The organism is Delftia sp. S65, from assembly GCF_016516495.1.
Classification (GTDB): Bacteria; Pseudomonadota; Gammaproteobacteria; order Burkholderiales; family Burkholderiaceae_C; genus Comamonas; species Comamonas acidovorans.
Map to the genome: position 1 here is coordinate 1 of NZ_JACVUR010000041.1, position 54023 is coordinate 54023.

45 protein-coding genes are annotated in these 54023 nt (G+C 65.3%); 11 read left to right on the plus strand and 34 right to left on the minus strand.

What is annotated here, in order from left to right:
- Positions 1–1244, minus strand: a 1244-nt coding sequence (locus tag IAE24_RS24240) for a CoA transferase (RefSeq protein ID WP_200016393.1), incomplete at its 3' end; no start/stop codon positions are given.
- Between the two features lie 101 nt (positions 1245–1345).
- Between IAE24_RS24240 and IAE24_RS24245 the strand changes: the two genes are divergently transcribed.
- The 4 genes from IAE24_RS24245 (at position 1346) to IAE24_RS24260 (ending at position 6158) form a co-directional block, all read left to right on the plus strand.
- A complete protein-coding gene (locus tag IAE24_RS24245) occupies positions 1346–2539 on the plus strand; it encodes a citrate synthase family protein (protein WP_199961912.1) in 1194 nt (397 codons plus the stop codon).
- Between the two features lie 114 nt (positions 2540–2653).
- Positions 2654–2899 carry a type B 50S ribosomal protein L31 gene (locus IAE24_RS24250; RefSeq protein ID WP_013801474.1) on the plus strand — a complete coding sequence of 82 codons (246 nt, stop codon included), beginning with the start codon at positions 2654–2656 and terminating at the stop codon, positions 2897–2899.
- Between the two features lie 155 nt (positions 2900–3054).
- Entirely contained in the window at positions 3055–4794 is a 1740-nt protein-coding gene (locus tag IAE24_RS24255; RefSeq protein WP_099750753.1) for a hypothetical protein, read from the plus strand.
- Positions 4791–6158 carry an MATE family efflux transporter gene (locus IAE24_RS24260; protein WP_199961913.1) on the plus strand — a complete coding sequence of 456 codons (1368 nt, stop codon included), beginning with the start codon at positions 4791–4793 and terminating at the stop codon, positions 6156–6158. Before IAE24_RS24255 ends, IAE24_RS24260 begins: the two co-directional genes overlap by 4 nt.
- 30 nt (positions 6159–6188) lie before the next feature.
- Here the strand turns inward: IAE24_RS24260 and phoR are convergent, their stop codons facing one another.
- The 7 genes from phoR to pstS form a co-directional block, all read right to left on the minus strand.
- Positions 6189–7583: a phosphate regulon sensor histidine kinase PhoR gene (phoR, locus tag IAE24_RS24265; protein ID WP_012206711.1), complete on the minus strand. Its 1395-nt coding sequence runs from the start codon at positions 7581–7583 to the stop codon at positions 6189–6191.
- A 118-nt stretch (positions 7584–7701) separates the two neighbouring features.
- Complete coding sequence (gene phoB, locus IAE24_RS24270; protein WP_012206712.1) at positions 7702–8397, minus strand: phosphate regulon transcriptional regulator PhoB; 696 nt, start codon at positions 8395–8397, stop codon at positions 7702–7704.
- Positions 8398–8417: 20 nt separating this feature from the next.
- Positions 8418–9119 (minus strand): phosphate signaling complex protein PhoU, encoded by a 702-nt coding sequence (phoU, locus tag IAE24_RS24275; RefSeq protein ID WP_012206713.1) that lies wholly within the window; start codon positions 9117–9119, stop codon positions 8418–8420.
- A 13-nt stretch (positions 9120–9132) separates the two neighbouring features.
- The gene (pstB, locus tag IAE24_RS24280) at positions 9133–9915 is read right to left on the minus strand and encodes a phosphate ABC transporter ATP-binding protein PstB (protein ID WP_012206714.1); all 783 of its coding nucleotides are present in this window, start codon (positions 9913–9915) and stop codon (positions 9133–9135) included.
- Between the two features lie 38 nt (positions 9916–9953).
- Complete coding sequence (gene pstA, locus IAE24_RS24285; RefSeq protein WP_034398840.1) at positions 9954–10817, minus strand: phosphate ABC transporter permease PstA; 864 nt, start codon at positions 10815–10817, stop codon at positions 9954–9956.
- 17 nt (positions 10818–10834) lie between these two features.
- Positions 10835–11773, minus strand: a complete 939-nt coding sequence (gene pstC, locus IAE24_RS24290; protein WP_012206716.1) for a phosphate ABC transporter permease subunit PstC — start codon at positions 11771–11773, stop codon at positions 10835–10837.
- A gap of 171 nt (positions 11774–11944) precedes the next feature.
- Entirely contained in the window at positions 11945–12985 is a 1041-nt protein-coding gene (pstS, locus tag IAE24_RS24295) for a phosphate ABC transporter substrate-binding protein PstS (RefSeq protein ID WP_199961914.1), read from the minus strand.
- Between the two features lie 245 nt (positions 12986–13230).
- Between pstS and IAE24_RS24300 the strand changes: the two genes are divergently transcribed.
- Positions 13231–14715, plus strand: coding sequence for a Ppx/GppA phosphatase family protein (locus IAE24_RS24300; protein ID WP_197943960.1), 1485 nt, complete (start codon positions 13231–13233; stop codon positions 14713–14715).
- Between the two features lie 68 nt (positions 14716–14783).
- Here the strand turns inward: IAE24_RS24300 and ppk1 are convergent, their stop codons facing one another.
- Positions 14784–17237: a polyphosphate kinase 1 gene (gene ppk1, locus IAE24_RS24305; RefSeq protein ID WP_199961915.1), complete on the minus strand. Its 2454-nt coding sequence runs from the start codon at positions 17235–17237 to the stop codon at positions 14784–14786.
- Positions 17238–17449: 212 nt separating this feature from the next.
- On the opposite strand from ppk1, the gene IAE24_RS24310 reads away from it, so the two are divergent.
- Together IAE24_RS24310 and IAE24_RS24315 are read left to right on the plus strand one after the other, a co-directional pair.
- Complete coding sequence (locus tag IAE24_RS24310) at positions 17450–18430, plus strand: Ppx/GppA family phosphatase (RefSeq protein ID WP_043819005.1); 981 nt, start codon at positions 17450–17452, stop codon at positions 18428–18430.
- A gap of 119 nt (positions 18431–18549) precedes the next feature.
- A complete protein-coding gene (locus IAE24_RS24315; protein ID WP_034396146.1) occupies positions 18550–20403 on the plus strand; it encodes an EAL domain-containing protein in 1854 nt (617 codons plus the stop codon).
- A gap of 108 nt (positions 20404–20511) precedes the next feature.
- Here the strand turns inward: IAE24_RS24315 and glmM are convergent, their stop codons facing one another.
- The 4 genes from glmM to IAE24_RS24335 all read right to left on the minus strand — a co-directional run bounded on the left by glmM (position 20512) and on the right by IAE24_RS24335 (position 25594).
- Positions 20512–21855, minus strand: a complete 1344-nt coding sequence (gene glmM, locus IAE24_RS24320; protein ID WP_043819007.1) for a phosphoglucosamine mutase — start codon at positions 21853–21855, stop codon at positions 20512–20514.
- A gap of 16 nt (positions 21856–21871) precedes the next feature.
- Positions 21872–22708, minus strand: a complete 837-nt coding sequence (gene folP, locus IAE24_RS24325; RefSeq protein ID WP_141834533.1) for a dihydropteroate synthase — start codon at positions 22706–22708, stop codon at positions 21872–21874.
- A 139-nt stretch (positions 22709–22847) separates the two neighbouring features.
- Positions 22848–24770 carry an ATP-dependent zinc metalloprotease FtsH gene (gene ftsH / locus IAE24_RS24330; RefSeq protein WP_016447469.1) on the minus strand — a complete coding sequence of 641 codons (1923 nt, stop codon included), beginning with the start codon at positions 24768–24770 and terminating at the stop codon, positions 22848–22850.
- Between the two features lie 170 nt (positions 24771–24940).
- A complete protein-coding gene (locus IAE24_RS24335) occupies positions 24941–25594 on the minus strand; it encodes an RlmE family RNA methyltransferase (RefSeq protein WP_012206725.1) in 654 nt (217 codons plus the stop codon).
- Between the two features lie 31 nt (positions 25595–25625).
- Here IAE24_RS24335 and IAE24_RS24340 point away from each other — a divergent pair, with 31 nt between their 5' ends.
- Together IAE24_RS24340 and IAE24_RS24345 are read left to right on the plus strand one after the other, a co-directional pair.
- On the plus strand, positions 25626–26099 hold the full coding sequence (locus tag IAE24_RS24340) for a YhbY family RNA-binding protein (protein WP_012206726.1): 474 nt from the start codon (positions 25626–25628) through the stop codon (positions 26097–26099).
- 13 nt (positions 26100–26112) lie between these two features.
- A complete protein-coding gene (locus IAE24_RS24345) occupies positions 26113–26907 on the plus strand; it encodes a hypothetical protein (RefSeq protein ID WP_013801461.1) in 795 nt (264 codons plus the stop codon).
- Positions 26908–26984: 77 nt separating this feature from the next.
- Here the strand turns inward: IAE24_RS24345 and IAE24_RS24350 are convergent, their stop codons facing one another.
- The 20 genes from IAE24_RS24350 to rpsB form a co-directional block, all read right to left on the minus strand.
- Entirely contained in the window at positions 26985–27431 is a 447-nt protein-coding gene (locus IAE24_RS24350; RefSeq protein ID WP_043819012.1) for a DUF4149 domain-containing protein, read from the minus strand.
- A 44-nt stretch (positions 27432–27475) separates the two neighbouring features.
- Complete coding sequence (greA, locus tag IAE24_RS24355; protein WP_012206729.1) at positions 27476–27952, minus strand: transcription elongation factor GreA; 477 nt, start codon at positions 27950–27952, stop codon at positions 27476–27478.
- A 254-nt stretch (positions 27953–28206) separates the two neighbouring features.
- Positions 28207–31455: a carbamoyl-phosphate synthase large subunit gene (carB, locus tag IAE24_RS24360; protein ID WP_013801459.1), complete on the minus strand. Its 3249-nt coding sequence runs from the start codon at positions 31453–31455 to the stop codon at positions 28207–28209.
- A complete protein-coding gene (gene carA / locus IAE24_RS24365) occupies positions 31448–32620 on the minus strand; it encodes a glutamine-hydrolyzing carbamoyl-phosphate synthase small subunit (RefSeq protein WP_013801458.1) in 1173 nt (390 codons plus the stop codon). The genes carB and carA overlap by 8 nt, the downstream gene beginning before the upstream one ends.
- A gap of 174 nt (positions 32621–32794) precedes the next feature.
- Positions 32795–33586 carry a TrmH family RNA methyltransferase gene (locus tag IAE24_RS24370; protein ID WP_013801457.1) on the minus strand — a complete coding sequence of 264 codons (792 nt, stop codon included), beginning with the start codon at positions 33584–33586 and terminating at the stop codon, positions 32795–32797.
- Positions 33587–33647: 61 nt separating this feature from the next.
- Positions 33648–34355: a ribonuclease HII gene (rnhB, locus tag IAE24_RS24375; protein ID WP_012206733.1), complete on the minus strand. Its 708-nt coding sequence runs from the start codon at positions 34353–34355 to the stop codon at positions 33648–33650.
- On the minus strand, positions 34318–35508 hold the full coding sequence (lpxB, locus tag IAE24_RS24380) for a lipid-A-disaccharide synthase (RefSeq protein ID WP_097201686.1): 1191 nt from the start codon (positions 35506–35508) through the stop codon (positions 34318–34320). The genes rnhB and lpxB overlap by 38 nt, the downstream gene beginning before the upstream one ends.
- 21 nt (positions 35509–35529) lie before the next feature.
- Entirely contained in the window at positions 35530–36327 is a 798-nt protein-coding gene (gene lpxA / locus IAE24_RS24385) for an acyl-ACP--UDP-N-acetylglucosamine O-acyltransferase (RefSeq protein ID WP_097201685.1), read from the minus strand.
- Positions 36328–36334: 7 nt separating this feature from the next.
- Positions 36335–36775 (minus strand): 3-hydroxyacyl-ACP dehydratase FabZ, encoded by a 441-nt coding sequence (gene fabZ, locus IAE24_RS24390; protein WP_012206736.1) that lies wholly within the window; start codon positions 36773–36775, stop codon positions 36335–36337.
- Positions 36772–37779 carry a UDP-3-O-(3-hydroxymyristoyl)glucosamine N-acyltransferase gene (lpxD, locus tag IAE24_RS24395; protein WP_034365561.1) on the minus strand — a complete coding sequence of 336 codons (1008 nt, stop codon included), beginning with the start codon at positions 37777–37779 and terminating at the stop codon, positions 36772–36774. Before lpxD ends, fabZ begins: the two co-directional genes overlap by 4 nt.
- 23 nt (positions 37780–37802) lie before the next feature.
- Positions 37803–38312 (minus strand): OmpH family outer membrane protein, encoded by a 510-nt coding sequence (locus IAE24_RS24400; RefSeq protein ID WP_013801453.1) that lies wholly within the window; start codon positions 38310–38312, stop codon positions 37803–37805.
- Positions 38312–40609, minus strand: coding sequence for an outer membrane protein assembly factor BamA (bamA, locus tag IAE24_RS24405; protein ID WP_071956501.1), 2298 nt, complete (start codon positions 40607–40609; stop codon positions 38312–38314). Before bamA ends, IAE24_RS24400 begins: the two co-directional genes overlap by 1 nt.
- Positions 40610–40654: 45 nt before the next feature.
- Positions 40655–42025 carry an RIP metalloprotease RseP gene (gene rseP, locus IAE24_RS24410; RefSeq protein ID WP_043795909.1) on the minus strand — a complete coding sequence of 457 codons (1371 nt, stop codon included), beginning with the start codon at positions 42023–42025 and terminating at the stop codon, positions 40655–40657.
- Between the two features lie 82 nt (positions 42026–42107).
- The gene (gene ispC / locus IAE24_RS24415; protein WP_043819021.1) at positions 42108–43286 is read right to left on the minus strand and encodes a 1-deoxy-D-xylulose-5-phosphate reductoisomerase; all 1179 of its coding nucleotides are present in this window, start codon (positions 43284–43286) and stop codon (positions 42108–42110) included.
- Positions 43283–44137: a phosphatidate cytidylyltransferase gene (locus IAE24_RS24420; protein ID WP_063325296.1), complete on the minus strand. Its 855-nt coding sequence runs from the start codon at positions 44135–44137 to the stop codon at positions 43283–43285. The genes ispC and IAE24_RS24420 overlap by 4 nt, the downstream gene beginning before the upstream one ends.
- A gap of 13 nt (positions 44138–44150) precedes the next feature.
- Positions 44151–44897: a polyprenyl diphosphate synthase gene (gene uppS, locus IAE24_RS24425; protein ID WP_065346073.1), complete on the minus strand. Its 747-nt coding sequence runs from the start codon at positions 44895–44897 to the stop codon at positions 44151–44153.
- A 35-nt stretch (positions 44898–44932) separates the two neighbouring features.
- Positions 44933–45493 carry a ribosome recycling factor gene (frr, locus tag IAE24_RS24430; protein WP_012206744.1) on the minus strand — a complete coding sequence of 187 codons (561 nt, stop codon included), beginning with the start codon at positions 45491–45493 and terminating at the stop codon, positions 44933–44935.
- A 43-nt stretch (positions 45494–45536) separates the two neighbouring features.
- A complete protein-coding gene (gene pyrH / locus IAE24_RS24435) occupies positions 45537–46259 on the minus strand; it encodes a UMP kinase (RefSeq protein WP_012206745.1) in 723 nt (240 codons plus the stop codon).
- A 64-nt stretch (positions 46260–46323) separates the two neighbouring features.
- Positions 46324–47220: a translation elongation factor Ts gene (gene tsf, locus IAE24_RS24440; protein WP_013801447.1), complete on the minus strand. Its 897-nt coding sequence runs from the start codon at positions 47218–47220 to the stop codon at positions 46324–46326.
- A gap of 113 nt (positions 47221–47333) precedes the next feature.
- Positions 47334–48086, minus strand: a complete 753-nt coding sequence (gene rpsB, locus IAE24_RS24445; protein WP_012206747.1) for a 30S ribosomal protein S2 — start codon at positions 48084–48086, stop codon at positions 47334–47336.
- Positions 48087–48456: 370 nt separating this feature from the next.
- On the opposite strand from rpsB, the gene IAE24_RS24450 reads away from it, so the two are divergent.
- Both IAE24_RS24450 and IAE24_RS24455 read left to right on the plus strand, forming a co-directional pair.
- A complete protein-coding gene (locus tag IAE24_RS24450) occupies positions 48457–49728 on the plus strand; it encodes an FAD-dependent oxidoreductase (protein ID WP_199961916.1) in 1272 nt (423 codons plus the stop codon).
- 45 nt (positions 49729–49773) lie between these two features.
- A complete protein-coding gene (locus tag IAE24_RS24455) occupies positions 49774–51351 on the plus strand; it encodes an NAD(P)H-hydrate dehydratase (protein ID WP_199961917.1) in 1578 nt (525 codons plus the stop codon).
- 6 nt (positions 51352–51357) lie between these two features.
- Here the strand turns inward: IAE24_RS24455 and rnr are convergent, their stop codons facing one another.
- Complete coding sequence (gene rnr, locus IAE24_RS24460) at positions 51358–53940, minus strand: ribonuclease R (protein ID WP_199961918.1); 2583 nt, start codon at positions 53938–53940, stop codon at positions 51358–51360.
- Positions 53941–54023: the final 83 nt, after the last annotated feature.

Consider the following 54023-nt stretch of genomic DNA (forward strand, 5'->3'; position numbering starts at 1 on the left):
GCATCCGGTTCGCCCCCGCCATGCCCCGCCAGAAGAGGGGCGGTGCGCGCCAACGCGGCGCGCACCGTGCTGCCGCCCTGCCCCTGCATGCGCCGTACCAGCGCCATCACCACAGCGGCAGCCATCAGATAGCCGGTGGCGTGGTCCAGCGCCTGCAGCGGCAGGGGCGTGGGCCGGTCACGGCCCAGCCGGTGCATGCCTGCATCGGCAATGCCGGCGCTCATCTGCACCAGGCTGTCGAAGCCGCGCCGCCGCTGCCAGGGCCCGCTCCATCCATAGGCGTTGAGCGACACATCGATGAGCGAGGGATTCAGTCGACGGCGCCACGCGGCCCCGAATCCCAGCCCCTCCAGCGCACCGTCCCGGTAACCGTGGACCAGCACGTCGGCGCCGGCCAGAAGTTGCTCGAACACGGCACGATCCTGGGGCGCCCGCAGGTCCAGCCGGGCGCAGCGCTTGCCCAGCGTGACTTCAGGCACCGTACCCGGCTCCTCCCAACCGGGCGGATCGATGCGCAGCACCTCGGCACCATGGCCCGCCAGCCAGCGCGTGGCGGCGGGACCGGCCAGGATGCGCGTCAGATCCAGCACGCGCAGCCCCTGCAGCGGCCGCTGCGCCGATGGCTGCCACGCACCAGCACTGAAACTGAAGGGCTGGCCCTGCTGAGAATGCATCTGCCACGCCAGCAAAGGCTCCTGCTGCACGGCCTGCCCCTGCGGATGCGCAGCCCAGGCAGCCAGCCCGCGCATGGCGGCAGCACAGCCACCCTGCGCGACAACGGCCGACTCCAATTCATGCGCCGTCCAGCGCCCGACCGCCGTCGCCACAGCCTCCCGGTCGGCCGGTGCGCCGAGCACGGCCAGCGCCGCTGCGCGGTGGTGGGGCGCATTGGTATGCAGGCGGATCCAGCCATCGGCCGTGCGGTAGTCACCGGCCACGGCGTCCCACAGCGCGGGCATCTCCCAGCCCAGTGGATGCAGGCTGCTGCCAAACCACAGGGACGCGAGCCTGCGGTCCACCACCACCTGCGGCGCGGCAGCGCCGCATTGGGCCACCAGCTCGGAGATGGCAAGGCCTGCCACACCCAGGCTGGCCGCCGCCAGATCGGAGACCGGAAACACCGAGGTCAAGGCGCCTTGCCCGCGCATCTCCAGACGGTGCAGCGCGCCCTGGGCGCCTTCCAGTGCCGCCCAGATCTGGGCGGCGCAGTGATCAAAAGCGCAAGGGGATGGAAGACTGGACATGGAGCACTCCTGGCAACGGAAACAAGGGTTGGAACCCGCACCATAGATTTCCAGAAAATATTGTCAATATTGATTAAATAAATCAACATATCATCACATCCATGCCCGACTATCTGAACTCGACCGAAGCCACCGCACTGCTGGGCGTGAGCCGCGCCACGCTGTATGCCTATGTCAGCCGGGGTCTGTTGCACGCCCACGCGGCAGACACGCCGCGCGAAAGCCGTTACCTGCGCGAAGAGGTCGAGCAGCTCGCGCGCCAGCGCGGCCAGGGCCGCAAACCCCGCGAAGTCGCCCAGGCCGCGCTCAACTGGGGCCTGCCGGTGCTGGAGTCATCGATCACGCTGATAGAACAGGGCCGCCTCTACTACCGTGGCGAGGACGCCGTGGACTGGGCACGCTCGCACACGCTGGAAGAGACCGCCGCCCTGCTCTGGCAATACCCGGCCGATGCCGCCTTCGCTGCACACGCCGTGGAGGCCGCCCCTGTGTTGCCCGACCTGCAGCAGCGCATGGCCGGCCAGCCTTGCGAAAACACATTGCTGGCCCTGTTCACCGTCGCCAGCGATGACGCGGCCACTGCCGCATGGCAGCAATCGCCAGAACGGCTGGCGGCAGGCTGCGGAGCACTCCTGCGCCTGCTGGCAGCCTGCCTGCTGGGCACGGCGCCGGACAAGACCCCCATCCACCTGCAATGCGCCCAGGCCTGGGGTCTGGACGCACAAGGCGCCAACCTGGTGCGCATGGCCCTGGTGCTGTGCGCCGACCATGAACTCAACGCCTCCGGCTTCACGGCGCGCTGCGTGGCATCCACGGGAGCCAGCCTGCGGGCGGCCGTGGTGGGGGGCCTTGCCGCCCTGACGGGCGGGCGCCACGGAGGCACGACCGCGCGCGTCGAGGCGCTCTGGGACGAGCTGGGCGAGGCGCAGGCCCCGGCACGCCTGCGCCAGCGCCTGGCGCGCGGCGAGACCCTGCCCGGCTTCGGCCACCACCTCTACCCCGAAGGCGATGTGCGCGCCGCCCTGTTGCTGGAAATGCTGCCCAGGCAGGGACCGGCGGCGGCCCTGGCGGCCGAAGTGATGGCACTCACCGGCCTGGCCCCTTCGGTCGATTTCGCATTGGTGGCACTGCGGCGGCACCTGCAGTTGCCGGCGGGCAGCGCCTTCGGGCTGTTCGCGCTGGGCCGCTGCGCAGGCTGGCTGGCACAGGCGCTGGAGCAGCGCGCCACACGGCAGATCATCCGGCCACGCGCGGCGTACACGGGCCCCAGGCCCGCCGGCTTGGCACGCAACTGAGCACTATGCGATAATGCAGGGCTTTTTCTTGCGGAAAGTACGCTTGATTTGAACCGCTACAAAGGTTGCAGCGGGTCAGGCACGGCTACCGCACTTGCATCAGAAGGAAAGATCATGAAAGAAGGCATCCACCCCAACTACCGCGAAGTTCTGTTCGTGGACCTGTCCAACGGCTTCAAGTTCGTGACCCGCTCGTGCGTGAACACGAAGGAAACCGACACCTTCGAAGGCAAGGACTACCCCCTGTTCAAGCTGGACACCTCGTCCGAGTCGCACCCGTTCTACACCGGCACGCAAAAGTCGGTGGACAACATGGGCGGCCGTGTGGAGCGCTTCCGCAACCGTTTCGGCAAGAAGTAAATCCTGCTTCTCCGGCCAGAAGGGCAGCACGGGCAACCGCGCTGCCCTTTTGTTTTTCGCAGTCCGGCCAATCCCTGCCGGCCAGCCATGTTCCACGCTTTTCGAGGCCCTTGCTTCGCGTATTCTTGCGCCCTCCGTTGCAGAAAGTCCTGTGAGTGAACCAGCCCACCCCTGCCATCGTTGCCCAAAGCGCCGTGCGCCGCCTGCCCCGCTGGTCGCTGCTGCTGCTGTGCCTGGCCTATGTCGTGCCCGGATATGTGGGGCGCAGCCCCTGGCGCATGGCCGACATGGAGGCCTTCGGCTACATGCGGGAGCTGGCCCTGGGCCATACCTCGTGGCTGGCACCGCGCATGGCGGGCCTGCTGCCCGAATCCGAGGGCCTGCTGTCGTACTGGCTTGGCGCACTGGCCATGCAGGGAGCGCCTTCCTGGCTGCATCTGGAGATGGCGGCACGCCTGCCCTTCATCGCCATGCTGGTGCTCACGCTGACGGCCACCTGGTGGGGCGTGTACTACCTGGCGCGCACGCCGGGCGCGCGCCCCGTGGCCTTTGCCTTTGGCGGCGAGGCACAGCCCACCGACTATGCGCGCGCCATGGCCGATGGCGGCCTGCTGGCCCTGGTGGCCTGCCTGGGCCTGGCCCAGCTTTCCCATGAAACCACCAGCTACATGACCCAGCTGGGCTGCGCGGCCCTGCTGTTCTTTGCCGCCGCGGCCATGCCCTATCACGGCCGCACCGCCATGCTGGCGCTGCTGCTGGGCCTGCCGGGCCTGGCGCTGAGCGGCGCGCCGACCGTGGCCACGCTGTTCGGCCTGGGCGGTGCGACCATGGCGTTCTTCTCGCGCACCTGGGGTGACGAGCCCTCGCCCGCGCCGCGCGAGGCGCGCATCTGGACCGCACTGTGGCTGGGCGTCACACTGCTGGCGGCTGCACTGTCCTTGTGGCTGGACCAATGGGCCTGGCGCCTTGTGGACAGCGGCACCGCCAAGGAATGGCAAAGCCTGGTCAGGCTGCTGCTGTGGTTCAGCTGGCCGGCCTGGCCGCTGGCCATGTGGACCCTGTGGGTCTGGCGCCGCCAGATCGCCGCGCCTCGCCGCTATCCCCATCTGGCGCTGCCGCTGTGGTTTGCCGTCATTCCGGTGATCGCTTCGCTGAGCACGCTGCCTGCGGACCGCGCCCTGCTGCTGGGCCTGCCCGCCATCGCCACGCTGGCAGCCTTTGCCCTGCCGACGCTGCGCCGCAGCATCAGCGCCTTGATCGACTGGTTCACCCTGCTGTTCTTCAGCGCCGCCGCCATTGCCATCTGGGTGATCTGGCTCTCGCTGCAGACGGGCATTCCCGCCAAGCCGGCCGCCAATGTGGCCAGGCTGGCTCCGCAGTTCACGCCGGAATTCTCGGTGTTCTCCTTCGCCGTGGCGGTTGCCGCCACCTTGGCCTGGTGCGTGCTCGTCGCCTGGCGCACATCGCGCAACCGCGCCGCCATCTGGAAGAGCCTGGTGCTGCCGGCCAGCGGCGCCACGCTGGGCTGGCTGCTGCTGATGACGCTGTGGCTGCCGCTGCTGGACCACGCGCGCAGCTTCGAGCCGCAGATGCGCCAGGTGCTGGCCGAACTGCCCAAGGACGGCAGCTGCGTGCAAACCTATGGCCTGCCCCGCGCCCACATTGCGGCGCTGCGCTACTACGGCGACATCGACACCCAACGCCTGAGCATGGCCGGCGCCGCCCGCTGCGACTGGATGGTGGCCGAGGAAGAAACCTGGCTGGACCCGCACAGCGCGCGCCTGCAGGGCACCTGGGAAACCGTGGCCCGCGTGGTGCGCCCCACCGATCGCAAGGACTTCCTGCTGGTCTTGAAGCGCAGGCCCGAGGCGAGCCGCGCCCAGGCCAGGCCATGAGCCAGCCCGCGCGCGCGCCACTGGGCACCGAACGGCGCACCATCGCCCAGCACGCGCTGACCGTGCTGGCCGGGCAGCTGGCGGTGATGGCCTTCGGCGTGACCGACACCATCGTGGCGGGCCGCTACGCCGAAGAAGCGCTGGCAGCGCTGTCCGTGGGCTCGGCCATCTTCGTGAGTGTCTATGTCTCGCTGATGGGCATCTTCCAGGCCCTGCTGCCGCTGTGGGCCGAGCATCGCGGCGCCGGACAGCCCGAGGCCATAGGCCGCACGCTGCGCCAGGCCATGTACATGCTGCTGGCCGCCTGCGCCCTGGGCATGGGCGTGCTGCTGTTTCCCGATGCGCTGCTGCGCTGGGCCGATGTGCCGCCACCGCTGCAGGTGGAGGTGCGGGCCTATCTTTCGGTGCTGGCCTGGAGCCTTCCGGCCGCGCTGCTGTTTCGCATCTACAGCACACTGAACCAGGCGCTGGGCCATCCCCTGCTGGTGACCTGGCTGCAGCTGCTGTCGCTGCTGCTGAAAATCCCCCTGTCGATCTGGCTGGCCTTTGGCGGCGCCGGCCTGCCTGCGCTGGGCGCCGAGGGCTGTGCCTGGGCCACGCTGGTGGTGAACTACGCCATGGTCGCCCTCGCATTCGTGCTGATGCGCAGCCAGAGTCTGTATGCGCCCCTGGCGCTGTGGCAGCGCATGGAGCCCCCGAACTGGCCGCAACTGGCGCAGTTCGCTCGACTGGGCGTTCCTGCAGGGCTGGCAATTTTGGTGGAGGTGACCTCGTTCACGCTGATGGCCTTGTTCGTGGCGCGCCAGGGCACGCTGTCCTCGGCCAGCCACCAGATTGCTGCCAATCTTGCGGCTCTGTGCTACATGGTGCCCCTGTCGCTGGCGATTGCCACCAGCGCGCGGATCAGCTACTGGCGCGGCGCGGGGGACGAGGCCATGGCGCGCCGCCTTGTCACCACGGGCTGGCGGCTTGCGGCAACGGGTGGACTGGTGCTGGCCTCGGCACTGTTCCTGTCCCGCGAGGGGCTGGCCCGCATCTACAGCAGCAACCCCGAAGTGGTGGCCACTACCGCCAGCCTGCTGGCCTGGGTGGCTGCCTACCATGTGGCCGACGCAGTGCAGACCTTCTGCCTCTTCGTGCTGCGCTGCTACCGCATCACCGTGGCGCCGCTGGTCATCTACTGCCTGCTGCTGTGGGGTGGCGGACTGGCCGGCGGATACTGGCTGGCCTACGGCACGGACAGCGCCCTGCCCGCCTGGCTGCACCATGGCACGCCCGCCCCGTTCTGGGCCAGCAGTGCCTGTGCGCTGCTGGTGACGGCCCTGGTGTTCAGCGCCATCGTGCGCAAAGCCACAAGCCGCTGAACGGCAACGGCCGTTCACACGGGGCCACGCCTATGCGGCGCGGCTTTCGCGGGCCTCGCCGACTTCGCGTGTGCCTGGGGCCGCGATGCGGACGCGGCTGGCCGGAAAGGTCACGGAAAACTCCGACCCCTGGCCCGGCGCGCTGGTGATGCCCAGCTTGGCGCCATGGCGCTGCAGCACATGCTTGACGATGGCCAGGCCCAGGCCCGTGCCGCCGGTGTCGCGCGAACGGCTGCGGTCCACACGGTAAAAGCGTTCTGTCAGACGCGCCAGGTGCTTGGGTTCGATGCCTGGACCGGAATCCTGCACGGCAAAGCGTGCCGATCCATCAGGCAGGCTCTCCCAGGTCACCTCAATGCGCCCGCCTGCCGGCGTATAGCGCATGGCGTTGGCCAGCAGGTTGGAGAAAGCGCTTTGCAGCTCGGCGCTGGCGCCGGCCACCTCACCGGCCTGCGCCAGCATCTCGGCCGACGGAAAGCTCAGCGCATGCGGCAGGGATTGCTTGCGCGTGAGCATGGAAGACAGGCCGCGCGCCTCGTTCTCGCAGCGCTGCATCAGCTGGGCCACGGGCACCCATTCGTTGCTGCTGGGCAAGGGGCTGCCCTCCAGGCGCGACAGCGCCAGCAGGTCTTCCACCAGATGCTGCATGCGCTCGGCCTGTTGGGCCATCAGTCCCAGGTAGCGGTTGCGCTCCTCGGGCTCCAGCGGCAGGTTCTGCAGCGTCTCCACAAAGCCCACGAGCACGGTCAGCGGCGTGCGGATTTCATGCGAGACATTGGCCACGAAGTCGCGGCGCATGGCCTCTGCCTGCTCCACCGCGGTGACATCGCGCGCCAGCAGCAGTTTGCGCCCTTCGCCATAGCCATACAGCTGCACCGACAGCTTGACGGGCCGCGAGGCCGTGCTTTCGCGGCCCTGCATGACCAGGTCGCGTGAGAAATCCTGGGTGGCGAAATAGGCGCTGAACTCGGGGTCGCGCACCAGGTTGCCAATGCTTTGCAGCAGGTCGCGTTCGGCATCGAAGCCGAACTGCCGCGCCGCAATCTGGTTGCACCATTCGATGCGCCCATCGGCGTCCAGCAGGACCACGCCATTGGGGCTGGCCTGCAGGGCGGAAAGAATGTCGTTGAGGCGCTGATCGCCCTGCTGCACCTGCTGCACGCTTTGGCGCAGCCACCGGCGCATGCGCACGCTGGCCTCACCCCAGATGCCGCTGAGCTCGGGCGCCTCCCGCAGCTCCGACTGGCGCAGCCAGGACAGCAGGCGCATGGCGTTCCAGCTGTCCACCAGCCACCAGATCCAGCCCGCGCACAACGCCCCCGTCAGGGCCGCCACGGCCTGGGCGGCCATGCCGGGGCTGGAGGCGGACATGACGCCCCAGAGCCACCAGCCCAGCAATGCGCCCGCGATCTGGGACGCCAACAAGCGAAAACCTCGCCAACCCATACTTGCGCCTTCTTTGCGTTGTATTCGCTGCCCGGGGCAGCGGCGCCCTGGCATGACCCGCGAAGGCCATGCGTGGATTCATGCGGAAAAAACGACCTCAGGCCAGCGCCTGCGCGCTGAGCCGGTAGCCGGCGCCGCGTACCGTCTCGATCAATGCCCCGGCCATGCCCAGCGCCTCGCGCAGCCGCTTGACGTGCACGTCCACCGTGCGCTCCTCGATGAAGACGTGATCGCCCCAGACCTTGTCCAGCAATTGGGCACGGCTGTGCACGCGCTCGGGGTGCTTCATCAGGTAGTGCAGCAGCTTGAACTCGGTGGGGCCCACCTTGATCATGTCGCCCTGCCAGCTCACGCGGTGCGCGGCGGCATCGAGCACCAGCTCGCCGATATTGACCTTGTCCTGAATCTGCTCGGGCGCACGGCGCCGCAGCACGGCACGGATGCGCGCGAGCAGCTCCTGGGTCGAGAAGGGCTTGGTGATGTAGTCATCGGCGCCCGCATCGAGCCCCGCCACCTTGTCGGGTTCATCGCCGCGCGCCGTGAGCATCAGAATGGGCACGGCCTTGGTGCGGCTGTCCGCGCGCCATTTGCGCGCCAGGGACAGGCCGCTGGCGCCGGGCAGCATCCAGTCAAGCAGGATCACGTCGGGCAGCACGGCATCCAGCTCGCGCTGAGCCGTCACGCCATCCTCGGCCCAGACCGGCTGGAAGCCGTTGTGCCGCAGGTTGACAGCGATCAGCTCCGCGATGGCGGGCTCGTCCTCGACGATGAGGACCATGGGCATCTTCTTCATCCGTTGTTCGCCTCCGGCACTTACAGCACTGCCGACTCAATGGCATCCATGGTCTGGTGACGGACATCCTTGCCCTCCACCAGATAGATGATCAGCTCGGCCACATTCTTGGAATGGTCGCCGATGCGCTCGATGGCCTTGGCCAGGAACAGCAGGTCCAGGCTGGCCGAGATGGTGCGCGGGTCTTCCATCATGTAGGTGATGAGCTTGCGCACGAAGCCGTCGAACTCCTGGTCGATCAGATCATCTTCCTTGAGGATGGCCACGGCAGCCTTGGTGTCCAGGCGCGCAAAGGCGTCCAGCGTCTTGCGCAGCAGGCCCGAGGCCATCTCGGCCGCCGTGCGCAGGTCGCCCGTGGGCAGGGAGCGCGCAGCACCGCTTTCGATGATGGACTTGACCATGCGCGCCATCTTGTGCGCTTCATCACCCATGCGCTCCAGATTGGCCGTGGCCTTGGAGAAGGCGATCAGCAGGCGCAGGTCGCGCGCCGTGGGCTGGCGCCGGGCGATGATGGACGAGAGCTCGTGGTCGATCTCCACTTCCATGGCGTTGACGCGCTTTTCCGCGGCATCGACCTGCTCCACGGCCTCGATGCTGAAGCGCGACAGCGCATAGACCGCCTGGCGGATCTGGGACTCGACCAGGCCGCCGAGCTCCATGACGCGCGCAGAGACGCGGTTGAGTTCGCTGTCGAACTGGCTGGAAAGGTGTTTTTCGTTCATCGATTGCTCCTGCTCAGCCGAAGCGGCCTGTGATGTAGTCTTCCGTTTCCTTGCGCTGGGGCTTGAAGAACATCTGCTCGGTGTCTCCGAATTCCACCAGATCGCCCAGGTACATGTAGGCCGTGTAGTCGCTGCAGCGCGCTGCCTGCTGCATGTTGTGCGTCACGATGACGACGGTGTAGTCGTTCTTCAGCTCGGCAATCAGCTCCTCGATCTTGGCCGTGGAGATCGGGTCCAGGGCCGAGCAGGGCTCGTCGAGCAGCAGCACTTCGGGCTTGATGGCAATGCCGCGCGCGATGCACAGGCGCTGCTGCTGGCCGCCGGACAGGCCCGAGCCGCTTTGCTGCAGCTTGTCCTTGACCTCGCCCCACAGGGCCGCCTTGCGCAGTGCCCATTCGACACGGTCGTCCATGTCGGAGGAGCTGAGGTTTTCAAACAGCTTCACGCCGAAGGCGATGTTGTCGTAGATGGACATGGGAAACGGCGTGGGCTTCTGGAAGACCATGCCCACCTTGGCGCGGATCAGCGCCACGTCCTGCTTGCTGGTCAGCAGGTTCTCGCCGTCCAGCATGATCTGGCCTTCGGCGCGCTGCTCGGGGTACAGCTCGAACATGCGGTTGAAGGTGCGCAGCAGCGTGGACTTGCCGCAGCCCGACGGACCGATGAAGGCCGTGACCTTCTTTTCGGGGATGTCCAGGTTGATGCCCTTGAGGGCGTGGAACTTGCCGTAGTAGAAGTTCAGGTCGCGAACCGTCAGCTTGGAGGAGTTCAGCGCGGTGGAAGAGGTCGCAGTCATTGCGTGATCCTTGTCCTTGTTGATTGCTTATTGCTGCATTACTTCTGGCGGGTCAGGAACCGCGCCAGGATATTGAGACCGAGCACCGCCACGGTGATCAGGAACACGCCGGCCCAGGCCAGTTGCTGCCAATTCTCGTAAGGGCTCATCGCGAACTTGAAGATCGTCACCGGCAGGCTGGCCATGGGCTTGGACAGGTCGGCATTCCAGAACTGGTTGTTCAGCGCCGTGAACAGCAGCGGAGCGGTTTCCCCGGCAATGCGGGCCACGGCCAGCAGCACGCCGGTGATCACGCCGGCACGCGCTGCACGCAGCGTCACCATGATGATGACCTTCCACTTGGGCGTGCCCAGTGCATAGGCCGCTTCGCGCAGGCTGGCAGGCACCAGCACCAGCATGTTCTCGGTGGTGCGGATGACCACGGGAATCACGATCAGCGCCAGTGCCACCACGCCCGCATAGCCGGAAAAGCTCTTGAAGCGCGCCACGACCACGGTGTAGACGAACAGGCCGATCACGATGGAAGGTGCCGACAGCAGGATGTCGTTGACGAAGCGCGTGGTATTGGCCAGCCAGCCGCGCGCATCGTATTCGGCCAGGTAGACACCGGCCATCACGCCGATGGGCGTGCCGACGAAGGTGGCCAGCGCCACCATGATCAGCGAGCCGAAGATGGCATTGGCAATGCCGCCCGCCTCATTGGGCGGAGGCGTCATCTCGCTGAACAGCGCCAGGCTCAGGCCGCCGATACCCAGCGTGATGGTTTCCCACAGGATCCAGACCAGCCAGAACACGCCGAAGGCCATGGCAGCCAGCGACAGGGTCAGCGCCACCTGGTTCACCCGCTTGCGCTTGGCGTACTTGGCCTGGCGCACGCGCGTCAGTTCGGCGGCATTGATCATCTTGGTGGAGGTGCTGCTCACGAGCGGGCTCCTTCATTCTTCTGCAGACGGTTGAGCAGCACCTTGGAGCAGGCCAGCACCACGAAGGTGATGAAGAACAGCACCAGGCCCAGATAGATCAGCGAAGCCTGGTGCAGGCCTTCGCCCGCTTCGGCAAACTCGTTGGCCAGCGCCGAGGTGATGCTGTTGGCAGCCTCGAAGACCGACAGCGAGTTGAGCTGGTTCATGTTGCCGATCACGAAGGTGACGGCCATGGTCTCGCCCAGCGCACGGCCCAGACCCAGCATCACGCCACCGAGCACGCCGGTCTTGGTGTAGGGCAGCACGACCTTCCAGACCACTTCCCAGGTCGTGGAGCCCAGGCCGTAGGCCGACTCCTTGAGCAGGGCCGGCGTGACTTCGAACACGTCGCGCATCACCGAGGCGATGAAGGGGATGATCATGATGGCCAGGATGATGCCGGCCGACAGGATGCCGATGCCCACGGGCGGGCCGGACACGAAGGCTTCCAGATAAGGAACGCCCTGAAACAGCTTTTGCAGCGGCTGCTGCACATAGGTGGAGAGCACGGGACCGAAGACCATCAGGCCCCACATGCCGTAGACGATGGAAGGCACGGCAGCCAGCAGCTCGACGGCGGTGCCCAGCGGGCGCTTGAGCCAGGCGGGCGACAGCTCGGTGAGGAACAGGGCGATGCCAAAGCTCACGGGCACCGCAATCAGCAACGCGATGGCCGAAGTGGCCAGCGTGCCGTAAATCATGACCAGGCCGCCATATTCGTTGCGAACGGGGTCCCAGACGCTGCGGCCCAGAAAGCTCAGGCCGTATTCATAGATGGCGGGCCAGGCGCCGACCAGCAGCGAAGCCAGGATGGCCAGCAGCAGGCCCAGCGTCAGCAGCGCGGCCAGACGCGCGAGAGCGCCAAACAAGCGATCCGCCACGCGCCCCGACAGCATCGGGGGGCGTAGCGGAGAAGGTGTGCGTCGCTGGGAAGCCTGTGCAGAGGCGGCCAGCGAGTTCGAGGGCGACGTTGTGGACACGTGAGGCGCCTTTATTCGCGGTTTGTGGGGAGATCAGGGGGGCCATGATGCACCTGCCGGCGGTGCGCCACGGCCCCTTTTCAGGGTTTACTTCAGGGAAATCGCGGTACCCGAGGCGTCCTTGACTTGACCCCAGGATTGGAAGATCACGTTCTTGACGGCGTCAGGCATGGGCACGTAGTCCAGGTCGGTGGCGGTCTTGTCGCCGGACTTGTAGGCCCACTCGAAGAACTTCAGCGAGGCAGCGGCCTGTGCGGGCTTGTCCTGGGCCTTGTGCATGATGATGAACGTGGCCGAGGTGATGGGCCATGCATCCTTGCCGGACTGGTTGGTCAGGATCTGGTAGAAGCTCTTGGCCCAGTCGGCACCGGCGGCAGCGGCCTTGAAGGTGGCGTCGTCGGGCGACACGAAGGCGCCGCCAGCGGTCTGCAGCTGCGTGTAGGTCAGCTTGTTTTGCTTGACATAGGCGTACTCGACGTAGCCGATGGAGTTGGGCAGGCGGCCCACGAAGGCGGCCACGCCTTCATTGCCCTTGCCGCCGGCACCCGTGGGCCAGTTCACGGCCTTACCTTCGCCAACCTTTTCCTTCCACTCGGCATTGACCTTGGACAGGTAGTTCGTGAAGCCGAAGGTGGTGCCCGAGCCGTCAGCACGGCGCACGGGAGCGATGGTGGCGTCAGGCAGGGTCACGCCGGGGTTCAGGGCCTTGATGGCCTCGTCGTTCCACTTGGTGATCTTGCCCAGGTAGATGTCGCCCAGCACCTGGCCGGTCAGCTTGAGCTGGCCGGGCTGGATGCCCTTGATATTGACCACGGGCACGATGCCGCCGATCACGGTGGGGAATTGCACCAGGCCCTTCTTGGCCAGTTCGTCGTCCTTGAGCGGCTCGTCCGAAGCACCGAAGTCCACGGTCTTGGCTTCGATCTGCTTGATGCCGGCGCTGGAGCCCACGGACTGGTAGTTGATCTTCACGCCGGTGGCCTTGTGGTAATCGGCGGCCCACTTCGAGTACAGCGGCGCAGGGAAGCTGGCGCCGGCGCCGGTGGCTTCCTGCTGGGCCAGGGCCTGGCCCATACCGCCCGCAGACAGAGCACCAGCCACCAGAATGTGAATCACAGACAACTTCATGTACAGACCTCTTAGGGGTTGAAAGATGCGATGGCTGGACTGTAAGAAGGCTTTGTGACATTGATATGACACGGAGAAAAGGCGTCACAAATGCTGGGCCATAGTCTGTAAGACCCGGGTCATCGCGGTGTCACAATTCCGTCTTAGTCTTGTGCCTCGCACGAGCTGGCACCAGACAAGCGCAGCCCTGCCACCCGGCACCGCTGCGCACTTCTGCTCGACGAATCTTGATTGGCGTTTCTTTCATGGCACCAGAATCCCTGCTCGCCGCCGTTGACCTCGGATCCAACAGCTTTCGCCTGGAAATAGGCCGCGTCGGCAGCCACCAGCGCATAGAGCGCGTGGAATATCTCAAGGAGACCGTGCGCCAGGGCAATGGACTCAACGAGCACCATGAGCTGACCGACGAGGCCATGCAACGCGGCTGGGACTGCCTGGCACGCTTTGGCGAGCGCCTGGCCGGCTTTCCTGCCGACCAGGTCCGCGCCGTGGCCACGCAAACCCTGCGGGAGGCCCGCAACCGCGATGTCTTCATCGCACGCGGCAGCGCCCTGCTGGGCTTTCCCATCGAGGTCATCTCGGGCGAGGAAGAGGCCCGGCTGATCTATCGCGGCGTCTCCAGCCTGTTGCCACCCTCGCAGCAGCGGCGCCTGGTGGTGGACATTGGCGGCCGCTCGACCGAAGTCATCATCGGCCAGCATGGCGAGGCGCGTCAGGTGGCCTCCTACCCCATAGGCAGCGTCGCCTGGAGCACGCAGTTCTTTGGCGAAGGCACGCTGTCGCGCGCACATTTCTCGGCCGCCATCAAGGCCGCGCAGGCGGCCCTCACCCAGACCGTCTCGGCCTACCCGGCCACTGCATGGGACTGCGCCTATGCCTCGTCGGGCACGGCCAACGCCGTGGGCGACATCCTGGCTGCCAACGGATATTCCGGCGGGCTGATCACGCCCGACAGCCTGCGCTGGCTGCATGAGCAGCTGATGGAGGCCGGCCATGTGGACCGCATCCGGCTGGCCGGACTCAAGGAAGACCGCCGCGCCGTCATCGCCGGAGGCCTGAGCATCCTGATTGCGGCCCTGGGCCTGCTGGGCATCAATGAGCTGGAAGTCGCCCAGGGCGCGCTGCGCCAGGGCGTGTTGCACGACCTGCTGGAGCACGAGCCCCCCGCCGACCGCGAGGCAGCCGAAATTGCCGCGCTGCAGCAGGACTTCGGCATTGACGCCGCGCATGCGCTGCGCGTGCGCAAGGTGGCACGCTGGGCCTGGCAATCGCTGCACGCACAACAACCGCCCGATGGCCTGTCCACGCATGCACTGGACACGGCCGCCAGCCTGCACGAGATCGGCATGCGCATCTCCCTGAGCGCCTACCACCGGCACGGCGCCTACATCACCGAGCACTGCGGTGCCGCGACATGGCCTGTGGAGCTGCGCGCGCGCATCACCCAGCTCGTGCTCGGCCACCAGGGCAAGCTGCGCAAGCTGGAAGCCGCCATCGAGGACCAGGCCGTGGCCTGGCCCCTGCTGGCACTGCGGCTGGCCGTGCAGCTGTGCCATGCCCGGCGTGACCCCGATCTGCAGGGCATGCACCTGCATCGCTCGGACAGCGTCTTTCACCTGACCGTGCCGGAAGGCTGGGCCAAAAGCTATCCCCAGTCCGCCCAGCTGCTGCGCACCGAGGCCGTGGCCTGGCAGAAGACGCCCTGGACCTTGCAGCTGCATCTGCACTGAGCACGGCCACCCGCTTCGGCTTGCGCCGGGATGGCGCGGGGCGGCCGGCCCGCCGGCCGTGACGCAGCTCAGACCTGAGGCCCGTAGCGCTCCATCAAGGCGCGCTGCGCACCCAGGCCCGTGGTCGGATAGGGTGCACGCTGGTAGGCACCATTGGCCTCCAGGGTCCAGGCATCGCGGTTGTCATACAGGCCAGCGACCAGGCATTCGTCTATCACCTGCTGGCGCAGCACGGGGTCGCGCACGGGCCAGGCCAGTTCCACCCGGCGCATCATGTTGCGGTTCATCCAGTCGGCGCTGGACAGCAGCAGCTCCTGCTGCTTGCCCCAGGCAAAGTAGAAGACGCGCGAGTGCTCCAGGAAACGGCCGATGATGGAGCGCACGCGGATGTTGTCGGTCCAGCCCTTGCGCTGCGGCGGCAGCATGCAGGCACTGCGCACGATGAGATCGATGCGCGCGCCCTGCTGGCCGGCACGCACCAGGGCCTGCATGAGCAGCTCGTCGGTCAGCGCATTCATCTTGAGCACGATGCGCGCCTCTTCGCCGCGCTGCGCCGCCTCGCCCACCTGATTGATCAGCGCCAGCATGCGGTCGTGCAGCTGGAACGGCGCAATCACCAGCTGGTGCAGCTTGGGCAGGCGGTTGTGGCTGGACAGGTGGCTGAATACGGCATCCATGTCGGCCGTGATCTGCGCATCGCAGGTCAGCTGGCTGATGTCCGTGTAAAGGCGCGCCGTGCGCACGTTGTAATTGCCGGTGGACAGGTGTCCATAGCGCTTGAGCTGCCCGCTGCGCTTTTCGCGGCGCGTGATCAGCAGCATCTTGGCGTGCGTCTTCAGGCCCAGCACGCCGTAGACCACCTGGGCGCCCAGGGCCTCCAGCTTCTCGGCGGAGTTGATGTTGGCCTCTTCGTCAAAGCGGGCCTTGAGCTCCAGCACGGCCAGCACCTCCTTGCCGCGGCGCACGGCCTCGGCCAGCAACTGCATGATTTCGGAGTCGGAGCCGGTGCGGTAGATGGTCTGCTTGATGGCCAGCACCTCGGGGTCGTTGACGGCCTCGCGCAGCAGCTCCAGCACGCCGTCGAAGCTCTCGAAAGGCTGGTGGATCAGCACATCACGCTTGCGGATCTGGGCCATCACCGAGCGGCCCGGCTGCAGCTGGCGCGGCCATGCCGGCCGCCACGGCGGGAACAGCAGCGCGGGGTCATCCACCAGATCGACCAGCTGCGACTGGCGCACCAGGTTCACGGGCCCCTTGACGCGGAACAGTGCCTCGGTCGGCAGGCCGAACTGGCCCAGCAGCAGGTCGGACAACATGGGCGAGCAGGCAAAGGACACCTCCAGCCGCACGGCCTGGCCGTAGTGGCGGTGGTGCAGACCCTGGCGCAGCGCCATGCGCAGGTCGCTGACATCGTCCTCATCCACCGCCAGGTCCGAATGGCGCGTGACACGGAATTGCGCGAACTCCGCCACCTCACGCCCCGGGAACAGCTCGACCAGATGGGCGCGCACGATGCTGGAGATGCTCACGAACAGGCGCTGCTTGCCCGCGATCTTCTCCGGCAGGCGCACCAGGCGAGGCAAGGCACGCGGGACCTTGACGATGGCCACCTCGTTGGCGCGGCCAAAGGCATCGACACCCTTGAGGCGCACGATGAAGTTCAGCGCCTTGTTGGCCACCTGGGGAAATGGATGGGATGGGTCCAGGCCCACCGGCATGAGCAGGGGCTGGACTTCGCGCAGAAAGTATTCGCGCACCCATTTGCGCTGGGCGCTGCTGCGCTCGCCATGGGAGACCACGCGTATGCCCTGCCCCGCAAAGGCAGGAATCAGCGATTGGTTGTACAGCGTGTACTGGCGCAATACCAGCTCATGCGCCTTGTCCATCAGCGAGCGAAAGCTCTGCAGCGTATACAGGCCCTTGGCGTCGCCGGCCTTGGCCGCCGTCACATGGGGGGCGCAGCGCACCTCGAACCATTCGTCGAGATTGGAAGAGACGATGCACAGGTAGCGCAGCCGCTCCAGCAGCGGCACATCCTCGCGCACAGCCCAGTCCAGCACGCGTTCGTTGAACGCCAGGATGCAATGGTCGCGGTCCAGAAACTGTTGTTGCTGCTGCTGTGGCTGTTGCACTTCACCGCTTTCGGCTGTGGCGTACAGGCCAGTGTATGCCGCGGCGACCAGCCCCGCAGCAGAGACCGGGGCAGACGCTGGCATCGCCTGGCCCTGCAATTCCAGCAGGGCGGTGGAAAGGCTTTTGGCCAGGGGCATCATCGGGACATTCAAGGGTGCAGAGACGGGTATGGGCGCTGTCTCGCGGGCCATGCCCAGCGAGGCCGGCCCTGCGGGCATGGTGCGCAGCCCCTGTTCATGTTCTGGCTCGGCAGGCGCGGCAGAGGCGCTGGCGGGAATCGGCGTGAATGTCTGGGGCATGGATGCAGGGGCCCGGCCTGTGCAGGACCCGGTAGTCACCCCGTGGGCCGGGGATTCGGGCAGTCTGCCCCGGGTTTGTGACATGTTCATGACATAGATCCCATCCACGCATGACACCTGTCATACAAGCGACTTCCGGCAAGGAATGGCTGCGCTGGCGCTGTCATGCAAAGGTCATGACCAGGTCACGCAGCCACGAGGGCCACGCTGTATCGCCAGGGTGCTAAGCTCACTGCCATCCCCCTGGATGGCGTTGGCTGCTGCAAACCTGCCGCAGCCGTGTCGTCGTCCGCCTGTCGCGCATGCCCTCTTCCAATCCCCCCGAAAGCCGCCTGGCCGCCATCGACATTGGCTCCAACAGCTGCCTGCTGGCCATGGCCCGCAGCGACGGCGCAAAGGTACAGCTGTTCAGCCACCGCAAGGAAGCCATACGCCTGGGCAGCGCCCTGGACGCACAGGGAGCCCTGAGCCTGGAGGCCATGCAGCGTGGCTGGGCCTGCCTGGAGCGCTATGCGCAGGTGCTGGGCGACCTGCCCCGCCACCGCGTTCGTGCCGTGGCCACGCAGACGCTGAGAGAGGCATCGAACCGCCAGGTCTTCCTGGACGAAGGCCAGCGCATCCTGGGCTGCGCCATCGAAGTCATCGACGGCGAGGAAGAAGCGCGCCTGATCTATCGCGGCGTCGCCCAGTTGCTGCCGCCCGGTCCCCAGCGGCGGCTGGTGGTGGACATCGGTGGCCGATCGACCGAACTGTGCCTTGGCCAGCAGCGGCAGGTGCTGCAGGCACGCTCCTTCGCCTTCGGCAGCGTGACCTGGGCATTGCGCCACTTTCCCGATGGAGAGCTGTCGGCCCAGGCACTGTCCCAGGCCGAAGCGGCGGTGGCCGACATCATTGCGCCCGAAGCCGCGCGGTTTGCCGCCGGGCAGTGGAGCCATGCCTATGGGTCCTCCGGCACGGCCGGCGCCATCGTCAAGGTGCTGGCCCATGCACCCGATGGCACGGCCGGCTGGATCACGCGGCAGGGACTGGACTGGCTGCAGGCGCAGTTGCTGCGTGCAGGGCATGTCAGCCGCGTGAACATGGACGGGCTCAAGGAAGAACTGCGCCCCATGATCGGCGGCGGCATGAGCGTGATGCGGGCGATCTTCTCCAGCCTGGGCATCGAGCGCATGCGCGTGACGCATGGCGCCCTGCGGCATGGCGTGCTGTATGAGCTGGCCGATCGGCTGGATGCCGAAGCCTCCGGAAAACACAGGCGCAGGCAAGTTACACCCGGCAAGTGACGGCCCATGACGGCCCAGGCCCTGCTTGCGTCAGGGAAGGCCGATAGAGTGTTTTTCGCACAAGTGCTACACTTTGTAAGCTTCCCACCCTCCCTTCATTACCGCCCCACCGCTTCGCCATGTCCGCGCCGACGATTGCGTACGACCCTGTACTCGAACGTCCGTCTTCGATGATGGCGGCGTCCCTGCAACGCAGCCTGCGCGAGCAGCAGGCCCTGCTCGACAATGCCGGCGTCGGCATCGTCTTCATTCGCCAACGCGTCATCGTCCGCTGCAACCAGTGCTACGCAGACATCTTCGGCTACGCGGGCGAGCATGCGCTGGTGGGCATCAACAGCGAACACCTGCATCCCAGCCGCGATGAGCTGCGCAGCCTGGGACGCGAGGCCTACCGCACGCTGAGCGCCGGCCTGTCCTTTCGCACGCAGCGCCGCCTGCGCCGCAAGGACGGCAGCCTGTTCTGGGGAGAGCTCACGGGGCGGCTCATCAATCCGGGCGATGCGCGCGAGGGATCGATCTGGATCGTGAGCGATATCGACGACCGCCTGCGTGCCCAGCAGGCCCTGAGCCAGGCCCACGAACTGCTGGAGCAGCAGGTGCGCGACCGCACACGCGAACTCAGCGCCACGGTGGAGAACCTGCACCGGGAGATTGCCGACCGCAAGCTGGACCAGGAACGCATCTACTGGATGGCGCACTACGACGCGCTCACCGGCCTGCCCAACCGCACGCTGCTGGCCGAGCGCAGTGCCCGCGCCATCGAGCTGGCCAAGGCCAACGACACGCCGCTGGCCGTGATGTTCCTGGACCTGGACCACTTCAAGCATGTCAATGATTCGCTGGGCCATCGCGTGGGCGATGCCCTGCTGGTGGAGATTGCCCGACGCCTGCGTGCCGTCGTGCGCGACCGCGATACGGTGGCCCGCATCGGCGGCGACGAATTCGTGCTGCTGCTGCCCGGCGCCAATGCCCAGGGTGCGGCTCGCGTGGCCGGCAAGCTGCAGGAGGCGTCGCGCCAGGCCTACCAGATCGACCGCCATGAGCTGACCATTGCGCCGTCCATGGGCATTGCGCTGTACCCGCGCGACGGCCACGACATCGACTCGCTGACCCAGGCCGCCGACGCGGCCATGTACCACGCCAAGCAGGCCGGCCGCAACACCTACCGATTCTTCACGCCGCAGATGCAGGCACAGTCCCTGCGCGCCCTGCAGTTGGAGAACGCGCTGCGCCGGGCGCTGGAGCGCAATCAGCTGTATCTGCACTATCAGCCGCAGATCACGCTGAGCACGGGCCGCGTGCGCAGCGTGGAGGCGCTGCTGCGCTGGGAGCACCCGGAACTGGGCTCGGTCTCACCGGCCGAGTTCATTCCCGTGGCCGAGGACAGCGGCCAGATCCTGCAGATCGGCGAATGGGTGCTGCGCAGCGCCATGCAACAGTTGCAGGTCTGGCGCAATGCAGGCCTGTGCGACCTGAAGGTGGCCGTGAATCTTTCGGCCATCCAGTTCCATCAGCAGCAACTGCCCGAGATCATCAACCGCATCCTGCTCGACAGCGACCTGCCGGCCGATTCTCTGGAGCTGGAGCTGACCGAGGGCGTGGCCATCCATGATCCGCGCCAGGCGACAGCCACCATGGACCGGCTGCGCGAGCACGGCGTGCGCTTGGCCATGGATGACTTCGGCACCGGCTATTCATCCCTGAGCCAGCTCAAGCGCTTTCAGATCTACAAGCTCAAGATCGACCAGTCCTTCATCCAGGATCTGGACCACGACAGCAACGACCGCGCCATTGTCAGCGCCATCATCCGCATGGCCCAGGCCCTGGGCATGCAGACCACGGCCGAGGGCGTGGAGACCGAGGCACAGCTGGAGTTCCTGCGCGAGCAAGGCTGCGATGAAGCCCAGGGCTACCATTTCAGCCGCCCGCTGGCACCAGAGGCGCTGGAGTCCTTCTTGCGCAGCCAGGGCTGACCGGGCCACATCACCGCGCGCATCGCATCACCTCGCGCACCGGAATCCAGACGAGAAAAAGCCGAGGCATGAAGCCCCGGCCTTCCATGCGCAGGAGCGCGCAACCGCTCAGGCAACCGGCGAATTCTTGGCCACGCTGGCCAGGCGCTCGGCACAGCGGCTGGCCTGATCGCCATCGCGCGCCTCCACCATCACGCGCAGCAAAGGCTCGGTGCCGCTGGCGCGGATGAGCACCCGCCCCGTATCGCCCAGCTCGGCCTGGACGGCCTCGGTGGCCTCTTCCAATTGGGTGTTGCGCTTCCAGTCCTGGCCCGGCTGCAGCCGCACGTTGAGCAGCACCTGGGGAAACAGCTGCACGGACGACAGCCACTGCGACAGGCTCTTGCCCGAGCGCACGCAGGCCTGCAGCACCTGCAGCGCGCTGACCAGGCCGTCGCCCGTGGTGTGCTTGTCCAGCGCCAGCAAATGGCCCGAGCCCTCACCGCCCAGGGTCCAGCCCTGGCGGTGCAGCTCTTCCAGCACATAGCGGTCGCCGACCTTGGCACGCACAAAGCCCACGCCCTGGGACTTCAGCGCCACCTCCACGGCCATATTGGTCATCAGCGTGCCCACGGCGCCCGGCACGGCCTCGCCGCGCGCCAGCCGGTCGGCTGCCAGCAGATACAGCAGTTCGTCGCCGTTGTAGAGCCGCCCTGCAGCATCGACCAGCAGCAGCCGGTCGGCATCGCCATCCAGCGCCACGCCGAAATCGGCCTTGTTGGCGCGCACGGCCAGCACCAGAGCCTCGGGGTGCGTGGCACCCACATCTTCGTTGATGTTCAGTCCATCGGGCGCACAGCCTATGGCCACCACATCGGCCCCCAGTTCATGGAAGACCTTGGGTGCGATCTGATAGGCCGCGCCATGGGCCGCATCGACAACGATCTTCACGCCTTTGAGCGTGAGCGCATGGTCAAAGGTGCTCTTGCAGAACTCGATGTAGCGCCCTGCCGCGTCTTCAAGGCGACGGGCCTTTCCCAGAGCGGCAGAGTCGGCCCATACGGGATCTTCGGTCAAGGCCTGCTCGACCTCTTCCTCCCAGGCATCGGGCAGCTTGGTGCCCTGGGCGCTGAAGAACTTGATGCCGTTGTCGTAATAAGGGTTGTGGCTGGCGCTGATGACCACGCCCAAGCTGGCGCGCTGGGCGCGCGTCAGATAGGCCACGCCCGGGGTGGGCAGGGGACCGAGCAGCATCACGTCCACGCCGGCCGAGTTGAAGCCGGACTCCAGGGCACTTTCCAGCATGTAGCCCGAGATCCGGGTGTCCTTGCCGATCAGCACCATCGGGCGGGCCTCCTTGCGCCGCAGCACACGGCCCACGGCGTGCGCCAGGCGCAGCGCGAAGTCGGGGGTGATGGGCGAGCGGCCCACCAGGCCGCGAATTCCATCGGTACCAAAATATGTGCGTGCCATAGTGCTCCTTTGTTGTTCAGTTGTTGTCGTGCATGGTCTGCCAGACCGTCAATGCCGCCACCGTATCGGCCACGTCGTGCACGCGCACCACGCGCGCACCCCGCTCCACGGCCAGCAGCGCCGCCGCCACACTGGGCACCATGCGCTGGCCCTGCGCAAGGCCACTGACCTGCCCGAGCGAGCCCTTGCGCGACCAGCCCGCCAGCAGCGGGAAGTCTAGGCCCAGCAATTCCTGCTGGCGCGCAAGCAGCGAAAAATTCTGTGCCACGCTTTTGCCGAAGCCGATGCCGTAGTCCCAGACAATGCGCTCGCGCGCCACGCCCCGGGCCAACAGGGCATCGGTGTGCAACTGCAGGAAATCGCGCACGGCGGGCACGGCATCGCCTTGCATGGGCGTGGTCTGCATGTCCTGCGGCGTGCCATGCATGTGCATGAGACAGATGCCGCAGCGCGGGTGCGCGGCCACCACCTGCTGCGCGCCCGGCTGGCGCAGCGCCCAGATGTCGTTGACGATGTCGGCCCCCAGATCCAGCACGGCCTGCATGACCTCGGGCTTGTAGGTATCGACGGAGACAGGCACGCCCAGTTGCACCGCGCCCTGCACCACGGGCAGCACGCGCCGCAATTCCTCGTCCAGCGGCACGGCCGGTGATCCGGGCCTGGTGGACTCACCGCCGATGTCGAGGATGTGCGCGCCTTCACCGATCAGTTGCTCTGCATGCCGCAAGGCCCGCTCCACCGTGTTGTGCCGCCCGCCATCGGAAAACGAGTCGGGCGTCACATTGACGATGCCCATGACCAGTGGACGCTGAAGGTCTAGAACAAAGCGCGAAGTCTGCCATTGATGCGGCATGGGATTTCCTGAAGGTAGGCGCTTGCCGGACCGGGTCCCTCGCTCGGCCGTTGCGGGCGATTGAGCACATCCTGCAAGCAAAGCAAAAGGGCCCCTCGGGGCCCTTTGCATGGGATTGGCAGATTCTGCGGCAAGCAGATCAGGCCGTGGTGGGCGCAGGGTCGGCATCCACTGCCGGCGTGCCGCCGGACGAGTTGCCACCGTCGGACGACGGCGGGTTGCGCGGCACCCAGTCCTTGGGAGGACGCGGTTCGCGGCCGGCCATGATGTCATCGAGTTGCTCGGCGTCGATGGTTTCCCAGTCGAGCATGGCCTTGGCCATGGCATGCATCTTGTCGGAGTTGTCCTCGATCAGCTTGCGCGCCAGTCCGTACTGCTCGTCGATGATGCGGCGAACCTCCTGGTCCACCTTCTGCATCGTCTGCTCGCTCATGCTGTTGGTCTTGCTCATCGAGCGGCCCAGGAAAGGCTCGCCTTCCTGCTCCGCATAGACCATGGGACCCAGAGCGTCGGTCATGCCGTAGCGCGTGACCATATCGCGTGCGATCTGCGTGGCCCGCTCGAAGTCGTTGCTCGCGCCCGTGGTCATCTGGTTCATGAACACTTCTTCGGCAATGCGTCCACCGAACAGCATGGCGATCTGGTTGAGCATGAACTCCTTGTCGTAGGAGTAGCGGTCCTTCTCGGGCAGGCTCATCGTTACGCCCAGCGCACGGCCGCGGGGGATGATGGTGACCTTGTGCACGGGATCGCACTTGGGCAGCAGCTTGCCGATCAGCGCGTGGCCCGCCTCGTGGTAGGCCGTGTTGCGGCGCTCTTCCTCGGGCATGACCATGCTCTTGCGCTCGGGGCCCATGATGATCTTGTCCTTGGCCTTCTCGAAGTCCTGCATCTCGACGGTACGCGCATTGCGGCGCGCGGCCATCAGGGCTGCTTCGTTGCAGAGGTTGGCCAGATCGGCGCCCGACATGCCGGGCGTGCCGCGGGCGATCACGCCCGGATTCACGTCCTGGCCGACAGGAATCTTGCGCATGTGCACATTGAGGATCTGCTCGCGGCCGCGGATATCGGGCAGCGTCACATACACCTGGCGGTCGAAACGGCCGGGGCGCAGCAGCGCCGCATCCAGGATGTCGGGACGGTTGGTCGCAGCCACGACGATCACGCCGAGGTTGGTCTCGAAGCCGTCCATCTCGACCAGCATCTGGTTCAGGGTCTGTTCACGCTCATCGTTGCCACCGCCCAGGCCTGCGCCGCGCTGGCGGCCCACGGCGTCGATTTCATCGATGAAGATGATGCAGGGTGCATTCTTCTTGGCGTTCTCGAACATGTCGCGCACACGGGCAGCGCCCACGCCAACGAACATTTCCACGAAGTCGGAGCCCGAGATGCTGAAGAACGGAACCTTGGCTTCACCAGCGATGGACTTGGCCAGCAGCGTCTTGCCGGTACCCGGAGGCCCGACCAGCAGCAGGCCACGCGGAATGCGGCCGCCGAGCTTCTGGAATTTGTTGGGGTCCTTCAGGAAGTCCACGACTTCCTTGACCTCTTCCTTGGCTTCGTCGCAGCCTGCAACGTCGGCAAAGGTCACGGTGTTGTTGTTCTCGTCCAGCATGCGCGCCTTGCTCTTGCCGAAGCTGAAAGCACCGCCCTTGCCGCCGCCTTGCATCTGGCGCATGAAGTACACCCACACGCCGATCAACAGCAGCATGGGGCCCCAGCTGACGAGCAGGGTCATCAGGACCGAGCCTTCTTCGCGGGGCTTGACGTCGAACTTGACGTTGTTGTTGATCAGGTCACCCACGAGCCCGCGATCCAGGTAGGTGGCCGTGGTGCGCACCTTGCGGTCATCGTTGGTCGTGGCCACGATCTCGGTGCCGCCGGGGCTTTCCTGAATGGTGGCGCTCTTGATGCGGTTGCTGCGCACCTCTTCCAGGAACTCGGAGTAACCGACATGGGACGCGCCAGCGCCGCCACGGGTGTCAAATTGTTTGAACACCGTAAACAGCACCATGGCGATGACCAGCCAGACGGCAATTTTTGAAAACCACTGATTGTTCAAGCGGGGCTCCAATGGGGATACAGATAAAACGACTTCCAGCGTGCTCGAAGCGTATTTGCGGTTCATTTTAGGTGTTTCAAGCTGGCTGGTCGCCTATATCCCTCTATAGCAGCCATAGCTTGAATGCGGTCTTGACCCGCGTCAGGGCCGCGCCGGGCGGCTGTGCAGCGCTACTTGAGCCCCATGCCCACCAGAAACGTCTCTGAAGACTTGTCGCGCGAGGACTTGGGCTTGATCGGCTTGACCACCTTGAAGGTCTGCCGGAACAGCGCTACCAGGTCGTCGTAGGCCCCGCCGTGGAAGAGTTTCACGACCAGGGCCCCTTCAGGTTTCATATGGTGGATGGAGAAATCAACCGCCAGCTCCACCAGCAGCGCAATGCGCGCCGCATCCGTCGTACCGTTGCCCGACAGGTTCGGAGCCATGTCGGAGACCACCACATCGGCCTTGCCACCGCCCAGCGCTTCCTGCAGCTGCGCCAGCACCGGCTCCTCGCGAAAATCGCCCAGAATGAACTGCACGCCCTCGATGGGCTCCATGGGCAGCAGATCCAGCGAGATGATCCGGCCATTGAGCGCTCCCACCGCCGCGCCTTCCGGCGACAGGCAGCGGCGCACATACTGGCTCCACGCCCCGGGCGTAGAGCCCAGATCCACCACCGTGGCACCCGGCCGGATGAGCTTGAGCTGTTCGTCTATCTCCTTGAGTTTGTAGGCCGCGCGAGCGCGGTAGCCGTCCTTCTGAGCGGCTTTGACGTAAGGATCGTTGACGTGGCTGTTGAGCCAAGCCTTGTTGACCTTCTTGCTTTTTGTGTTGACTTTCATGCTGGATTCTTTCAGCCTCGATAATACGGCCATGCCCCAAATTCAATTGACTCCCGCCGAGCGCCGGGAACACCGCGCCAACGCACACCACCTGGACCCCGTGGTCCTCATCGGAGGTGACGGCCTGACGGCTGCCGTGCAAAAGGAGGTCAACGCCGGCCTTAACGCACATGGCCTGATCAAGGTCCGTGTCTTCAACGACGACCGCGCCGCACGCGAGCAGATGTATCTGCAGCTGTGCGACGAACTTGGCGCTGCACCCATTCAACACATCGGCAAGCTGCTGGTGCTCTGGCGCCCCATGCCAGAAAAGGAAAAAGCCATCGACGAGAACCGCATGCCCGGTCCTCGCGATGTCAAGCTGCTCAAGTTCAGCAAGCGCTCCGGCCAGAAGCCCGAGGTCAAGCAGATCCGCGTGCTGGGCAACCAGCGCCTGACGGCAGGTGGCCAGGTCAAGCGCGCCAAGCCCAAGCAAAAGTCGGTCAAGAAGCGCCAGGCAGACTGAGTCCGCCGCATCCATGACCGTAGCATCCCATGCCGCCAGCGTGGCCCAGGCCGCGCAACCGCCCTCCGCCTCCCCCTCTGCGCAGCAGCGCTTCGTGATCTGCATGAAGTGGGGCAAGAAGTACGGTCCGGAGTATGTCAACAGGCTCTACGCCATGGTGCGTCGGCATCTGAAGGGCGATTTTCGCCTTGTCTGCCTGACCGATGACGGCGTGGGGATTCGTGACGAAGTCGAATGCCTGCCCATTCCGCCGCTGAACCTGCCCGCCGGCATTCCCGAGCGTGGCTGGAACAAGCTGGCCACCTTCAGCGCCGACCTGCATGGCCTGCGCGGCACGGCGCTGTTTCTTGACGTGGACGTGGTCATCACCGGGCCGCTGGACGATTTTTTCACCGAGCCCGGCGAATTCCTGATCATCCACGACTACAAGCGTCCCTGGCGCATCACGGGCAATTCCTCGGTGTACCGCTTCGAGCTGGGTGCCCACCCTGAGGTACTGGACTACTTCCGCACGCATTTCGAAGAGATCCGCAGCAGCTTCCGCAACGAACAGGCCTACCTGTCCGATATGCTGCACAAGCAGGGCAAGCTCAAGTACTGGCCGCAGGCCTGGTGCCCCAGCTTCAAGTACCACTGCATTCCCGCATGGCCGACGAACTACTGGAAGCCGCCCTTCGTGCCGGATGGTGCACGCGTGGTGATCTTCCACGGAGAATGCAATCCGCCCGACGCGTTGGCCGGCCGGCGCAATCGGCGCTTTCGCTATATCCGGCCTGCTACCTGGGTGGCCGAGCACTGGCACGAGTGAGCAGCTCGGCCCACAAAAAAACGCCCGCGCTTGCGGGCGTTTTCGTTTGGCATGGCACCGAACCGGCAGGACCGGGATCAGGCCGTGGCCTCGGCTTTCGCTTGAGACGGAGGACTGCCTATGCGCCACAGCACGACGAGCGCACACAGCCACTGCAGCGCATACATCACCGTGCCCACGCTATGCCACAGCTTGAGGTTGTCGCGTGCAACGATGCGCGGCGACACGCCGTACTGGACCAGAAATGCCAGCAGCATGCCTGCGATCACAAAGCCCAGACAGGCCTTGGCCCAGGGCTGCAGGACCTGCTCCTTGTTGCGCCGGGACAGGACCAGCAGCAGGGCCGCGCAGGCGATGGACACCCAGGTCTGCGCGGCGAATAGCTTGGCTGCCATGAAGCCCGCGACAGCCGGCGTGGGCAATTGGGCGAACAGCATGGGCACGGCCATGAAACCGATGGCCGACAGGCTGCCCCACCACAGGGCAGCAGCCAGCAGGGGAACGCGTTCGTACAGGTTGCTCATGGGCTTAGGCCTTCCTCAATGATCGAGGCACAGGCGCCGACGCATCAGAGGTAGCGCACCGACACCACTTCATAGCGGCGCTCGCCGCCCGGTGCCTGCACGACGGCGGTATCGCCCTCTTCCTTGCCGATCAGCGCGCGCGCGATGGGGCTGGAGACGTTGATCAGGCCCAGCTTGAGGTCGGCCTCGTCCTCGCCGACGATCTGGTACTTGACCGTGTCGCCGCTGTCTTCATCCTCGAGCTCCACCGTTGCACCGAAGACCACGCGGCCACCGGCATCCACGGAAGAGGGATCGATGATCTGGGCAGCCGACAGCTTGCTCTCGACCTCGGCAATGCGGCCTTCGATGAAGCCCTGGCGGTCCTTGGCGGCCTCGTATTCGGCGTTTTCGCTCAGGTCGCCCTGGGCACGCGCCTCGGCGATGGCCTGGATGATGGAGGGACGCTCCACGGTTTTCAGGCGGTGCAGTTCGTCCTTGAGCTTCTCGGCTCCGCGCTTGGTGATGGGAATGGTGGCCATTGAAAAGTCTCCATGTTCAGCGAACGCCGCGCGCTGCGCGGTTTCTTTGGTACAGGCGGGCCGGCGACTTTGCGGCTGGACCTGCACCCCAAAAGCAAACCGCCGCACGTTGCCGCGCGGCGGTTTCATCGAATGATTCGTTCCATTATGCCGTGTTTACCCACCCGAAATGGTGGGATAACCCGGCGGCACTGTCGGACAGTGCCGCTCGCTGCGCGCCATCAAAAAACAGGCGCAGCGGCAATGGAAGGATCTCAGGCAGCCTGCAGTTGGGCGTGCAATTCCTGGACCGAGTGCACGTCCATGTTGCCCATGGACTTCATGCCTTCGACGGCAGCTTCTGCACCGAAGATGGTCGTGAAGGTGGTCACACGCGCCAGCAGGGCGCTGGTACGGATGGCACGCGAGTCGGCGATGGCGTTGCGGCGCTCCTCCACCGTGTTGATGACCATGGCGATCTCGCCGTTCTTGATCATGTCCACGATGTGGGGGCGGCCTTCGGTCACCTTGTTGACGAGCTGCACCTCGATGCCGGCCTCGGAGATGGCCGCTGCCGTACCGCGCGTGGCGCACAGCACGAAGCCCATCGCAGCCAGTTCCTTGGCCACGGCCACGGCACGCGGCTTGTCGGCGTTCTTCACGGTCAGGAAGACCTTGCCCTGGGTCGGCAGCGTGACGCCGGCGCCCAGTTGGCTCTTGACGAAGGCTTCGCCAAAGGTCTTGCCCACGCCCATGACTTCGCCGGTGGACTTCATCTCGGGGCCGAGGATGGTGTCCACGCCAGGGAACTTCACGAACGGGAAGACGGCTTCCTTGACGCTGAAGTACGGCGGCGTGACTTCCTTGGTGATGCCCTGCTGGGCCAGCGTGTCGCCGGCCATGCAGCGCGCAGCCACCTTGGCCAGCTGGATGCCGGTGGCCTTGGAGACGAAGGGCACGGTGCGCGAGGCGCGCGGGTTGACTTCCAGCACGTAGATCACGTCGCCGTCAGCCGTTTCCTTGATGGCGAACTGCACGTTCATCAGGCCGACCACGCTCAGCGCGTTGGCCATGGCGGCAGTCTGGCGCTTGATCTCGGCCACGGTCTCGGGCTTGAGGTAGTAAGGCGGCAGCGAGCAGGCGGAATCGCCCGAATGCACGCCAGCCTGCTCGATGTGCTCCATCACGCCGCCGATGAAGACGGCGCCTTCGCGGTCGCGCACGCAGTCCACATCGCACTCGATGGCGTTGGACAGGAAGTGGTCCAGCAGCACGGGCGAGTCGTTGCTGACCTTGACGGCTTCGCGCATGTAGCGCTCCAGGTCGCGCTGCTCGTGCACGATTTCCATGGCACGGCCACCCAGCACATAGCTGGGACGCACGACCAGGGGGTAGCCCAGGCCAGCCGCCTTTTCCAGCGCTTCGGGCTCGGTACGGGCCGTGGCATTGGGCGGCTGGCGCAGGCCCAGCTCATGCAGCAGCTTCTGGAAGCGCTCGCGGTCTTCGGCCGCGTCGATCATGTCGGGCGTGGTGCCGATGATGGGCACGCCTTCCTTTTCAAGACCCAGCGCAAGCTTCAGGGGCGTCTGGCCGCCGTACTGCACGATGACGCCAACAGGCTTCTCGACAGCCACGACTTCGAGCACGTCTTCCAGCGTCAGCGGCTCGAAGTACAGGCGGTCCGACGTGTCGTAGTCGGTGGACACGGTCTCGGGGTTGCAATTGACCATGATGGTTTCATAGCCGTCCTCGCGCATGGCGAGCGCAGCATGCACGCAGCAGTAGTCGAACTCGATGCCCTGGCCGATGCGGTTCGGGCCACCGCCCAGCACCATGATCTTTTTCTTGTCCGTCGGCTCGGCCTCGCACTCCTCGTCATAGGTGGAGTACATGTAGGCCGTGTCGGTGGCGAACTCGGCAGCGCAGGTGTCCACACGCTTGAACACGGGGCGCACGCCCAGTGCCTTGCGCGCCTCGCGCACGGCCTTTTCATTGCTGTGCAGCAGCTTGGCCAGGCGACGGTCGGAGAAGCCCTTTTGCTTGAGCGTGCGCAGCGTGGTGGCGTCCAGTGCGGCCAGCGCGGCATCGCCCTTTTCCTCGTAGACCTGGTCCAGCTCGAGTTCGATCTTCACGATCTCCTCGATCTGCACGAGGAACCACTTGTCGATCTTGGTGATGTTGTGCACCTCGTCCAGCGTCCAGCCGGCAGCGAAGGCATCGCCCACATACCAGATGCGGTCCGGACCTGGCTCGCCGAGTTCCTTTTCAAGGATTTCGCGGTCCTGGGTCTTTTCGTTCATGCCGTCCACGCCGACTTCCAGGCCGCGCAGCGCCTTCTGGAAGGACTCCTGGAAGGTACGGCCAATGGCCATGACCTCGCCCACGGACTTCATCTGCGTGGTCAGGCGGTTGTCGGCAGCGGGGAACTTCTCGAACGCGAAACGCGGGATCTTGGTGACCACGTAGTCGATCGAGGGCTCGAACGAAGCGGGCGTCTTGCCGCCCGTGATGTCGTTCTTGAGTTCGTCCAGCGTGTAGCCCACGGCCAGCTTGGCAGCGACCTTGGCGATGGGGAAGCCCGTGGCCTTGGAGGCCAGCGCCGAGGAACGCGACACGCGCGGGTTCATCTCGATGACGATCATGCGGCCGTCCTTCGGATTCACCGAGAACTGCACGTTGGAGCCGCCCGTGTCCACACCGATCTCGCGCAGCACCGCCAGCGAGGCGTTGCGCATGATCTGGTATTCCTTGTCGGTCAGCGTCTGCGCGGGTGCCACGGTGATCGAGTCGCCGGTGTGCACGCCCATGGGATCCAGGTTCTCGATGGAGCAGATGATGATGCAGTTGTCCGCCTTGTCGCGGACGACTTCCATCTCGTACTCCTTCCAGCCAAGCAGCGATTCCTCGATCAGCAGCTCATTGGTCGGGGACGCTTCCAGCCCGCGCTTGCAGATGGTCTCGAACTCTTCGGGGTTGTAGGCAATGCCGCCGCCCGTGCCGCCCAGCGTGAAGCTGGGGCGGATGACGGTGGGAAAGCCCATTTCCTTTTGCACGGCCCAGGCTTCGTCCATCGAATGGGCGATGCCCGAGCGCGCCGAACCCAGGCCGATGCGCGTCATCGCATCCTTGAACTTGAGGCGGTCCTCGGCCTTGTCGATGGCCTCGGGAGTTGCGCCGATCAGCTCGACCTTGTACTTGTGCAGCACGCCGTTGCGCCACAGGTCCAGCGCGCAGTTCAGCGCGGTCTGGCCACCCATGGTCGGCAGGATGGCGTCGGGACGCTCCTTGGCGATGATCTTCTCGACCGTCTGCCAGGTGATGGGCTCGATGTAGGTGACGTCGGCCGTGGCCGGGTCGGTCATGATCGTGGCAGGGTTGCTGTTGATCAGGATGACCTTGTAGCCCTCTTCGCGCAACGCCTTGCAGGCCTGCACGCCGGAGTAGTCAAACTCGCAGGCCTGGCCGATGACGATGGGACCGGCGCCAATGATCAGAATGCTTTTGAGGTCGGTGCGCTTAGGCATTTTTGTGTTTCTCCATCAGCGCCGTGAAGCGGTCAAACAGGTAGGCGATATCGTGCGGGCCGGGCGAAGCCTCGGGGTGGCCCTGGAAGCAGAACGCAGGCTTGTCCTTGTGCTCAAGGCCTTGCAGCGTGCCGTCGAACAGGCTGATGTGCGTGGCGCGCAGCGTGTCGGGCAGGGACTCCATCTCCACGGCAAAACCGTGGTTCTGGCTGGTGATGCTGACCCGGCCGTTGTCCAAGTCCTTGACGGGGTGGTTGGCGCCGTGGTGGCTGTTGGCCATCTTGAAGGTCTTGGCGCCAGCGGCCAGGGCCATGATCTGGTGACCCAGGCAGATGCCGAAGACGGGCTTGCCGGACTCCACCAGCTCCTTGGTGGCGGCAATGGCGTAGTCGCAGGGCTCCGGGTCGCCAGGGCCGTTGGACAGGAAAACGCCGTCGGGGTTGAGTGCCAGCACATCCTTGGCGGGCGTCTTGGCCGGCACCACGGTCAGCTTGCAGCCGCGCTCGGCCAGCATGCGCAGGATGTTGAACTTCACGCCGAAGTCATAGGCCACCACATGGAAACGCGGGGCCTGCTGCTGGCCGTAGCCTTCGCCCAGCTTCCACTCGGTTTCCGTCCATTCGTACTGCTGGGCTACGCTCACCACCTGGGCCAGATCCAGGCCCTTCATGCTGGGGGCCGCCTTGGCCGCAGCCAGTGCCTCGTCGATGCGCGCCTGTGTCACTTCTTCGCCAGCGGCCAAACCGACGATGGCGCCGTTTTGTGCGCCCTTGTCGCGCAGCAGCCGTGTGAGCTTGCGCGTGTCGATGTTGGCAATCGCCACCGTGCCGCTGCGCGTGAGGTAGTCGGGCAGGGTCTCGGACTTGCGGAAGTTGCTGGCCAGCAGCGGAAGGTTCTTGATGATCAGGCCCGCCGCATGGACCTTGCCAGCCTCGACATCCTCTGCGTTGACGCCGTAGTTGCCGATGTGCGGATACGTGAGCGTCACGATCTGCTGGCAGTAGCTGGGGTCGGTGAGGATTTCCTGGTAGCCGGTGATTGCCGTGTTGAAAACGACTTCACCAACCGTGGTGCCTTGCGCACCGATCGAGTTGCCAACAAAGACCGTGCCGTCTGCGAGCGCCAGGATGGCGGATGGGAATGCTCCCTTGAGAGACAAAAGCACTGGGTTCTCCGGTTCTAATTACGGTTACGCCCAGCGTGCCGCACGGACGGATCCGGGCGGGTTATAGCTTGTCTGCAGGGGGTGGCGAGGAAGCGTCGCTAGGCGTAGTGTGGAATGCTTGAAAGCCGCCCATTATAGGCTGGTCGTGCTTCAGCCTCCTGACAGGAGGCGGGATTACCCTTGACGTGAGCCGGCACTCACGCTGCTTGCGTGCAGGCATATCGCCGCTGCTGCAGCCACGTTCAGCGACTCCTCACCGCCTGGCTGGCCGATGCGCACATGCTGCGCTGCCCGCTGCATCAGCGCCTCTCCAACGCCCTGCCCTTCATGGCCCATGGCCCAGGCACAAGGCCAGGGCAGCGCGGCATTTTGGATCAGTTCGCCCTGATGGGAACTGGTCACGATCAGGGGCAAGCCAAGCGCATCCAGGTCTTCGGGCGAGGCCGACTCGACCAGTTGCAGACCGAAATGCGCCCCCATGCCGGCGCGCAGCACCTTCTGGCTCCACAGCGCAGCCGTGCCCTTCAGGGCCACGACCTGGCTGAAACCGAAGGCAGCGGCACTGCGCAGGATGGAGCCCACATTGCCTGCGTCCTGCACGCGATCCAACACCACCGTGGCCACGCCGGCACGGATGATCGCCGATGCCTGCCAGTCCATCAGAAAACCGATGCGCGCCGGGGACTCCAGGCCGCTGACTTCGGCAAACAGGGCATCTGCCAGCACCACGCACTTGCCCGCACCCTGCACCCATTCCAGCGGCACCAGCGGCCAGAAGGATTCGGCCACCACGGCCACGGAGGGCTGCATGCCACGCGCCAGCGCGGCACGGCACAGATGGTCCCCCTCCAGCCAGACGCGCCCTTGCTTGCGGTAGGCCCCACTGTCCTGGACAAGCCTGCGCAAATCCTTGACCAGGACGTTGTCACGGGACTGGATCAATGTGGCGGCGGGTTGTCGGCTCATGGTGAGGCTTTCGGGCAAAGGGAACAGCGCGCCACGGGCGCAGAAAGAAACGGCAAGGCGCTCAGGCCGACAGCAGCAAGGCTTGCGCGCCCTGCGCCGCAGCTGCCACGCGGGCAGCGGCCAGAGGCTCGGCCATGCGGGCAATGCTCACGACATGGGCCACCGGCGCGAAGGTTCGCCGGTGCTCCTCGCAGGCACCGTGCAGGCGCAGCGCCGCAAGGTGGGCCGCCGTGCCGTAGCCCTTGTGGCCGTCGAAGCCGTATTCCGGATATTGCTCATGCAGCCGTTCGCACCAGCGGTCGCGCGTGACCTTGGCCAGAATGGAGGCGGCCGAGATGGCCTGCACCAGCGAGTCCCCCTTGACGATGGCCTCGGCCTGCACATCCAGCACGGGCAGCTGGTTGCCATCCACCAGCACGAGCACCGGCTTCAGGCGCAGACCCAGCACCGCGCGGCGCATGGCGAGCAGCGTGGCCTGCAGGATGTTCAAGCGATCAATCTCTTCGACCGAGGCCTCGGCAATGCTGCAGCACAGCGCCTTGGCACGAATCTCGTCATAGAGTGCCTCGCGGCGCGCAGCCGTGAGCTTCTTGGAATCGTTCAGGCCCTCGATGGGATTGAGATCGTCAAGAATGACAGCAGCGGCCACGACAGGGCCGGCCAACGGGCCGCGGCCCGCTTCGTCCACGCCCGCAACCAACCCCGGCGGATGCCAGGGCAGGCACGCCTGTTCAGGCGGCAGTGGGGGCAATGATTTTCTCGATCGCATGGGCGGCCAGTTCGGCAGTATCGCGCCGCAATTCATGGTGCAGCGCTGTGAAGCGCTGTACCAGCGCCTCGACGGTTGAAGGGGAATGTTCGCACGCCTGCAGCCATTGCAGCACAGCCGCGCTCAGCGCCTGGGGCGTTGCCGCATCCTGGATCAGCTCGGGCACGACGAAATCGCCGCACAGGATGTTGGGCAGGCCCACCCAGGGCTGCAACTGCTTGCCACGCATCAGGCGCCAGCTCCAGGGGTGCATGTTGTAGCCGATCACCATGGGGCGCTTGTACAACGCGGCTTCCAGCGTGGCCGTGCCGCTGGCGATCAACGTCACGTCGCAGGCTGCCAATGCATCATGGGACTGGCCGCGCACGATGTGCAGCGACGAGGCCATGCCGGACTCCTGGGCAATGCGCCGCAACTCGTCCAGTTGCGAAGGCACGGCAGGCACTACTATTTTAATAGCTGGCAGCGCCTTTCGGACCAAAGCTGCAGCCTGAAAGAAACGGGCTGCAAGATAGCGGATTTCGGAGCGTCGGCTGCCGGGCAGCACGGCCAGCACCAGACAATCTTCCGGCAGACCCAGCCGACGGCGCGCGGCGGCACGGTCGGGCTGCAGCGGAATCACGCTGGCCAGGGGATGACCCACGTAGGTGGCATCTATGCCGTGACGGGCCAGCAACTCGGGCTCGAAGGGAAAGATGCACAGCACATGGTCGGCCGCACGCCGGATTTTCTCGACGCGATCGGCACGCCAGGCCCAGATCGAGGGGCAGACGAAATGCACGGTCTTGATGCCCGCAGCCCGCAGATCGGTCTCCAGGCCCAGGTTGAAGTCGGGCGCATCGATGCCGACAAAAACGGCTGGCGGCTGCTTGAGCAGGCGCTGGCGCAACTGCCGGCGGATGTTCAGAATCTCGGCCAGCCGGCGAAACACTTCCCAGCTGTAGCCATGCACGGCCAGCCGCTCGCAGGACCACCATGCCTCAAAACCGCGCTGCTGCATTTGGGGCCCGCCGATGCCAAAGGCCGAAGCCTCGGGCCAGCGGGCCTGCAGCCCACCCAGGAGCAAGGACGCCAGCAGGTCGCCTGAGGTTTCCCCGGCGACCATGGCAATCGATGGACTCAGGCGCGCCAATGGCGCCGCGTTCTCTGTCATGCCGTCCTTTCGCGCGCCGGATCAGCGCGCAATGCCCCGGGTCGAAGCGGCCAGAAAATCCAGCATCAGCGATACATCGGCAGCGGCCTCGGGCTGCTCGCCAGCCAGCGCTCCGATGGCGTCGCGCGCGGCCTCCAGGGTCAGCCCCTGGCGATACAGCAGACGGTGCATCTGCTTGATGGCCTGGATACGCTGCGGCCCGAATCCGCGCCGGCGCAGGCCTTCGATATTGAAGCCACGCACGGACAGGGGATTGCCATCCACCATCATGAAGGGCGGCACATCCTGCGAGATATGGCTGGCAAAGCCCGCCATGGCATGGGCCCCCACCTTGGTGAACTGGTGCACGCCCGTCAGGCCGCCCAGGATCACATGGTCGCCCACATGCACGTGGCCGGCCAGGGTGGCATTGTTGGCCAGGATGGTGTGGCTGCCCACGACGCAGTCGTGGGCCACATGCACATAGGCCATGATCCAGTTGTCATGGCCGATGACCGTGACACCCTGGTCCTGCACGGTGCCCGCATTGAAGGTGCAGAACTCGCGCACCGTGTTGCGGTCACCGATGACAAGCCGCGTGGGCTCGCCTGCGTACTTCTTGTCCTGGGGCTGCGCGCCCAGGGACGCGAACTGGAAAATCCGGTTGTCGCAACCAATGCGGGTATGGCCTTCGACAACGCAATGCGCGCCAATCGTGGTGCCGGCGCCGATTTCCACATGCGGCCCGATGACGGCATAGGGGCCGACCGACACCGATGAATCCAGCTGTGCAGCGGAATCTATCAGTGCCGTGGGATGGATGCGTTCAATGCCAGCCATGCGCCCGTCAGCCCACGTTGCGCATGGTGCACATCAGCTCGGCTTCGCAGGCCACTTCGTCCTCGACGCGGGCCACGCCCTTGAACTTCCAGATGCCGCCGCGAACGCGATCGATGGTGATCTCCAGCACCAGCTGGTCGCCCGGCTCCACGGGGCGCTTGAAGCGCGCACCGTCGATGCCCACGAAGTAGTAGATGTTGTTTTCGTCGGGAACCTGGCCCATGGCATCGAAGGCCAGCAGGCCGGCAGCCTGCGCCAGCGCCTCCAGGATGAGCACGCCCGGCATGACGGGACGGCCTGGGAAATGGCCCATGAAATAGGGCTCGTTGAACGTGACGTTCTTGATCGCCTTGATGCGTGTATTGCGCTCAAGCTCCGTGACCTTGTCCACCAGCAGGAAGGGGTAGCGGTGGGGCAGTTGCTTGAGAATTGCGTGAATATCCATCATTGCGTTCCGTTATGGCCTTGATCCGCCGATTGCTGCAGTTGCCGCTCCAGGGCCTTGATGCGATCGCGCATGGAGTGCAGCTGCTTCAGCGTCGCAGCATTTTTTTCCCATTTGGCGTTTTCATCCACGGGAAACATGCCCGTGTAAACACCTGATTGTGTCAGCGAACGGGTCACTACCGTCGCTGCCGAAATATGCACCCTGTCGGCCAGCTGCAGATGGCCCAGCACGATGGCGCCGCCTCCCACGGTGCAATGCGCGCCAATGCGCGCGCTGCCGGCCACCCCCACGCAACCGGCCATGGCCGTATGCTTGCCGACGTGCACGTTGTGACCGATCTGGATCAGATTGTCGAGCTTGACCCCGTCCTCGATCACCGTGTCGTCCAGCGCTCCGCGGTCTATGCAGGTATTGGCGCCGATTTCCACATCGTCGCCGATCCGCACGCCACCGAGCTGCTCGATCTTCACCCATGCTCCGTTCTCAGGCGCAAACCCGAAGCCGTCCGCTCCCAGCACCACGCCGGAATGCAGCAGACAGCGCGCCCCCACATGGCAGTTCTCGCCAATGGTGACGCGCGACTTGAGCACGGTGTGGGCACCGATGGTGGCACCCTCTTCAACCACGCAGAGCGGGCCGATCGTGGCAGAGGCATCAACGATGGCACTCTCGTGCACCACCGCGCTTGGATGAATACCGGCCGGCGCCACAGACCTGCAGTTCCGCTTCCACCACTGCGTGGCCCTGGCGAAGTAGGCATACGGGTCAGGGACCACGATGCAGGCACCCCGCTGCTGCGCCAGTTCACGCATGGCGGGCGCCACAATAACGCAGGCCGCCTCGGAGGCGGCCAGTTGCTGGCGGTAGCGGGGGTTGCTCAGAAAACTGAGATCCCCGGCCCCGGCGGAATCCAGCGGTGCGATGCGGGAGATGGACATCTCCCTTTCGCCACCGACCAGTTCGCCACCGAGTGCATCGAGGATCTGACCCAACAATACGCTCACGGCATGCAGCCCTGGACGCTGGCTTACTTGCCGCCGCCGTTCAGCGCCTTGATCACTTTGTCAGTGATGTCGTACTTGGGGTTGATGTAGACGGCCTCCTGGAGGATGACGTCGTACTTCTCGGATTCGGCCACTTGCTTGACCACCTTGTTGGCGCGCTCCAGCACTTGTGCCAGTTCCTCGTTCTTGCGGGAGTTCAGGTCTTCCTGGAACTCACGGCGCTTGCGCTGGAACTCGCGGTCCTGGTCCACCAGCTGACGCTGACGGGAGACGCGCTGGCTTTCGGCCATGGTGGGCGCTTCACGCTCGAACTTCTCCGAAGCGCTCTTGAGCGTATTGCCCTGGTCGACCAGTTCCTTCTCACGCTTGGAGAATTCCTGCTCCAGCTTGGACTGCGCAGCCTTGGCCGTCGACGCTTCACGGAAGATGCGGTCCGTGTTCACAAAGCCGGCCTTGAACTCTTGAGCATGCGCAGAAACAGCCATGGCGCCAAGCAGCACAGCCAGGGAAAAATGGCTAGATAGAGATTTCATTAGAAAGAGGTTCCGATTTGGAATTGCAGTCGCTGGATTTTATCCCCGGTCTGCTTGCGGATGGGTTGAGCAAAGGCGAGACGCAAGGGGCCCAGCGGGGAAATCCAGCTGATGCCCAGGCCCGTGGAAGCCCGCAGCTCCCCGAGATCGAAGTTCTCGTTGGCCCCGTAGACATTGCCCACATCGAGGAATGTAAAAAGACGCAAAGTCCTGTCATTGCCGGCACCGGGGAAGGGAATCATGAACTCTGCGTTCAAGGTCACCTTCTTGGAGCCGCCAAGCGCCAGGTTTTCCTTGGTGTCGCGCGGACCCAGCGAGCCCTGCTCGAAGCCACGCACCGAGCCCAGGCCACCCGAGAAGAAGTTCTTGAACAGCGGGAACGGACGGCCATTGAGGCCCTTGCCGTAGCCCAGTTCACCGTTCAGTGCCAGCGTGTACTTCTTGCTCAGAGGGATGTACTGCTGGATCTGGTAGTTGGCGCGCACATAGCGGGCCTCGCCACCCACCGACCACTCGGTGTTCAGGCGCTGGTAGAGACCGGAGTTGGGCGCCAGCGCGCTGTCACGGCTGTCGCGTGACCAGCCCAGGGTCAGCGGAATGCCGGTGTTGGAGTAGCCGTACTTGTCGGCATAGTCCTTGTACGCCTGGGGCAGGTAGGTGCCGGGCTTGATTTCGGAGCGCTCCACGCCGCCGCCGAAATACACGGTGTCGATCTCGCTGAAGGGCACGCCAAAGCGCACGCTGCCGCCCGAGGTGACGATCTTGTAGGCCGCATCGTCGTAGTAGGGGCGGTCAGTGCGGTAGTACAGGTCGTAGGTGCGCGAGATGCCCGTGTCCGTGAAGTACGGATCCGTGGTGGACAGCACCATGGTGCGGCGGTACTTGCTGGTATTCACGTCCACGCCCAGGTAGTTGCCCGAGCCGAACACGTTTTCCTGCTTGATGCCGAACGACAGCGAAACCTTTTCGGCACTGGAGAAGCCAGCACCCAGTTGCAGCGAACCCGTGGGCTTTTCAGCCACCGAGATGACCAGATCCACCTGGTCGGGCGAACCCGCCACTTCCTGGGTTTCGACGTTGACCTCGGTGAAGAAGCCCAGGCGGTCCACACGGTCGCGCGACAGGCGGATCTTGTCGCCGTCATACCAGGAGGCCTCGTACTGGCGGAATTCGCGGCGGATCACTTCGTCGCGCGTGCGGTTGTTGCCACTGAGATTGATGCGTCGCACATAGGCGCGGCGAGAAGGCTCGGCGTGCAGCACCAGGGCCACGCGGTTGGTTGCACGGTCGATGTCCGGCACGGCCTCGACGCGTGCAAAGGCAAAGCCGAAGTTGCCGAAGTGCTCGGTGAAGGCCTTGGTCGTCGCCGTGACCTGGTCGGCGTTGTAGGGCTCGCCGGGCTTGATCTTGACCAGGGACTTGAATTCGTCGTCGCGGTCCAGGTAGTTGCCTTCCAGCTTGACGCCGGAGACCACGAAGCGCTCGCCTTCATGGACGTTGAGCGTGAGCGAGATGGTCTGCTTGTCGGGCGAGATGGCCACCTGTGTGGAGTCCACACGGAACTCCAGGTAACCACGCTGCAGGTAGTACGAGCGCAGCGTTTCCAGGTCGGCGTTGAGCTTGTTGCGCGCATAGCGGTCCGACTTGGTGTACCAGCTCATCCAGTTGCCGGTGTCCTGATCGAACAGGTCCTTGAGCGTGGATTCGCTGAAGGCCTTGTTGCCGACGATGTGGATCTCGTTGATGCGGGCCGGATCGCCCTCGGTCACCGTGAAGGTCAGGTTGACGCGGTTGCGCTCGATGGGCGTGACCGTGGTGACGACCTCCGCGCCATAAAGGCTGCGGTTGATGTACTGGCGCTTGAGCTCCTGCTCGGCACGGTCGGCCAGGGCCTTGTCGAAGGGACGACCTTCTGCCAGACCCACATCGCGCATGGCCTTTTGCAGGGTTTCCTTGTCGAACTCCTTGGTGCCGGCGAAGTTCACCTCGGCGATGGTCGGGCGTTCTTCGACGACGACAACGAGCACGTTGCCATTGGCCTCGAGGCGGATGTCCTTGAACAATCCCAGCGCGAACAGCGAGCGGATCGCAGCTGCGCCCTTGTCATCGTCATACTGGTCGCCCACGCGCAGCGGGATGGATGCGAAGACCGTGCCCGGCTCCACGCGCTGCAGGCCTTCGATGCGGATGTCCTGTACCCGGAAGGGCTCCAGCGCCCAGGCTGCATTGGCAGCCAAAACCATGGCAGCCAGGGTCGATGCAGCGCGCACGCCCAGGCGATTGATACGTTTAGTCATGAATGGATTTGCCGCCGCTGCGGCTTGCCGAAAACGGCTGAAAAGTTAGCCCCAAAGCCGGTTGATATCGTTGAAAAAGGCGACGGACATCATCATCATCAAAACCGCCACACCTGCACGCTGCAAGCGTCCGGCCCAGACTTCCGACACGCTTCGGCCAGTCACGCCCTCCCAAAGATAATACATCAGGTGCCCGCCATCGAGCACCGGCAGGGGGAGCAAGTTGAGAACCCCCAGGCTGATGCTTATCAGCGCCAGGAACGAAAGATATTGAACCAGGCCCATGCTGGCCGAACGCCCTGCATAGTCGGCAATGGTCAAGGGGCCGCTGATGTTCTTGAGCGATGCCTCACCTATCACCATGCGGCCCATCATGCGCAGCGTCAGCGACGACAGCTCCCAGGTGCGCTGCACGCCAGCCCACAGGCCTTCCAGCGGACCGCGCTGCACCAGAGCCATCTCGGGAGCGCTGCCGATGTAGGCACTGATGCGGGCAATGCTCTCCTTGCCATCTTCCGAGCGGCCCAGATCGGGCAGCACGGGGATCTGCAGTTGCCTGCCATCGCGCTCCACGAGCCAGACCTGCTGCTGGACCTGGCCCGATGCACCCATCTTGCGGATGAGATTGCGCAGTTGGGTGCCGTCATCCACTGGGGTGCTGCCCACGCGCAGCACCAGGTCGCCCTGGCGCAAGCCGGCCTTTTCGGCGGCACCACCGGCAATCACCTTGTCCAGCACGGGCTGCGTCCAGGGCCCCAGCAGGCCCAGGCGCTCGAAGAAGGCGGCATCGGGCTCGCCCTGCACCTGCCCGGCCAGCGCCAGCCGCAGTTCGGACGGAGCGGTGCGCCGGCCCTGGAGCACTTCCATGCGCACCGACTCGTCATCGAGCGCGGCGCGCGTCAGTGTCCAGCGCAGATCATTGATGGAGCGGACCTCTTCCCACTCCTGGTCGCCCAAGGCGATGCGCAGCACGCGATCACCGCCCTGCACGCCCGCCATCTGCAGCACCGTGCCCGCCGGCGGCGTGGCCAATCGCGCCACGGGCTCCTGCATGCCCATCCAATTGACGATGGCCAGCAGCGCAATGGCCAGCACGAGATTGGCCACCGGGCCTGCCGCCACGATGGCCGCACGTGACCGCAGCGGCTGGGTGTTGAATGCCAGATGGCGCTGATCGGCCGGAACTTCGCCCTCACGCTCGTCGAGCATGCGCACATAGCCGCCAAGCGGCAGTGCACCGATGACGAATTCCGTGTCCGAACCTTTGCGCTTCCAGCGCAGGATGGGGCGACCGAAGCCGACGGAAAACCGAAGCACCTTCACGCCGCAGGCCACAGCGACGCGGTAGTGGCCCCACTCGTGGACGGCAATCAGCACGCCCAGCGCGACCACGAATGCAACTACGGTCAGCAACAATTGATACTCCTTTGAATCCAATGCGCACCTGGATACCGCCGCAGGCCCCCCGAGAAACCCGGTCTGGCCCGCGAAGCCGGCATTACAGTTGCCACTGCCGCGCCACGGTGTGCGCGATTTCGCGGGCCTGGGCGTCCAGGGCCAGCAGATCGTCCAGGCTGCCCAGTGTAGGCGGCAGCAAGGTTTCGAGAGTGCGCAAATTCACAGCGTGGATACGGTCAAATGCCAGGCGTCGCTCCAGGAAGGCGGCAACGGCGACTTCATTGGAAGCATTGAGAACGGCCGTAGTTCCCTCGCTGGCGAGCAGCGCCTGCCAGGAAAGATGCAGGCCCGGAAAGCGCACGGCATCCGCCTCTTCAAAGGTCAGGGCCGACAGCTTCGCGAAATCCAGGGGCGCTGCGCCGCTGGCGATGCGCCGTGGCCAGGCCAGGCCGCAGGCGATGGGCACGCGCATGTCGGGCGTGCCCAGTTGTGCCAGCACCGAGGCATCCTTGAACTGCACCATGGAGTGCACGATCTGCTGCGGGTGGATGACGACCTTGATCTTGTCGGGAGCCATGTCGAACAGCCAGCGTGCCTCGATGACCTCCAGCGCCTTGTTCATCATGGTCGCCGAGTCTACGGAGATCTTGCGCCCCATGGAGAAGTTCGGGTGCGCGCAGGCCTGCTCCGGCGTGATCTCGGACAAGGTGGCCGGATCGCGCAGGCGAAAGGGTCCGCCCGACGCCGTGAGCAGCAGACTGTCCACGCGATCGGGCCAGCTGGCTCGGTCTTCCGGCAGGCACTGGAAAATGGCCGAATGCTCGCTGTCTATGGGCAGCAGGGTCGCGCCGTGGCGCTTGACCGTGTCCATGAACAATGCGCCGCCAACGACCAGAGCCTCCTTGTTGGCCAGCAGCAGGCGCTTGCCCGCGCGCGCGGCCGCCAGACAAGGCGCAAGGCCCGCCGCACCGACGATGGCCGCCATGACGGCATCGACCTCGGGATGCGAGGCGATCTGCTCCAGCGCGTCTGGCGACTGCAGCACTTCGGTCGCCAATCCATTGCTGCGCAGCTGCTCAGCCAGCAGCTTCGCGTGTGGCGCGCTGGCCATGACGGCATAGGCGGGCTTGAATTCGGCACACTGGCGCAGCATCAGGTCCACTTGCGTGGCCGCGCTGAGTGCAAAGACCTCGTAGTGCTCGCGGTGGCGCGCCACCACGTCCAGCGTATTGGTACCGATGGAGCCCGTGGAGCCCAGGACGGTGATTTTCTGCTTCATGAATGCGCGAAAGAGGAAAGCATCATGGCCAGCGGCAGGGTCGGCAGCAGGGCATCGACGCGGTCAAGCACGCCGCCATGGCCGGGCAGCAGACCACTGCTGTCCTTGACGCCCACGCTGCGCTTGACCAGGGATTCGACCAGATCGCCGACCACGCTCATCGCGGCCATGAACACAACCGCCAGCAGCAGGAACCAGGCCCCGCGCGCCAACAGCAACGAATAGAAACTGGGCACGGCCACCGCGTAGTGGCGGTCCGCCCAGACCCAGGCCAAGGCCAGCACCAGCACGCCGGCCATGCCGCCCCACACGCCTTCCCAGCTCTTGCCGGGACTGATGGACGGCGCGAGCTTGGACTTGGTGAATTTCAGGCCCAGGGTCCGGCCTGCGAAATAGGCAAAGACATCGGCCACCCAGACCAGCACCAGCACCGACAGCAGGAAATTGATGCCCATCATGCGCGCCTGCACCACGGCCACCCAGGCCAGCCACAGGGCCAGCACTCCGCCAACCAGTCGCACAGGCCCTGCAATGCGCGGCCAGCCGGCCACGCCTGCGCGCAGCAGTGCCGCGCCGCCCAGCACCCAGGCGGAGCCAGCGACCACCCAGACCGCGGTCAGGGGACGCTCCAGCCAGCCCGCGGCCCAGGTCCCCACGCACATCGCCGTGCAGATGGCACCTATGCCGATGGCACCAGCGGAGCCAAAGCCGTTGAGACGGCCCCATTCCCAGGCACCCGCTGCCATGAGCACGAGCACCACCACGGCGAACGGAACGCCCGTCGGATAGAACAGCGCAGGCAGCAAGATGGCCAGCAGGATCAGGGCGGTGATGACTCGCTGCTTGAGCATGGCTCCCCCTTGTTCAGGTCGTCTGTTGATGGGACGACTTCGATTGTGATTGGTGTACTTGCGCGGAGGTCTGGCCGAAGCGCCGCTCGCGCGAAGTGAAGGCGGCAATGGCCTCGTCCAGGCAGGCCTCGTCGAAATCAGGCCACAGGCTGGCACTGAAGAAGAGCTCTGAATACGCGGCCTGCCACAACAGGAAGTTGCTGATGCGCATCTCCCCGCCAGTGCGGATCAGCAGGTCCGGGTCGGGCACATGGGACAGCGCGAGTGCACGGTCCAGGCTCTGCGGAGTGATGGGCTCGCCCTGCTCTGCCAGCCGGGCTGCGGCCTGGGCAATGTCCCAGCGCCCGCCGTAGTTGAAGCAGACATTGAGCACCAGGCGGTTGTTGTGTGCCGTGACCTGCTCGGCCTGGGCCAGGCCTGCGCACACTTTCTCGCTCAGGCCACTGCGGTCGCCGATGAAGTGCAGACGCACGCCATCGCGGCTCAGTTGCTGCACTTCCTTGGCAAGGGCATTGGCCAGCAGGCCCATGAGACCGGAAACCTCCTCTTCGGGGCGGTTCCAGTTCTCGGAAGAGAAAGCGAAGACGGTCAGGACCTGCACGCCGCGCTGGACGCAGGCGCGGGCACAGCGGCGCAGCGATTCCACGCCCTGCTTGTGGCCGGCCAGTCGCGGCAGAAAGCGGCGATTGGCCCAGCGTCCATTGCCATCCATGATGACGGCAATATGGCGCGGCACCGCGCCGGAGTCTTGGTTTGTCAAAGGTACGGGCCCTGAGGCAAGCGAGGCAGAACGCCTCAGACCGCCATGATGTCTTGTTCCTTGGCAGCCACCAGCGCGTCGATCTCGGTGATGTGCTTGTCGGTCATCTTCTGGACATCGGCTTCGCAACGCTTTTGGTCGTCTTCCGAGGCTTCCTTGTCCTTGACCAGCTTCTTGACGGCTTCGTTGGCGTCGCGGCGCAGGTTGCGCACGGCGATCTTGGAAGCTTCGCCTTCGTTGCGGGCCAGCTTGGTCATTTCCTTGCGGCGTTCCTCGCTCATCGGAGGCATGGGCACGCGGATCAGATCGCCCAGCGAGGCAGGGTTCAGGCCCAGATCGCTTTCGCGAATGGCCTTCTCCACCTTGGCGGACATGCTCTTTTCCCAGGGCTGCACGCTGATGGTGCGCGCGTCGAGCAGGTTCACGTTGGCCACCTGGGACAGCGGCACCATGGAGCCGTAGTAATCCACATGGATGGAGTCCAGCAGCGAGGGGTTGGCACGGCCGGTACGCACACGCGCAAGATTGTTCTTGAGCGCTTCGATGGACTGGCCCATCTTGGACTCGGTGGTCTTCTTGATGTCTGCAATCGTCATGTTCTTGTTCCTTGAAGAGCTGTGAAACGCGGGATCAAAACGCTCAAGCGTACACCAGCGTGCCCTCATCCTCGCCCATGACCACGCGCTTGAGCGCGCCGGGCTTGATGATGGAGAACACCCGGATCGGCAGCTTCTGATCGCGGCACAGCGCAAAGGCAGTGGCGTCCATGATGCCCAGGTTGCGCGAAATGGCCTCGTCGAAAGCCAGCTTGTGATAGCGGGTCGCGTTGGGATTCTTCATCGGGTCGTCGGTGTATACACCATCGACCTTGGTGGCCTTGAGCACCACTTCGGCACCGATCTCCGCGCCGCGCAGTGCCGCGGCCGTATCGGTCGTGAAGAACGGGTTGCCGGTGCCGGCGGCGAACACCACCACCTTGCCCTCTTCGAGATACTGCAGGGCCTTGGGGCGCACATAGGGCTCCACGACCTGCTCGATGGCAATGGCCGACATGACACGGGCGATGAGGCCCTGCTTGTCCATGGCATCGGCCAGGGCCAGGGCATTCATCACGGTGGCCAGCATGCCCATGTAGTCGGCGGTGGCGCGGTCCATTCCGACCGAACCACCAGCCACGCCACGGAAAATATTCCCTCCACCGATCACCACGGCCACCTGGACACCCACGCGGGTGACTTCGGCGATTTCGGAGACCATGCGCTCGATGGTGGCACGGTTGATGCCGAACGAGTCGTCGCCCATGAGCGCCTCACCGGACAGCTTGAGCAGGATGCGCTTGTGGGCCGGTGCGGCGTTGGACATGGTGTTTCTCCGAAAGGTGGATGGTGGTGGATGGTGAAGGGAACGGTTCAGGCGCTCAGACGAATCAGGCGCCGGCCTTGGCAGCGGCCACTTGGGCAGCCACTTCGGCAGCGAAGTCGTCAACCTTCTTTTCGATGCCTTCGCCGACCACGTACAGGGTGAAGCCCTTGACGTTGGTGTTGGCGGCCTTGAGCATCTGGGCCACGGTCTGCTTGCCGTCGGCAGCCTTCACGAAGACTTGGTCGGCCAGCGAGACTTCCTTCAGGTACTTCTGAACCGAGCCTTCGACCATCTTGGCGACGATCTCGGCAGGCTTGCCGGATTCGGCAGCCTTGGCGGCAGCAACGGTGCGTTCCTTTTCGATCAGCTCGGCAGGCACGTCAGCGCTGGTCACGGACACAGGCTTCATGGCGGCCACGTGCATGGCGACGTCCTTGGCAGCGGTTGCATCGCCTTCGAACTCGACGATCACGCCGATGCGCGAACCGTGCAGGTACGAAGCCAGGCTGGTGCCGTCGAAACGCTTGAAGCGGCGGAAGGACATGTTCTCGCCGATCTTGCCGATCAGGCCCTTGCGCACGTCTTCCAGGGTGGGGCCGAAACCGTCCTGCTCATAGGCCAGGGCGCTCAGCGCGGCCACGTCAGCGGGGTTTTGCTCGGCGACCAGCTTGGCGGCGGCATTGGCCATCGCGATGAAGCTGTCGTTCTTGGACACGAAGTCGGTTTCGCTGTTGACTTCGATCATGGCACCCTTGTTGCCATCGATGAAGGCGGTGATCACGCCTTCGGCGGTCACGCGCGAGGCAGCCTTGCCAGCCTTGGTGCCCAGCTTGACGCGCAGCAGCTCTTCGGCCTTGACCAGATCGCCCTCGGCTTCGGTCAGGGCCTTCTTGCATTCCATCATGGGCGCGTCAGTCTTTGCGCGCAGTTCAGCCACCATGCTTGCGGTAATTGCAGCCATCGTATTTCTCCAATGTCAGTTCGATTCGTTACAGGATTTCGGCTAAAAAAACGGGGCTACCCTGAGCCCCGCTTCTTATTCAGCGACGAGGTCGCTCAGCCGGACAAGCTCAATCAGGCAGCGGATTCTTCCACTTCCACGAACTCGTCACCGCTCTCGCCGGATGCAGCCTTGACCACGTCGGTCAGTGCAGCAGCGCGGCCTTCCAGGATCGCGTCGGCGATGCCTTGGGCGTACAGTTGCACAGCCTTGGCAGAGTCGTCGTTACCGGGGATGACATAGTCGATGCCTTCGGGGTTGTGGTTGGAGTCAACCACGCCAACCAGGGGGATGCCCAGCTTCTTGGCTTCGGCCACGGCGATCTTGTGGAAGCCCACGTCGATCACGAAGATGGCGTCGGGCAGGCTGTTCATGTCCTGGATGCCGCCAATGTCCTTTTCCAGCTTTTCCAGTTCGCGAACGAACATCAGCTGTTCCTTCTTGCTCATGGCTTCCAGGCCGGCTTCTTGCTGGGCCTTCATTTCCTTCAGACGCTTGATGGACGTCTTGACGGTCTTGAAGTTGGTCAGCATGCCGCCCAGCCAACGCTGGTCAACGAAGGGCACGCCAGCGCGCTGGGCTTCTGCAGCCACCATCTCGCGGGCTTGGCGCTTGGTGCCGACCATCAGGATCGTGCCGCCGTTGGACGCCAGTTGCTTGACGAACTTCTGGGCGTCCTGGAACATCGGCAGCGACTTTTCCAGGTTGATGATGTGGATCTTGTTGCGGTGACCGAAGATGAAGGGGGCCATCTTGGGGTTCCAGAAACGGGTCTGGTGACCGAAGTGGACGCCTGCTTCCAGCATCTCGCGCATAGTGACGGACATATGAATACCTCAAAGGTTAGGTCTAAAATCCAGCCCGACAATTGCCCCCTGAAACACAGGGCGCAACACCTTGAAGGGACTGGTTTGCGATTGACTTTGCGCAGGATCCCCAAGCATGGGCAGGCGTTCTTGACGAACACCCCGCACCCAAAAGCTTTCACCTGACCCCCGGCAATCGCGGAGAAAATCAGGGGGAACCCCTAGCAAAGCCGCAAGATTCTAGCACACGCCACCCCTCAACCGAGGCTTAGCTCTCAAAGCGCGCTCACCACCCCTCACGGCCGCGGCAGTTGCACAACATGCACACACTCCTGTAGTGATAGCTGCATCCGCTTGATAATCCGGGCACTTCAGCAGATTCCACCCAAAAATGAACATCGCGATTGTGGGCGCCGGCAGCATTGGCGTTGCGACAGCCCACGCACTGGCACAGGCCGGCCACGAGGTCACCGTCTACGAGCGTCACGGCACCGCAGCCGAAGAAGCCAGCTTCGGACATGCCGGCTGGCTGGGCCCCAGCCTGCTCCAGCCCTGGAGCGTCCCCGGCCTTTCGACCGCCGAACGCTCCCCCGCCCTTCCCGGCCGGCAGGCCCTGCCGCGACTGGGCTCTGGAAACCTCGCAGCCCAGCTGCGCTGGCTATGGCAATGGCGCCAGGCCGGACGGCAACTGCGCAAAGGCAACGTGCCCACAGCCGCCATGGCAGCGCTGGAGGCGCTCACCCAGCGCAGCCAGCAGTTCCAGCAATCGCTGTGGCGGCAATGGGAGTTTGACCCGGAATATGTCGCCGGAAGCCTGGTGCTGCTGGGCAGCGAGGCCGAGCACGAACAACTCAAGCCTGCGCTGGACGCACTGGCCGAGGCCGGCACGCGCTGCGAGGCACTGGATGCCGCCCAGACCCGGCTGCGCGAACCCGCCCTGGGCGAGGAAACCACGCTCGCAGGCGCCCTGTATTTTCCACAGGCAGGCGCAGCCAATGGCCGCCTTGCCACGCTGATGTACCGCCAGGCAGCGCAGTCGGCAGGAGCACGATTCGAGACGCAGCGCCTGGTGCAGAGATTGCAGCCCGGCGGCGCCGGGCGCACCGCACGCCTGCAGTTGCTGGGCGAAGACACCCCCCGTTCGCACGACGCCATCGTCGTCTGCGCCGGCGCCGAGGCCGCGAACCTGCTCACGCCGCTGGGCCTGCGCCCACCCATGATCGCCCTGCACGGCTATGGCGTCAGCGCCCCTTTGCGCGAACAAGGTTATGCACCCCGCCACGCCATCGTGGACTGGAGTGAGCAGATGACCCTGGTCCGCCTGGGCCAGCGCATGCGCATCGTGGCCGGCGCGGAGCTGGGCCGCCGCAGCCCCATGCATGAGGCCACGCTGCAGCGCATGTATCACCGCCTCAACATGGTTTTTCCCGGCAGCGCGGTGCTGGCCTCGGGCGTGCAGATCTGGCATGGCACGCGCATGTGTACGGCCGATGGGCTGCCGCTGGTGGGCGCCAGCGGACTGCCCGGCATCTGGCTCAACCTGGGACACGGCAGCTGCGGCGCCGCCATCGCGCAGGGGTGCGCAAGCATGCTGAGCGACCTGATGGACAACCGCGCCAGCTTCCTGGACAGCGCACTGCTCGACCCGCGCCGCTTCGGCTGATCGCCACCCGTCCGCCACCCGGCGGCGGACCGCTATGCTCGGTCCATGCTGCGCATTCCCACATCCACCGCCTTGCCGCTGTTTGATACGGCGGCCACTCGCACCCTGGAACAGCAGGCGGCAGCCAGACTGCCCGCGCACAGCCTCATGCAACGCGCTGGTGCGGGCCTGGCACGCCTGGCACGCGCCATCGCTCCCCATGCACGCTGCATCTGGATAGCCTGTGGCCCCGGCAACAACGGCGGCGATGGTTTGCAGGCAGCCGCCTGGCTGCAACAAAGCCTGAATGCGGCGCCAGAAAAGGCCCGCAGTTGCCGCATTCTGGTCAGCTGCGTGCGCGAACGCGCCCACATGCCAGACGATGCACGCGCCGCCTGGGACGCCGCCCGCGAAGCCGGCGTGCAATGGACCGAGCACATGCCCGCCGACATGGGGCCACAGGACTTGTGCATTGACGCATTGCTGGGCATCGGCCTGCGCCAGCCAGACGCCGTAAGCCCACGCACCGGCACGAATGAGCGCCTGCTCACTCTGCTGCGCAGCCTGCAGTCCAGCACCAGCCCGGTCCTTTGCGCGGACATAGCCTCCGGACTGGATGCCGACACCGGGCAGTACCTGCCTGGATTCGCACCCCCGAACGCCCCGGCCAGCGCACGGCACACACTGGCGCTGCTGACGCTGCAGCCCGGACTGTTCACAGGAGGTGGCCGCGATGCCTGCGGCCAGATATGGTGGGATGACCTGGACACGGGACTGGCGAAAGGCGGGCCAATCCTCACTCCCCTGCCCTGCGCACAACTGTTTTCACCAGGCGCCAGCACCCCGCGCCCGCATGCCAGCCACAAGGGAAGCTTTGGCGACGTGGCCATTCTTGGCGGAGAGGGGCTGGGACAGCGCGGCCTTTCCATGACCGGCGCCGCCTGGCTGGCTGCCCTGGCCGCGCTGCATGGTGGCGCGGGGCGCGTGATGCTCGCCCTGCTCGATGCCTCGGCCGGGTCAGGCCAGGCCACCGCGCCCTGGCCCGAAATCATGCTGCGCAGCCCTGAAGCGCAGGACTGGCGCAGCACCACCGTGGCCTGCGGATGCGGGGGCGGCGTGGCGGTGCGCGCATGGCTGCCCCAGATACTGGAACAAGCCCCCAGGCTGGTGCTGGACGCAGACGCACTGAATGCCATTGCCGAAGATGAATCGCTGGCCTCGCTCTTGAAAGAGCGCCGCCAGCGCGACCTGCACACGGTGCTGACGCCCCACCCGCTGGAGGCCGCCCGCCTGCTGAAGACGAACACCGCACAGGTCCAGGCACAGCGGCTGCACGCCGCCAGGCAGCTCGCGCAACGCTTCGACTGCACCGCGCTGCTCAAAGGCTCCGGCACCGTGATCGCCGGCCCCCAGGAAGAGAGCGATGCACTGCCTTGCTGGATCAATCCCACGGGAAACGCCCGCCTGTCGACCGGAGGAACCGGCGATGTGCTCGCCGGGCTGATTGCTGCACTGTGGGCCCAGGACCTGGAGCCCACGCAGGCAGCAGCCCTGGCGGCCTGGCGCCATGGATTTGCAGCAGACAATTGGCCTGCGCACATCCCGTTCAGCGCCAGCGCACTGGCCCAGCAGCTCGGAGCATAAAAACCCTCAGGACTTGCGCCGGGGCTTGGATGTGTTGCCCGTCACCTTGGACTTGACGGCACCCAAGGCCTTCTTGCCCAAGGCGCGCAGCGCCTGCACCGGCGACGGTGGAGGCAGCTGCGGCAGGCCGTGGGCAGCAGCATCCGTGGCCGCAGGCTTGCGTGCCTCGGACTTGCGCGCCTCGGACGCCCGGCCTCTGCGGGGTCGCGCAGCGGAGCCAGCGGATGATGGTTCCGCAACCGCCTCGCTCATGTCGCTCTGCCGCGCCGTGGTGGCCGGGCGCGGCTGGGCATTCGCATATTCAGCTTCCAGCGCGGCCAGGTTCACCCCTTTGACCATGGCCTTTTTAGACGCCTTGCGCCCCTGCTTGCCGGCCGACGTCGCTGCATCAGACTCAGGCCTTGCACCGCCGGAGCCTCCCGAGTTGCGCTGCGCCCGTTTTTCCTTGGCATCGCGACGGCCCCATTTTTCGCCCTGATGGGTTTCCGTGCGCGCCGGCGTCCTGCCGGGCCGGCCCGAGGCCGGCTGCTCTTCGCCATCGCGCACCAGGCGGAAATCGATGCGCCGGCCATCCAGGTCCACGCGGCTGACCTGCACGCGCAGCCGCGTGCCGATGCCATAGCGAATTCCCGAGCGCTCGCCGCGCAGTTCCTGGCGCGCCTCGTCAAAGCGGAAATAGTCGCCGCCCAGCTCGGTGATGTGGACCAACCCCTCCACATACATGGCGTCGAGCGTGACGAAGATGCCGAAGGTGGTCACCGCAGAGACCATGCCGCCGAACTCCTCGCCCAGATGCTCGCGCATGTACTTGCACTTGAGCCAGGCTTCGACATCGCGACTGGCCTCGTCGGCGCGGCGCTCGTTGGCACTGCAGTGCAGGCCGGCGGCTTCCCAGGCCTGGACCTCGGCAGCGGGCGCGCGCTTGCGCGGCTTCTGGCCGGGTGGACTGACGCGTGATGCCAGACGCTTGGCCAGCTTGGCCTCGGCTTCTCCGGGGGTGGGCAGCTCGGGCAGGCGATAGTGCGTGCCTTCGAGCTCGGCCTTGATCACGCGGTGCACCAGCAAATCGGGATAGCGGCGGATCGGGCTGGTGAAGTGCGTATAGGCGTCGAATGCCAGGCCGAAGTGGCCCGAATTCTCGGGCGTGTAGAAGGCCTGCATCATCGAGCGCAGCAGCATGGTGTGGATCTGCTGGGAGTCGGGACGGTCCTTGGTGGCGTTGGCAATGGCCTGGAACTCGGACGTGGCCGGGTTCTCGCTCAGCGCCACACCGACACCCATGGCCTTCAGATAGTTGCGCAGAATGTCCTGCTTTTCCAGCGAGGGCTTGTCGTGCACGCGGAACAGGCCGACGCGACCGCTTTGCTCGATGAAGTCCGCACTGCAGACATTGGCGGCCAGCATGGCCTCCTCGATCAGCTTGTGCGCCTCGTTGCGCGTGCGCGGCACGATCTTCTCGATGCGGCCGTTCTCGTCACAGACGATCTGCGTCTCCGTGGTCTCGAAGTCCACGGCGCCGCGCGCCTCGCGCGACTTGAGCAGCGCCTGGTAGACGCCATGAAGATTGAGCAAGTCACCCACGCGCTCCGAGCGCCGGGCAGCCTCCGGGCCGCGCGTATTGGCCAGGATGGCCGCCACCTCGGTATAGGTGAAGCGCGCATGGCTGTGCATCACCGCCGGATAGAACTGATAGGCATGGATCTCGCCCTTGGCGGTGATCAGCATGTCGCAGACCATGCACAGGCGGTCCACATCGGGGTTGAGCGAGCACAGGCCATTGCTCAGCTTCTCGGGCAGCATGGGGATCACGCGGCGCGGGAAATAGACGCTGGTGGCGCGGTCATAGGCATCGATGTCGATGGCGCTGCCCGTGGTCACGTAGTGGCTCACATCGGCAATCGCCACCAGCAGGCGCCAGCCCTTGCTGCGCCCGACCTTGGCGGGCTCGCAGTAGACGGCATCGTCGAAATCGCGCGCGTCCTCGCCATCGATGGTCACCAGGGGCACATCGGTCAGGTCGATGCGCTTCTTGCAGTCGGCAGGCCGCACCCTGTCCGGCAGCGCCTTGGCCTGCGCCAGGCAGGCATCGGAAAACACATGCGGGACGCCGTACTTGCGCACCGCGATCTCGATCTCCATGCCGGGATCATCGACTTCACCGAGCACTTCGATGATGCGTCCCACGGGCTGGCCGAACAGCGCAGGCGCCTCGGTCAGCTCCACCACCACCACTTGGCCGATCTTGGCCGATCCTGTCGCATTGGCGGGGATCAGGATGTCCTGGCCGTAGCGCTTGTCCTCGGGCGCCACCAGCCACACACCGCTTTCCTGCAAGAAGCGGCCAATGATGTTGTGCGCAGGGCGCTCGATGATCTCGACCACACGGCCTTCAGGCCGGCCGCGGCGGTCCTGGCGCACGATGCGGACCTTCACGCGGTCCTTGTGCAGCACGGCACGCATTTCATTGGGGGGGAGGAAGATGTCGCCTTCGCCGTCATCGCGGATGACGAAGCCATGTCCGTCGCGGTGCCCCTGCACACTGCCCTCGATTTCGTCGTTCACATCGGCGCTTTTGGCGTGAGGGTTCATTTTCTTGGTATACAATCTAAATCTTTCCTGAGATGCCCAGGTGGCGGAATTGGTAGACGCACTAGTTTCAGGTACTAGCGGGT

What these genes read in the sequence shown, in the direction of transcription:
- IAE24_RS24245 (WP_199961912.1), top strand. Translation starts at nt 1,346, where the DNA reads ATGCCCGACTATCTGAACTCGACCGAAGCCACCGCACTGCTGGGCGTG.
- IAE24_RS24250 (WP_013801474.1), top strand. Translation starts at nt 2,654, where the DNA reads ATGAAAGAAGGCATCCACCCCAACTACCGCGAAGTTCTGTTCGTGGAC.
- IAE24_RS24260 (WP_199961913.1), top strand. Translation starts at nt 4,791, where the DNA reads ATGAGCCAGCCCGCGCGCGCGCCACTGGGCACCGAACGGCGCACCATC.
- phoB (WP_012206712.1), bottom strand. Translation starts at nt 8,397, where the DNA reads ATGAAGAAGATGCCCATGGTCCTCATCGTCGAGGACGAGCCCGCCATC.
- phoU (WP_012206713.1), bottom strand. Translation starts at nt 9,119, where the DNA reads ATGAACGAAAAACACCTTTCCAGCCAGTTCGACAGCGAACTCAACCGC.
- pstB (WP_012206714.1), bottom strand. Translation starts at nt 9,915, where the DNA reads ATGACTGCGACCTCTTCCACCGCGCTGAACTCCTCCAAGCTGACGGTT.
- pstA (WP_034398840.1), bottom strand. Translation starts at nt 10,817, where the DNA reads ATGATCAATGCCGCCGAACTGACGCGCGTGCGCCAGGCCAAGTACGCC.
- pstC (WP_012206716.1), bottom strand. Translation starts at nt 11,773, where the DNA reads ATGCTGTCGGGGCGCGTGGCGGATCGCTTGTTTGGCGCTCTCGCGCGT.
- pstS (WP_199961914.1), bottom strand. Translation starts at nt 12,985, where the DNA reads ATGAAGTTGTCTGTGATTCACATTCTGGTGGCTGGTGCTCTGTCTGCG.
- IAE24_RS24300 (WP_197943960.1), top strand. Translation starts at nt 13,231, where the DNA reads ATGGCACCAGAATCCCTGCTCGCCGCCGTTGACCTCGGATCCAACAGC.
- ppk1 (WP_199961915.1), bottom strand. Translation starts at nt 17,237, where the DNA reads ATGAACATGTCACAAACCCGGGGCAGACTGCCCGAATCCCCGGCCCAC.
- IAE24_RS24310 (WP_043819005.1), top strand. Translation starts at nt 17,450, where the DNA reads ATGCCCTCTTCCAATCCCCCCGAAAGCCGCCTGGCCGCCATCGACATT.
- IAE24_RS24315 (WP_034396146.1), top strand. Translation starts at nt 18,550, where the DNA reads ATGTCCGCGCCGACGATTGCGTACGACCCTGTACTCGAACGTCCGTCT.
- glmM (WP_043819007.1), bottom strand. Translation starts at nt 21,855, where the DNA reads ATGGCACGCACATATTTTGGTACCGATGGAATTCGCGGCCTGGTGGGC.
- folP (WP_141834533.1), bottom strand. Translation starts at nt 22,708, where the DNA reads ATGCCGCATCAATGGCAGACTTCGCGCTTTGTTCTAGACCTTCAGCGT.
- IAE24_RS24335 (WP_012206725.1), bottom strand. Translation starts at nt 25,594, where the DNA reads ATGAAAGTCAACACAAAAAGCAAGAAGGTCAACAAGGCTTGGCTCAAC.
- IAE24_RS24340 (WP_012206726.1), top strand. Translation starts at nt 25,626, where the DNA reads ATGCCCCAAATTCAATTGACTCCCGCCGAGCGCCGGGAACACCGCGCC.
- IAE24_RS24345 (WP_013801461.1), top strand. Translation starts at nt 26,113, where the DNA reads ATGACCGTAGCATCCCATGCCGCCAGCGTGGCCCAGGCCGCGCAACCG.
- IAE24_RS24350 (WP_043819012.1), bottom strand. Translation starts at nt 27,431, where the DNA reads ATGAGCAACCTGTACGAACGCGTTCCCCTGCTGGCTGCTGCCCTGTGG.
- greA (WP_012206729.1), bottom strand. Translation starts at nt 27,952, where the DNA reads ATGGCCACCATTCCCATCACCAAGCGCGGAGCCGAGAAGCTCAAGGAC.
- carB (WP_013801459.1), bottom strand. Translation starts at nt 31,455, where the DNA reads ATGCCTAAGCGCACCGACCTCAAAAGCATTCTGATCATTGGCGCCGGT.
- IAE24_RS24370 (WP_013801457.1), bottom strand. Translation starts at nt 33,586, where the DNA reads ATGAGCCGACAACCCGCCGCCACATTGATCCAGTCCCGTGACAACGTC.
- rnhB (WP_012206733.1), bottom strand. Translation starts at nt 34,355, where the DNA reads ATGCGATCGAGAAAATCATTGCCCCCACTGCCGCCTGAACAGGCGTGC.
- lpxB (WP_097201686.1), bottom strand. Translation starts at nt 35,508, where the DNA reads ATGACAGAGAACGCGGCGCCATTGGCGCGCCTGAGTCCATCGATTGCC.
- lpxA (WP_097201685.1), bottom strand. Translation starts at nt 36,327, where the DNA reads ATGGCTGGCATTGAACGCATCCATCCCACGGCACTGATAGATTCCGCT.
- fabZ (WP_012206736.1), bottom strand. Translation starts at nt 36,775, where the DNA reads ATGATGGATATTCACGCAATTCTCAAGCAACTGCCCCACCGCTACCCC.
- IAE24_RS24400 (WP_013801453.1), bottom strand. Translation starts at nt 38,312, where the DNA reads ATGAAATCTCTATCTAGCCATTTTTCCCTGGCTGTGCTGCTTGGCGCC.
- bamA (WP_071956501.1), bottom strand. Translation starts at nt 40,609, where the DNA reads ATGACTAAACGTATCAATCGCCTGGGCGTGCGCGCTGCATCGACCCTG.
- ispC (WP_043819021.1), bottom strand. Translation starts at nt 43,286, where the DNA reads ATGAAGCAGAAAATCACCGTCCTGGGCTCCACGGGCTCCATCGGTACC.
- IAE24_RS24420 (WP_063325296.1), bottom strand. Translation starts at nt 44,137, where the DNA reads ATGCTCAAGCAGCGAGTCATCACCGCCCTGATCCTGCTGGCCATCTTG.
- frr (WP_012206744.1), bottom strand. Translation starts at nt 45,493, where the DNA reads ATGACGATTGCAGACATCAAGAAGACCACCGAGTCCAAGATGGGCCAG.
- pyrH (WP_012206745.1), bottom strand. Translation starts at nt 46,259, where the DNA reads ATGTCCAACGCCGCACCGGCCCACAAGCGCATCCTGCTCAAGCTGTCC.
- tsf (WP_013801447.1), bottom strand. Translation starts at nt 47,220, where the DNA reads ATGGCTGCAATTACCGCAAGCATGGTGGCTGAACTGCGCGCAAAGACT.
- rpsB (WP_012206747.1), bottom strand. Translation starts at nt 48,086, where the DNA reads ATGTCCGTCACTATGCGCGAGATGCTGGAAGCAGGCGTCCACTTCGGT.
- IAE24_RS24450 (WP_199961916.1), top strand. Translation starts at nt 48,457, where the DNA reads ATGAACATCGCGATTGTGGGCGCCGGCAGCATTGGCGTTGCGACAGCC.
- IAE24_RS24455 (WP_199961917.1), top strand. Translation starts at nt 49,774, where the DNA reads ATGCTGCGCATTCCCACATCCACCGCCTTGCCGCTGTTTGATACGGCG.
- rnr (WP_199961918.1), bottom strand. Translation starts at nt 53,940, where the DNA reads ATGAACCCTCACGCCAAAAGCGCCGATGTGAACGACGAAATCGAGGGC.